This is a genomic window from Staphylococcus auricularis, assembly GCF_051172115.1.
Taxonomy (GTDB): Bacteria; Bacillota; Bacilli; order Staphylococcales; family Staphylococcaceae; genus Staphylococcus; species Staphylococcus auricularis_A.
Window position 1 is genome coordinate 403,700 of sequence record NZ_JBPIZN010000001.1, and the last position, 57,671, is coordinate 461,370.

Here is a 57,671-nt window from a genome sequence, read left to right on the forward strand (position 1 = left end):
AAGCGTTAAACGTGAAGCATGAAATTTTAGCATTTAACGAAGATGCTTTTGAAGCTGACGATAACAAACAACCAAATATTATAGATGAAATTATTAACTATCATCGCTCTACATTAGATCAAAATGATGCACGCATTATGTCATTAGAACCACAGGACGATAATAGGGATGGTGTCGCTATTCGTATTGCCTCAGATCGATTAAATAAACGTCCACATTCCCAACGCTTTTTAATCGTCTTTTCTGATGGTGAACCTTCAGCTTATAACTACAGTCAAGATGGTATTCTCGACACGTATGAAGCTGTGGAAATGGCACGCAAACTCAATATAGAAGTATTCAATGTCTTTTTAAGTCAAGAACCGATCACTGAAGATATTGAAGAAACAATCCATAATATTTATGGTTCTTATGCGATATTTGTCGAAGGTGTCGAACATTTACCAAGTCATCTGTCTCCATTACTTAAGAAATTGTTGCTGAAATCATTCTAAAATTTAGCATACTAAAGTATAATTTGCTGTTTACTTAAAATATTCTGATAAATATATAGCTTTTTATTCTTTTTAGTGTTAAAATATTGTCTATTATTCTTAATTCATTAAAAAGACACATATAAAGGAGATAATAGATGAATAAAAACACTTGGATAATAGGATTTACGCTTTTTGCAATGTTCTTTGGGGCAGGTAATTTAATATTCCCACCTAATTTAGGTTTAGACAGTGGTCATTATTTTTGGCCTACGATTTTCGCCTTTGTATTAACTGGCATTGGTTTGCCGTTGTTAGGTGTTATTGTTGGCGCATTAGACAAACAGGGTTACATTGGAGCATTCAATAAAATATCACCAACATTCTCGATGATATTTTTGATTGTTATCTATTTGACGATTGGACCGTTGTTCGCGATTCCAAGAACTGCGTCGACTTCATTTGAGATGACTGTCACTCCGATTGTACATACGAATAGTAATTTGGCACTGTTCATTTTTTCTGTTTTATATTTCTTAGTCGTATTGTTCTTATGTATCAATCCAAATAAAATTGTGGACCGCATTGGTTCTATACTTACTCCGTTATTGATCATCACGATTCTCGCAATGATTATCAAAGGATTTGTGGACTTTGGAGGTTCATCACAAAGTGAAAGTGCAGAAGCTTTTACGTCTAATGCAGCCGGATTTTCTCAAGGCTTTACGAGTGGTTATTTGACAATGGATGCCATTGCTGCGATTGCATTTTCAATGATTGTCGTCAATGCAGTGAAAGCAACTGGGGTGAAACATGCAGACCAAATATTTAAGCAAACAGTATCTGCTGGAGCAATTGCAGCTGTTGCACTTATTTTCATTTATGTATCACTCGGATTTATCGGCAACCATATGACGATTTCTCAAGATAAATTAGCAGAATTAACAGCTAACGATCAAAATATTGGTACGTATTTACTAACGACAATGGCGTCAGTTGGTTTTGGCGAATTAGGTAAGTACCTATTAGGTATTATTGTTGCACTCGCTTGTTTAACAACTGCATGTGGCTTAATCGTTGCAGTATCACAGTACTTTAACAGCATTTTTCCTAAAATATCTTATAAACTATATGTGATTCTGTTTACAACTGTGAGTTTCTTGCTCGCAAACCTCGGTTTAAATGCAGCAATACAATTGTCGGTACCAGTACTAAGTATCGTGTATCCAATCGCCATTACGGTCGTATTACTCATACTACTCGCACGTTACATTCCAACTAAACCGATTGCGCAACGTATTCCAGTCATCATCGTTACGATTGTATCTATTTTAAGTGTGGCTCACACAGAAGGTTGGATTACGCTCAACTTCATAGAATCGCTACCATTCCATGAATATTCTTTAGAATGGTTCCCAATTTCTGTGATCGCGACAATTATCGGTTATATCGTATCTTACTTCACTAGCAAACAAGAAGTTATCGTTTACGAAAAAGAATAATGAATAAATGAAAAAGACCTAGTTAAACGAGGGGGAGAAGCACAATCGCTTCCTTCTGTTTAACCAGGTCTTTCTTTTTATCATTGATTGTTTTTATTTGAACGCATCGTCAACAGTTGCTGTTTCATGTCGCCTTCGAGCTGTTGTAGTTCTTGTTCTGCTTGTTGACGTTTATTACGTCCTTCTTGTTGAATTTGTAACGTTTGTTCTATGGTCTCAATAATATCGTTTTGTGTTGTTTTCAACGTATCAATATCGACAATTCCACGTTCATTTTCCGTGGCTGTATCTAATGCATTTTGTTTGAGTAACGCTGAATTTTTAAGCAATAGATCATTCGTTGTATCTGACACAGCTTTTTGAGCTGATACCGCATTACGTTGTCGCATCAATGTCAACGCGATAGACATTTGATTTTTCCATAGCGGAATACTAGTGAGTATGGAACTCTGAATTTTTTCTGCTAGTGCTTGGTTTACGTTCTGAATCATACGGATTTGTGGTGCTGTTTGAATCGCGATTTGTCTTGATAATTGTAAATCATAGATCCGTTTATCCATGCGATCGATAAATTGTTCCATGTCAGCGACAGCTTGCACATCCATCTGATTATTCGATTGTGTTGCTTTTTCTCTTAATTTCGGTAAATCCTCAGTTTGGATTTGCTGTTGACGTTTTTTTGCAGCTGCAATATAAATGTTTAGATCATCAAAGTATTGTTTATTCTGTTCATATAATTGATCGAGTAGGGACACATCTTGGGTTAAATTGCCTTTGTGTCGATCTAATTCAATCGCTATCCGATCAATTTGTGAGCCCACAGATTGCATTCTTGAAAAAATTTCATTCACAGATGCTTTTGTCCGTTTAAAGAAACGTTTTAATTTAGATTGCTTTTCCGGATTGAGTTCATCTGGATCAACGGATTTTAGTTTTGACATCAATCCATTCAATGTTTCTCCAACTGGTCCTACATCTGTTGTTTTAACTTCGTTAAGAATTTGATTTGAAAAATGAGACATATTAGCTTGAGCATCTGTACCATAGTTAAGTAACCCGTCATTATCTAGGGGCTCAATTTGTTGAGCTAATGTGTCTATACGTTGTTGATCTTCAGAAGAAAAGTTGGACATTTCATTGGATTGATTTGGTTGCATATCATTCGTCATTTGATCATTTAAATACTGATCTAACGGATGTGAACTTGTATTTTCATGTTCATTAACCATAACATTCGCTCCATTTCTTTATACTTTTAATGCATTTTCTCATAACGCTTTTGTTCTAACTTATTCACTTCCATCTCAATGTCTAACTTCGCATAATCCTCTTCGTTGAGTTGTCTTAAGTCAGCTACAAGTGTGCGTTTAACCTCATCTAATGTGATGCGGGTCTGTTCTAATTTTTGTTTATCTTCCTTAGATTTTTTTGGCGTTTTAGCTAAACGTGTATAAGCATCAATTAAGTTTAATGCATTATCTATATGAGAGTAAAAGAAACTTTCTACAGTAAAGAATTTTGCTGGACGTTCTTTTACAGTGCTCGTGATGGCTCTACTAATGCGATAAATTTCGTTGATTTGTTTAAAATCTTTCAATGATCGTATGTTAATATATGATTTTAAAATACGTCTCACTTTATCTTGTGCATGTTGGAGCTGATTATTGACAAACATATAATCACGACGTGAAAGTCCAATTTCTTTCAAGTACTTCCCAGAAACCACACGTTGTGTAGGAATATAAATAGCAGCGAAACTCATCACAGAAATCAATAAATCCACTAAGAAGTAAAAATCAAAAGCGAAAAAGCTGACTAGCCAAGCGATAACCGCTACCGGGAAAGCAAATATCGTTCCTACAATACGAGAAATATTATATCTCAAACTTCATCTTCCTTTATATAGTAGTAAATTGTTTCAATGACGCATCGATTTCAACATCTTCAATTTCATAATCATCCACTTTCGAAGCAGGGGATGCTCCGTTTGTTACTTCAGAAATAAAATGATCTAAGTTATCGGCTTCACCTTGTGCATAAATTTCTACATAATCTTCAACATTTTGCACGGTGCCAACTATTTGATGTGATTGTGCTATTCTTTGTGTGTAGTAACGGAATCCCACACCTTGTACTACACCAAAAACTTTAATATGTTTACGTTCCACTTGGATCACCTCTTGTTCTATATTATACGAAATTTCACACCACAAGACTATTATTTAACTTGTAGCGAGCTCAAAATTGTTGAAAATGATAAGTTCAGAAATTTGATTTCACTGGAATGAGAGTATAGTATTTTATTTAATTCATCATTAATTACTCGACAGATTGCCACGATATGTTTAACATATATTTCTGTATCGGTGTAATTAGTGAAGTTAATGACAAACCTTGGGAGATTAATTCAATGTGAGACATGACTTCTCGTTATGTACAGAGCACCTTTTAACTGGTGAATAAATAGGGGAGTCTACTTTTAAATACATAATAATAGGGTATACTATATGCTAACGTATCATCCCATATCATAATCTAAAATCACATCATGTTTTTATCCCTGAGGGTTTTGTTATTAACGATAACTAGAGCTGAATCTATGTTGAGGGAATGCGAAAGAATGAAAGGATGAAACCAACGATGTGGACAGTTACAAAAATTAGAGCCGATTATGAAGGTTGGTGGTTATTTAGTGACTGGACTGACAATATCATAGAACGTTATGATTATGAAGATTATGATACTATGTTGGAACAATACACAACAATCATCGAAAACGCCAAGGAAAAATATGACAATCATATAATAGGTAAATATAACATTTATGCATTTTATAATAATTGCGAATTAGGATTTTGTGAAGATTGCGATGAAGATCTACAAATATTTTATAGTTTTATAGTATTAAATAATGATGAAGTTTTTTGTAATTTACCAAAAATAGAATAACTTCTTTTTCGATATTGTATTGCAAATTATCTTCATTTCCCTTATAATTATAGTTAAGCAATAGTTTTATTCGGTATTGCAAAAAATATTGAAAGTAACAGAACTAACTGTGAGACCTTATTTTTTGTAGTATGCGAATAACGCATATTGAAAGAATTTTAAGTCTTGGAGGTTTCACAGATATGAAACAAGGTACAGTAAAATGGTTTAACGCTGAAAAAGGATTTGGCTTCATCGAAGTTGAAGGAGAAAACGACGTATTCGTACACTTCTCAGCTATCAATCAAGAAGGCTACAAATCACTTGAAGAAGGTCAATCAGTAGAATTTGAAGTAGTTGAAGGCGACCGCGGTCCTCAAGCTGCGAACGTAGTTAAACTATAATCATAGATTAAAAAATTGACTTAAAAGAGCTCTGTGAAGGGCTCTTTTTTAAGTGCTAATTTATAATACATACATATAAAACAACTGCATCTTCATCACAAAATTAAAAGATTTGTATTTGAGACATAACGTCGATTACATGCCATCCCATGATACTTTGTTTCAAACCGTTTCTTCCCATTAAAAAAGCGCACTGTTTACTAGAATGACAAGCTGTCACGATGAGCTTCGTCAAACAGACAGTGCGCTTTATTTTTATCTTATTTCAACTTCACATAGTTCCTCGCTTCGAATAGTACTTATTTAGTATCATTAATAATCAATTGGCGTAACGTTTGTCGTTTAATAACCTCACGCGCTTTCCCATCTTTTAAGAAAAATACAGATGGTTTTTGCATTTGATTATAATTAGAAGCCATAGAGTAGTGATATGCACCTGTTGATAAGATGGCTAGATAATCACCACGTTTTACGGTAGAAGGTAATGCTGCGTCTTTAATAATAATATCTCCTGACTCACATAATTTTCCAGCCACAGTTACTTTCTCATCGGCTGGATCATTTCTGTTAACGAGTAATGCTTCATATGAGGCATCGTACAACGCGGTACGAATATGGTCACTCATACCACCATCAATAGAAACATATTTATTCACACCGGGGATGGATTTAATCGTGCCGACTTCGTATAATGTAATCCCTGCTTCTCCTACAATAGAACGTCCAGGTTCAATACCGATTTCAGGTAAAGGATAATCTAGCGTATCAGCGATGTCTTTCAATGCATCTGTAATCGCTTCTATACCAGATGCAATAGGGAAACGTTCATCTCCTTCAACGTATTTAATCGCAAAGCCTCCACCTAAATTGAGGAGTTCCACTTCAATATTTTCCTCTTTCAACCATTGAAGCACAATGCGTTCGGTTTCAATCATGGCTTCTGTTCCTTCTATTTGTGAACCAATATGGAAATGAACGCCCTTTAAGTTTAAATGTTCTGTTTCATTGATTCGTTTGACCGCTTCTAATGCAAGACCATGTTCAATAGAGAGACCAAATTTACTATCATCTTGTCCCGTTTGGATAAACTCATGTGTATGTGCTTCCACACCTGGATTCAAGCGAACGACCACATCTACAGGTTCATGTGTATATTTTTCAATTAATTCGATCTCATCTAATGCATCTACGACGATATAACCGACCTTGTTTTCTAATGCATAGCGAATTTCTCGTTTGGTTTTATTATTGCCGTGAAAATGGATATCTTTGGGATCAAATCCCGCTTCAAGTGCAGTATATAATTCACCCTCTGAAACGACATCTAATTTGAGTCCTTCTTCTTGAATTAATTTAACCATTTGAAGGCAGATAAACGCTTTCGCCGCATAAGAGATATTATAGTTTAATCCGCTTTTTTGAAATGCTTCATGATATTGGCGGATCTGGTCACGTATTTGTGTCTCATCGTATACAAACGTTGGGGTACCAAAGCTTTGAGCTACTGTTTTTAAGCTCGTACCTCCCATCGTAAGTTCACCGTAATCGTTATATTCTACTACCATTGCTTATTCATACTCCTTTATAAGAGAATCGTGATTCATTGCACTCAGTTGTTCTGAGTTTGCTCCCACACCTTTGAAAGTGTATTCATCTATACGTATATCATTATTATATAGTATAACGTCATCTTGTGCATGGACTTGATCATCGACTTCTACAAACATGTGACTCATCATTAAAGCACGGATAGGGTAACGTTTTCCGTTAATCAATACGTCATGTTCTCCACGTGTGCGTAAGATACCGTCTCCATAGCCAATATCTACCACTGCGAGTTGGGTATGGTCTCTTTTTGCTTCAAATGCAAAGCTATAGCCGCAATAATCACCTTGATTCACATCTCTCACTTGAATGACATGCGCTTTTACCGTCAAAGCTTGGGTAATCTCAGAGGTTTCTATCTGTGAATAGGGTCTTGAACCATATAAAGCGATGCCAATTCTCGCATGTGTATGATAGGGTAGTAAGTCGTCCTCCCTAAAATAGCTCGCACTATTTTGAGCATGTATCATTTCAAATTCGTAATGTTCATTAAGCAATGTTTCAACGATATGTATCCATGCAGCACGTTCCGTTTCATATTCAGGCCCATCGAATTCGTCTGCATATCCAAAGTGCGTCCATAATCCGGTGATGATCATTTTTTCGGGATTGGTATTATGGCTGTGATGCTCTAGGACTTCACGCAATTCGTCTAAAGTTCTAAAGCCAGAACGGTGAAGTAAATTTTCATATTCTAAATGCACTTTAATACCCGCTAAATCTTCTACATGGTCATAATAATACTCAAGGGAAGGAAGCGTAACTTGAATATCGTAAGCTCTCAATGTATCAAAGTCGTAGCTCGCATTCATGAGAAAGATGGTTGCTTGAGGAGCGAGCGCTCTAATGCGTACTGCTTCATTTAATGATGTCGTACTAAATGCATCAATACCTACTTTCAAGAATTGTTCAACTGCAAAGGATAATCCATAATGGTAAGCATTATTTTTTACGACTGCGATAATAGAATGATCACCTTTCACTCGTTTCGCATTCTCTAAAAATGCGCTTTGATTGACTGACCATACTGCCGTCATAATGGATCCACCTCGCTCATTACAAATAATAATTGCTCATAGTAATCTGCGATTCTAATGAGCATATGTTCATTGAAATTCAAATGGGATGTATGCAGGCCTATGACATAACCTTTCTCAACATCTTTTGTGCCGATAAAGACGAAATAACTCGGTGCGAGCTGACTATAGAAGCTAAAATCTTCTCCAAATAAATAAGGTGTCGGTTTATCTATCACTTCAAAGTGCGCACGTGTTAATCCTTGTTCTACTTGTGAGCGGAGAGAAGGCGCATTATATGTAGGGGGATATCCTTCCGCGAACACCACTTTACATGTAACATTAAATAACAATTGAACACTATCAGCTATTTTTTCCATTTGCGTTTTCACAACTTCTAAATCTGCTTGATCATACGTACGAATCGTACCTTCTAAATAGCCATGACTGGGTACTGTATTAATCGCTTCTCCTGCTTCAAAACGACCCATATGCACAATATTACGTTTTAAACCGCTGAGATGGTATTGCTGTATTTGACCCACTTGAGTCAGTATATGTTGTAATGCTTCGCCACATGAATGACCTTGTTCTTTATCTGCCACATGACTTGATAAGCCATTTAAATAAAAACGATATTCTGTGGCACTTGCCGTTATCTCTTCGTCACGGATAGCCACTTTTCCTTCCTCTTCGAATGGCATCACATGAACACCAAATACTGCCTCTATATCATACTGTTCAAATGCGCCAGCTTGTATCAATTGATTGGCACCGCCACCAGTTTCTTCAGCAGGTTGAAAGATAAAGACAATATTGAGTGGTAACAAGTTTTGATCAGCAAGTGTTTTACATCTTTGCACGAATAACATTAATGCTGTGGTATGGCCATCGTGACCACAAGCATGCATGACATTTTCGTTTTGACTGCGATAGGGTACATCATTTTCTTCGAAGATAGGGAGTGCATCCATATCTGCACGGTAAGCTATGGTGCGATCACTTTGACCAGGGAGATATGTGATGAGCCCCGTATCTAATGGTCTTGTGTACGTCATACCTAAATCTTCAAGAAATCGCGCGACATATTCCGTCGTTTCATATTCTTTTGAGCTTAATTCTGGATGGGCATGTAAATGACGTCTATGTTGTGTGACAAATTCTAATTCATCCATTTTTATCAGATCCTTTGGTAATTATATCTATCATTGTACTTTCGTTTTTAAAACTTTTATTTCTTCTTTGAAATCTGTAGAAATATATTACGAAATGAACCAATTAATCATTTAATTTTCTTAAAGCGGAGACAATTTCTCGTTTCGTATGATCTACATCAGCAGATTGTTTAATTACTTTCGCAGGGGTACCTGCAACGACGGCACCTGCAGGCACATCTTCAGTTACAATCGCACCCGCTGCAACTATCGCGCCTTCACCTACACGAACACCTTCTAAGACGACTGCATTTGCTCCGATTAATACATTATCTTCAACTACAACAGGAGAAGCACTAGGGGGTTCGATCACACCAGCTAGGACTGCTCCAGCCCCGATGTGCACATTTTTACCTGTTGTGGCACGTCCTCCTAATGTTGCATTCATATCAATCATCGTACCTTCTCCGACAACAGCACCAATATTAATCGTTGCGCCCATCATCACGACCGCGCCATCTTCTATAATGGCTTGTTCACGAATAAAAGCACCGGGTTCGATACGTGCATTGGTATTAGTTAAATCTTTTAAAGGAATAGCGGAATTACGTCGATCCATTTCAATCTCTATGTCTTCAATGTGGCTTTGATACTCTTCATAAAATTCTTTCCAGTCGTCAGCTTCACAGAAAATGACTTTAGATTGCTCGCTACCAAATACTTTGAATGAAGTAGGGAAGGTTACATCTTCAAAATGCCCATTGACATATATTTTAAGGGGGGTAGATTTTTTAGCGTCGCTAATATATTGAATAATTTCTTCTGCCGATAAATGTTGTACCATAATGATTAAACTCCTTTAATATTAAAGATTATCAAACGTATAGAAACCGTTTGATTTATGAATTAATTTTTCAGCTGCGGTAAGCGCACCATTCGCAAAGATATCTTTAGACTGTGCACGGTGTGTAATTTCAATTGTTTCATCTGTGCCCGCAAAGAGTACTTCGTGTTCACCGACAATCGTACCACCACGTTTCGCATGAATACCGATTTCATTATCAGTTCGTTTTTCACTTTGTTCATGTCTGTCATAAACAGGTGTCACGTCTTTTTTCAACGAATCGATTAAGTCATAGAGTTTTACGAGGGTACCACTCGGCGCATCCACTTTTTGATTGTGGTGCGCTTCAGTTAGTTCGATATCAAAATCATTGAGGAGAGGCACTGCCGCTTCTAAAATTTTAGTCAAGACATGAATGCCGTAACTCATATTTGCACTGAAGAACGTCGGCATGTGTTGACCTAATTGTTGTAGTTGGTTAATGATTGCATCCTTTTGTCCTGTCGTTGCGACAACAAGCGGTAAATTGAAAGATTCTTCGAGTAACGGTAATAATAACTCTGGGTTCGAAAAATCAATCGCTACGTCAGCTTCTTCAGCTTCTGAGATATGTTCGAATGTAGGGTAAGGATAAGATTTCGTTCTATCACGAACGATGATACCTACAATGTCATGTCCACGTTGTTCTGCGAGTCGCGCGACACGTTCATTCATTGCACCGTAACCAATGAGTAAGATTTTCATGCTTTAACACCTGCTTTATATGATTGATAAGCTTCTTCTAACACATTTCTTTCTTTTTCTGGAAGGGGAACAAGTGGTAAACGGACTTCATAATTGCCGTAACCTTCAGCTGTTGTAAGTACTTTGATTGGAATAGGGTTGACATCTACTGACGTCGCTTGCAACAAATTTTGTATAGGGTTAAATTGTTGTGTCACATCTTCACCACGTTGAACCGCTTCAAATAATGATTGAAAGTCGCCTGGAATGACGTTTGCAATCACGGAGATAACTCCATGACCACCTTTTTGATAAAATTCAGCAACGTTATCATCATTACCACTAAGTAATGTGAATTCTGAAGTATCAACAAGTCGATATACTTCATCAAAATAATCGAAATCGTTCGTCGCATCTTTTAAAGCGACGATATAGTCATGTTCGCTTAATGTCTGAACGGTTTCTGGTTCAATCGTCATATTCGTTCTTGATGGCACATTGTATAATACAACAGGCAATTGAACTGCATCTGCAATCGTTGTAAAATGCTCGATTAAACCGCGTTGATTGGTTTTATTATAATAAGGTGTAATCAACATCACTGCGTCTGCACCGATAGATTTTGCACGTTGTGATGCTTCGATAGATGCTAGGGTATTGTTGTTACCCGTACCGGCAATCACAGGAACTTGACCATCTACCAATTTAACGACTGTTTCTAATATTGTGTCTTTTTCTGATGAAGTTAATGTTGGACTCTCTGCCGTCGTGCCGTTTACTACAAGCGCTTGGGCACCTTGGCTCAATACATATTGTACGTGCTGCTGTAATGCATCATAATCCACTTCATTATCTGTAAATGGGGTAGTGAGCGCGACACCCACACCTTCAAATAAATGTGCCATGAGTTATCTAGCTCCTTTCAAATTCATTACTTGTTCTAAAATTTGAACTGCGTTTAATGCTGCACCTTTCAATAAATTATCGGATGTACACCAAATATGGAATGTATTATCTAAACTGTCATCACGTCTGATTCGTCCCACAAAGATTTCATCTTTATCTGTAGAATAAACGGCAAGTGGATATTCATCTTGTGCTGGATTATCTTGAAGCACCACACGTGAATCGTTATCAAATAACTGTTGAATCTCTTCCACTGTAGTGGATTGATCTAACGTCACATTCATGTGTACACTGTGGCTATCTTGCACAGGTACACGGACACATGTCGCAGTGACACGAAGTGATGGATCATTTAATATTTTTCTCGTTTCGCCGATCATTTTTTGTTCTTCTTTCGTATAACCGTCTTCTAAAAATATATCGATGTGTGGAAGCACATTGTTATAAATCGGATGTGGATATGCTTCTGGTGCTTTACCGTTTACACCTTCTGCTAAATCTTTTCTACCTTTTACACCAGAACCGGAAACAGCTTGATAAGTCGTATAGGCGACACGTTTGACCCCAAAGGCTTCTTGTAAAAGTTTTAATGGAACGACAGATTGAATCGTAGAACAGTTTGGATTAGCGATAATATGTCGTTTGAACTCGGGTTCATTTACTTCTGGAACGATGAGATCAACGTCTTCAGTCATACGCCATTGACTTGAGTTATCAATAACAATCGCACCTGCATTTTCAAAGAGGGGAGCAAATTGTTGACTTGTTCCGCCACCAGCACTCATTAAAACGTAGTCATAAGGTTCACTTGCTGCTGTTTCAGTTAATTCTTGTACAGTATAATTTTGTCCTTCATGCTCGATTGTTTGTCCTGCAGATCTTGCTGAAGAAAATAATACTAACTCATCGTAGGGGATATTTTTTCTCGATAAAGTCTCTAACATTTTACGTCCTACTAAACCTGTTGCACCAACTACTGCTAATTTTGTCATTAAAAACACCTCATATATGAATTTTTCTTGTTGAAACTAATTACTCGATATCAAACGCTTCGTACAATGCTTTGACTGCTCGTGGTCCATTTTCAGCATCAATCACGTACGAAATACTAATTTCTGATGTGGTTGTTTGATAAAAAGTGATACCTTGGGCAATCAACGTACTGAATGCTTTTGAAGCAACACCAGACATATCTCTCATCCCTGAGCCGATTAGTGATATTTTGACATAAGACTCATTAATCGTATAATCTAAAGCATTGAAATATTCTGATAACTGCTGTAAAAATGTTGTGATTTGTTGCGAATCGCTATCTTTAATCGTAAAAGACATTTGTAAGCCATCTTGATTCACGATTTGCGAAATCATATCGATGTTTACTGAGCCTTCATCTAACTGTTTAAATAAAGCTGTATATAACTGTTCAGACGGTTTTGGATAACTGATGGTCACATGTACCATGTGGGTATCTAATGCCACACCCGTCACCGCTTTTTTCTCTAATAACTCTGTTCTTGGCATGATCCACGTTCCTTTCTCATTTGATAGTGTCTTTCCTAAATACAAAGGAATGTGATAATTTTTTGCTAGCTCGACACTTCTCGTTTCTAATACACCTGCACCTAATGCGCTCATTTCCATCATCTCTTCATATGAAACGATGGATAATCGCTTCGCATTTTCGTACACTCTTGGGTCTGTCGCATAAACGCCAGCGACATCGGTATAGATTTCACAAGGAATCCCGTTACTTGCGGCTAGGGCAACAGCGGTTGTATCTGAACCGCCACGTCCAAGTGTTGTCAGTTCATTGTGTTCATTGACACCTTGAAACCCTGCGACAACGAGGATATCGTTTTGATCAAACGCTTCTTCAAATAGCGAAGCGTCAATTTCTGCGATACGACTTTTCAAATAGTGACCGACTGTTTTAATACCAGCTTGATAACCTGTCATTGCTCTTGCACGAATACCGATGTCATTAAGCACCATCGATAAGTACGAAATCGTCTGCTGCTCACCCGTAGTGAGTAATAGTGCCACTTCCTGGTCCTTAGGTTGGTGGGTGAGGTGAGAGACATTGTGTATCAGTTGATCTGTCGTCTTACCCATGGCACTGACCACGACAATCAGTTGCTCACCTTGATCTACTCTTGATTTCAATGTATTAGCAATATTCCTAATTTTATCAAAATCACTGACCGAAGATCCGCCAAATTTTAAAACACCTCTGTTCAATTTTTAAAAACCTCCTCTTTAATTAAGGAGTAAACACGCCCATAAAAAAGAGCAAGTTCGGAAGTGCGAACCTGCTCTTTGTTTATATACAAGTGATGCACTCCATTATTTTCATAATGACAGATTCTCGGCTCTTAACCTAAGAATCCAACAACGTACAACTGCAATTGTAAGTCATTTCGGCATCTCACCCTTTCAGTCTGCGCTACTTGCAGGTAGTATCACGCCATACTTACTAATGATTGATGCGCCTCATCAAAATTATTTAATTATGATATTTCACATTATACATAGGAGTGGTAGCTCTGTAAACAGATTTGACACACTTTTTTCAATTAGCCGAAAATTTTAAATAAAAAGATCGACGATTACAGTTAATTTCATCTTGCTTTTAATAGGTGAGAGAAGGGCACTTTTAACATAAAAAAATCCCTTCAAGACCATCATCGTCATTGAAGGGAAAAGAATGAGTTTTTATTTATTTGTTCTCGTTCAAGACGTTTTAATCAAGCCCCAATCTTATGAAGTTAATAAGCCAGTTTCTTCGAGATATTCTCTGTAACTGATTTCTTTAGAAAGGCTACCAGGTTGATCGATATCAATCACACGATTAGCGATCGTATTGATAAATTCGAAGTCGTGAGAAGTGAAAATGATAGAACCATTAAATGATTTCAATCCATCGTTGACTGCTGTAATACTTTCTAGGTCAAGGTGGTTCGTTGGTTCATCAAGTAAGAGTACATTCGCACTTGAGAGCATCATTTTACTCAACATACAACGTACTTTCTCACCACCAGAAAGCACACTTGCTTTTTTCTTCACTTCTTCACCGCTGAATAACATACGACCTAAGAAACCACGTAAGAACGTTTCAGTTTGTTCATCTTGTGGGGCATATTGACGAAGCCATTCCACTAAATTCATATCTACGTCATCAAAATAAGCTGAGTTATCTTTAGGGAAGTAACTGCGTGATGTCGTTACACCCCATTTTACAGAACCTTCATCCGGTTCCATTTCTCCAGCTAATATTTTTAATAATGTCGTTTTAGCTATTTCACTTTTACCAATTAACACAGTTTTGTCGTTTGGATTCATCGTGAAAGAAATGTTATCTAATACTTTTTCACCATCTACTGTTTTAGAGACATTTTCTACAAAGAGTAGATCATTACCAATTTCGCGTTCAGGTGTAAATTTAACAAATGGATAACGTCTTGATGAAGGTTGAATATCATCTAATTCGATTTTCTCTAATTGTTTTTTACGACTTGTCGCTTGTTTAGATTTAGATGCATTTGCAGAGAAACGTGCGATAAAATCTTGTAACTCTTTAATTTTTTCTTCTTTTTTCTTATTTTGCTCTTGAGCCATTTTAGTGGCTAATTGGCTAGATTGATACCAGAAATCATAGTTACCTACATAGAGTTGAATTTTTCCGTAATCTAAATCCGCAATGTGTGTACATACATTGTTGAGGAAGTGACGGTCGTGTGAAACGACAATCACAGTATTTTCAAAGTTAATTAAAAAGTCTTCTAACCAGTTAATCGCTGGAATATCGAGACCATTTGTCGGTTCGTCTAGAAGGAGTACATCTGGGTCACCGAATAAACTTTGAGCTAAGAGCACTTTAACTTTTTGATTGTTTTCTAATTCAGACATATTTTTATCATGCAAGGAAGCAGGTATGCCTAAACCGGAAAGTAAGGAACTGGCATCCGCTTCAGCATTCCAACCGTTCATTTCAGCGAATTCACCTTCGAGTTCGGCTGCTTTAATGCCGTCTTCGTCACTGAAATCCGGTTTCATATAAATTTCGTCTTTTTCTTTCATGACTTCATATAAACGTTCATGACCTTGGATGACTACATCTAGGACACGTTGATCTTCATATGCGAAGTGATCTTGTTTTAATATAGCTAAACGTTCATCTTTACCTATAGATACATGACCTGTTTGTGCATCAATTTCACCGGATAAAATTTTTAAAAACGTTGATTTTCCTGCACCGTTTGCGCCGATGAGACCATAACAATTACCTTCAGTGAATTTGATATTCACATCTTCGAATAATTTACGATCTCCAAATCTTAAACTTACATCACTAACTTGTAACATGCATTGACTCCTTTTATCGTAATTCTAACTTGGAAATTATATCATATTTGTGTAGTTGTTTCGACCGTTTATCCTTTATCACATATTGAAATGTATAAAAACCATATCTTTATCATTATTCATTTTAGCACGTGAAAAATGAAGAGGGGCGACTTTACTCCAATCTCATATCACCAAACAGGACCACATCACAGCATTCATGCATAGATTTATCATATATATTCATGTTACAATAAAGTCTAATATTACAGATAAGTAGGAGGCACACATGGCACGAGATGATAATGATATCGTTGGGACAATTGAATTTTTAGAAGTCGCTACGATGCAAGGTTCTACCTATATATTAAAAGGTCCTAATGGCGAAACGGTGAAATTGAATCAATCAGAAGTCAATGAGACGGACGAGCTTGAAATAAGAGAGGAATACAGTTTCTTTATTTATCCAAACCGTTCTGGAGATTTATTCGCAACACAAAATATGCCTGACATTACAAAAGGGAAATACGATTTTGTGAAAGTGATTAGCACAGATAGGGAAGGTGCACATGTAGATATTGGTTTACCAAGAGAAGTGTTAATCCCTTGGGAAGATCTACCACGTATTAAATCATTATGGCCTGAAAAAGGAGACTATGTCTTCGTCACGCTTAGAATCGATCACGAAAAGCAAATGTTTGCGCGACTCGCATCAGAGACGATCGTCGAACAAGCTTTCACACCCGTCCATAACGATGATCTACTTAATCAAGAAATCACTGCACGACCTTATCGTTTATTACGTGTAGGTAGTTTCTTACTATCTGAAGAGGGTTATAAGATTTTTGTCCATCAATCAGAACGTAAAGCTGAGCCGAGATTAGGTGAAGCCGTTAACGTACGCATTATTGGTCATAATGACAAGGGGGAACTCAATGGTTCATTCTTACCGCTCGCTCATGAACGATTAGATGATGACGGTCAAGTGATTTTCGATTTACTTGTCGAATATGATGGCGAATTGCCATTCTGGGATAAATCAAGTCCAGAAGCAATTAGGGAAGTATTTAATATGAGTAAAGGTTCATTTAAACGTGCCATCGGTCATTTATATAAACGTAAAATCATTGATATCGAAACAGGTAAAATTCGATTAACGAAAAAAGGATGGAGCCAAGCAGAAGATTAAAATGAATGATCACTTCCATAATAATAGTGGAACTCGTTCATATCTAATCATTTTCAACAAACAAAGAACTAACAATTAAATCGGATATTGCGTATCAGCCAGGTAGTTAAATCTTTTTTAACATAAGATGACTACCTGGCTTTTTTACGTTTTTTTACTATTAAAACAAACTTTAGAACAACAGTGTGGGATTAATGTAAATCATTTGCTTCTATTTCCATAACGACTATACTTCATAAAATTAAGTCATGATACAACCTAATTGTAAACTTTGTAAAGTTATCAACAAATATATTAACAAAAACTTTACACTTACTCTATTTGTCCTTAATAAATAATATGTAGTATGAAAACTGTAAGAAATACATATATAGATAAACACACACAACTATATGTTATTTAGGAGGATGTTTCAATGAAAAAATGGCAATTATTTGGTACTACTGTACTTGGCGCTTCATTATTGTTAGGCGCTTGTGGCGGAGGCAATGATGATAGCGAAGGAAGCGGTGAAGACGTTTCTGGTGAAGTTAAAGGTGACGGTTCTTCAACAGTAGGTCCTATCATTGAAAAACTAAACGAAAAATTTAGTGAAAAATACAAAGACGTTGAATTATCATCTGGTACTGCTGGTACAGGTGGCGGTTTCGAAAAATTCATCTCAGGAAGCACTGACTTCTCAAATGCTTCTCGTCCAATCAAAGATGAAGAAAAAGATAAATTAGAAGATGAAAACATCGACTACAACGAATTCAAAGTCGCGCAAGACGGTGTAACAATCACAGTCAATAAAGATAACGATTTTGTTGATGAATTATCAAAAGATCAACTTAAAGATATTTATTCAGGTAAAGCTAAAACTTGGAAAGACGTTAACTCTGATTGGCCTGACAAAGACATTAAAGCCTTCTCTCCAGACCAATCTCACGGTACTTTCGACTTCTTTACTGAAGAAGTTATGGACGACGGTGACATCGAAGCAGATAAAAACGCTGACACTAACGTAATCGTTCAATCAGTAGAAGACAACGAACAAGGTATCGGTTACTTCGGTTATAACTTCTACGAACAAAACAAAGACAAATTAAAAGAAGTTAAAATCAAAGATGAAGATGGTAAAACAACTGAACCAACTGAAGAAACTATCCAAGACGGAAGCTATGCTTTAAGCAGACCATTATTCATCTACACTAACGAAGAAAAACTTAAAGACAACAAAGCTTTCCAAGAATTCATGAAATTCGTATTAGATGACAAAGGTAAATCAGCTGAAGAAGCTGGATTCGTTGCACTTCCTGAAAAAGACTACACAGAACAAAAAGATGAATTAGATAAAATCATCGGAGATAGCGACGATAGCGAAGACGACAATAGTGAAGACGATAACAGCGAAGAAGAAAGCAAATAATTAATCAAATAGTTTGATCCACAAGATTGGGGTTCCGGAATAGATTGATGCGCTAAAAGAATTGTCTCTCTATTTCCTTGTCTAGTGAAAACATGAATGAATGCTTGAGTTATGTACTGACTGGCATGTTTTTACTGGACAGTCCCAATCTTTTAGTTATATTGGGAAGTTTAATAGAAAGAAGGTTATTGGATGGCTACACAAAGTACTTCCGTCAGAGAAAAGATAGCTAAGCACGCAAACAACAACAATAGTAAAAGCGATAAAATAATTCCAATTGTTCTAGCGATTATCGCATTGATTTCCATTCTTACTACAATTGGTATCGTCATTACGTTATTAACAGAAACAATTACATTCTTTACACGTGTTCCACTTACTGAGTTCCTGTTCACCAAAGACTGGCAGCCGTTCTCTTCTGATCCAAAATATGGTATTTGGGCATTGATTATCGGTACATTGAAAATCACAGTGATTGCTACTATCGTGGCAGTACCTGTAGGACTTGGTGCAGCGATTTACTTAAGTGAATACGCTTCTGAACGCGCTCGTAAAATCATTAAACCAATCCTCGAAATACTCTCTGGTATTCCTACCATTGTATTTGGTTTCTTCGCATTAACATTTGTAACACCTTACTTACGTGCAGTATTCCCAAGCTTAGACAGTTTCAACTCTATCAGTCCTGGACTTGTAGTAGGGATCATGATCATCCCATTAATTTCTAGTATGAGTGAAGAAGCAATGTCAGCTGTTCCTGAAAAAATTCGTGAAGGTGCATTAGGCTTAGGTGCTACAAAATTCGAAGTCGTGACAAGAGTCGTATTACCCGCAGCAACATCAGGTATTATGGCTTCTATTGTATTGGCCATTTCAAGAGCGATTGGTGAAACAATGATCGTATCACTCGCTGCAGGTTCTTCACCAACTGCTTCATTAGATTTAACTGGTTCAATTCAAACAATGACTGGTTACATAGTCCAAGTGGCAACAGGTGATGCAACATTCGGATCAACTGTTTACTACAGCATCTATGCAGTAGGTTTCACATTATTCTTATTCACACTCGTTATGAACATAATCTCTCAATGGATTACGAAACGTTTCAGAGAGGAGTATTAATCCCATGGCAGAATCTACTAAAACAAACCAAAATCTCGTCGATCAGCAGAAAGTTGAGAAAAAACTTTCAGGACGATTATCTACCAATAAATTTAATAAATGGGCATTCTTCGTTTGTACGTTAATTGGATTAGTTGTTCTAGCAGTGCTAATCATTCATACGTTGATAGAAGGTGTCGGACACTTAACGCCAGACTTTTTCACTAACTTCTCTTCTTCAACGCCTTCAATGGCAGGTATTAAAGGTGCCTTAGTCGGTACGATCTGGTTGATGATTACAATCATCCCAATCTCAATTATTCTCGGTGTAGGTACTGCAATTTACCTTGAAGAATATGCGAAAGACAATGCATTTACGAACTTCGTAAAAGTCAGCATCTCTAACTTAGCTGGTGTACCATCCGTTGTATTCGGGTTACTTGGTCTTACTATCTTCGTTAGAGGAATGGGTATCCCAGCACTTGGCTTAGGTAACTCAATCATCGCTGCTGCATTAACAATGTCATTACTCATCTTACCAGTCATCATTGTTGCAGCTCAAGAAGCGATCAGAGCTGTACCAAGCTCAGTAAGAGAAGCATCTTATGCACTCGGTGGTAATAAATGGCAAACCATTCGTCGCGTTGTATTACCCGCAGCGACTCCAGGTATCTTAACAGGATTTATCCTTGCATTATCTCGTGCATTAGGTGAAACAGCACCGTTAATCTTGATAGGTATTCCAACGATCCTATTACGTTTACCATCAAGTATTTTCGACCAATTCCAAGCACTACCAATGCAAATCTACAACTGGACAAAACAACCACAAGACGAATTCCAAAACGTGGCATCTGCCGGTATTATTGTATTACTCGTAATCTTATTACTCATGAATGCCATCGCTATCTTCTTACGTAATAAATACAGTAAAAAATATTAATACTTAAACACATACTTTTCTCTGTGAGAGATAAAATTGATCAAAGGAGTTTTAATTATGGCAAACCAAACTGAAACAAAAGAACAAGAGACAACAAAAGATCAAACAAACGATCAAACAGCCACAAATAATGAAACTGAAACTAACAAAACGACAGACGATACAAATAAAGATGTTGTCTATTCAGTTAAAAATTTAGATCTATGGTATGGTGAAAACCACGCACTCAAAAATATCAACTTAGATATTCTTGAAAATACAGTTACTGCAATTATCGGACCATCTGGTTGCGGTAAATCTACTTACATCAAAACATTGAACCGTATGGTAGAACTTGTACCATCTGTTAAAACAGCAGGTAAAATCTTCTATCGTGACCAAAACATTTTTGATAGTAAATACTCTGTAGAAAAATTAAGAACCAATGTAGGTATGGTTTTCCAACAACCAAACCCATTCCCTAAATCTATTTACGATAACATTACTTACGGTCCTAAAATCCACGGTATTAAAGATAAACAAACATTAGATGATATCGTAGAAAAATCACTTCGCCAAGCAGCGATTTGGGATGAATTAAAAGATCGCTTAAACACAAATGCTTACAGCTTATCTGGTGGTCAACAACAACGTGTATGTATCGCTCGTACATTAGCAATTGAACCAGACGTGATCTTAATGGACGAACCTACATCAGCACTCGACCCAATTTCAACATTAAAAGTTGAAGAACTCGTACAAGAACTTAAAGAAAACTATTCAATCATCATTGTCACTCACAACATGCAACAAGCTGCTCGTGTTTCTGATAAAACGGCATTCTTCCTTAATGGTTATGTAAACGAATATAACGATACAGATACAATCTTCTCTAATCCTTCAGATAAAGAAACAGAAGATTACATTTCTGGTCGTTTCGGTTGATTTCAATTGGCAATTATTAGACATAATTATGAAGGCCAGTTAGACGAATTAATTAAAGATTTACGTCGACTTGGCCTTCGTGTTTATCGCAACATCGATTTAGGTTTACAATCATTAAGTATAGATGACCGCAACTTTGCACGACGCGCGATAGCTAAAGACAGTGAAATCAATGAATTAGAAACTGAGATCAACGAAAAAGTAATCTTACTTATCACCAAACAACAACCAGTGGCATCCGATTTAAGACTCATGATGGCAGCGTTAAAAATTGCTTCTAATTTCGAACGTATCGGTGATAACGCAGCAAGTATTGCGGATATCCGTTTACGCGCTAAAATCACAGATACTTACGTGCTCAAACGTTTAACAACTATGGGTAAATTAGCCTTGCTCATGTTAACCGATTTAAAAGAAGCCGTAAAAAATAATGATTTGCTACTCATCAAAGAAATTATTGAACGAGATAACGATATTGATGATTTATATAAAAACATTATAAACACTTCTTATCTCATCGATAATGATCCATTTGTTGCTGGACAAGCACATTTGGCTGCACGTCATTTAGAACGTATCGGTGATCACATCGGTGATATCTCAGAAAACATTTATTATTACCTTACAGGTACTCGGTACGAAAATTATAATAAATAAACTATTAGCCATTTCAAATCAAATAGATGCCTTCCTATTTTGATTGATATTTCCTAAATAAAAAATGTGTCTCATATATATAGAAAGAGGTATCGTACATTTTAGTCTGTACGATACCTCTTATTTTGTGTGTAACGATAAATGAAAAATCTAATAAGGCACACGTTTGTAGATTTAATTAGAAATTAAGCATCAGCTTCAATTTCATCTGTTAATTGTTCTAATTCATCCACTAAGCTTCCAATATAACTGATTGTAGATTTCAATGGTTGATCCGTCGTAATATCGATACCAGCGATATTTGCTAGGTTAGCAGGTGATTCACTGCCACCAGCTTTTAATGTGTTCAACCAATCATCGACTGCTGGTTGACCTTCATTTTCAATACGTTGTGACATCACTGTACCGATAGTAAGACCTGCTGAATAAGTATATGAATAGAGACCCATGTAATAGTGGGGTTGTCTCATCCATGTTAATTCGGCACCTTCAGTAATTTGTACTTCATTACCGAAGAATTGTTCATAAACATCACGCATAATATGATTTAATTTAGGTGCTGTGAGTGATTCACCTTGATCGACTTTGCGATACACTTCGCGTTGATAAGTCGCTTCTAATAAGTGCGTAACCATATTGTGGTAGTATGTTCTAGAAATAATAGAACCAATGACCCAGCGTTTAAATTTAGGATCATCACTATTTTTGAATAAATAGTTTGCCATCAACATTTCATTCATCGTAGAAGGGGCTTCAACAAAGTACATAGAAGCTTCAGATTCTAAGAAAGGTTGATTGGCTTGTGCTAACGTGAAGTGTCCTGCATGACCTAATTCATGCGCAAGGACAAATGTTTCAGTCATTTTACCTGTCCAAGAGATAAAGACATAAGAATGTGTCGCATATGGACTCGCACAATAAGCACCTGTTTCTTTACCTTTATTTTGCGCAAAATCAATCCAGCGATCTTTGTATGCTGTTTCGACCATGTTTAAGTAATCTTCACCTAAGACTTTCAAGGCACCATAAATATATTGTTTAGAGTCTTCAATAGAAATATCTGGTTCGTATGTAGGGTCTACAGAAACTTGTAAGTCTTCAAATCTCATTGTATCTAAACCATGGATGCGTTTGATGAGTTTTGCATATTTTTGCATGATAGGGGCAAGATCACTCATAATAACGTCAATTTGACGATCGTACATTTCTCTTGTCACTTCATGATCTTGTAATAGATAATCAATCACTGAGTCATAGCCACGTAAGTCTGCTTCAATTTTTTCTTGTTGGACTTGCATGTTGTATGTTGCAGCAGTAGTATTTTGATATTTGCGTAACGCATCGCTGAAGTTCGCAAAGCTCTTACGTCTGAATTCGGGATCTGGATGATCTTCGTATTCATTTTCATAAGTCGCATAATCAAGTGGGTAAGTTTCACCGTTATGTTCAAATGATTCAAAAGCGATATCTAACATTTTTGTTGTACCATATAAATCATAAGCACTTTCTGTTGTTGGTGTAAGACTTGCGAGCACTTGTTCAACCTCTGTAGATAGGGCGTGTGGCTTACGACGTTTTAATTTCGTTAAGTAATTTTTATTCTCTGAAACACTGATTAAGTCATCGAGTTCAGAATCAGAGAGTTCTAATATTTCAGACTCAACAAATGATAATTTACTAGCTATTTTGCCGTAAGAAGTAGTGAGTTTAGCACTTAACGTTTGAGCGTCTTCATTTGCTGTATCAACGCTTAAGCGTAATTCTGCATAGTTACCTAATCGGTCGAGTTCGATGAGTAATTTCGCATATTCATCAAGTGCGTTTAATATCGTCGTGTTGTTGTCTAATTTTCCGCGATATTCATCATAAAATGTTTGTGCATCTTTAATAGATTGATCTAAAGCTTGATAAAAATCATCATCAGATGAAAACAGGGCAGTCAAATCCCAAGTTTCAGCTTCAGGCACATTACTTCTTAATGGTAATCCTTCAGTCATATAAACACTCCCTTATATTTGTTGTTTATTTCAATTATACATGAACTCAAATATAAAACCATAACAGATTGCTGTATCACGCGGCTTTAAAGCAGTGTGACTTTAAAAGCGTAAAGTGGTTTTCGTACAAGTTGTTGCATGCTTTATCCATAGCTTATCGATGTTATAATAAATTTAATACATGGAACGTATGAAAGATATGAAAAGGAGAATCTGCCTATGACGCTATTCGATCTACCTAATTATGTCATGTACACGATGATCGGCGTCGTGCTATTAACGTTATTTTGCAATTTAGTACTACAGAGATGGTTTACTGCAGCGGTAGTGACATTCGTTGTACTTGGAGTTGCAGCATTCGTCATACCTAACTTTGAAAATATTTCATTTAGAACCTTACTCGGCTATGCAGCATTCATGGCCATCATCAGTCTGATTATTAGCTTTTTAATTTGGTATTTTACTCGCAACTGGAGACGTAAACGCCGTGATAAGAAATTAGCAAAACAACTACGTAAACGTGAACAAATGCAACCACCATATCATCATAGACCACAAGATCAATCATTTTATGACCAAATGCGGCATCGACGTAGATAATTGTTAAGCAAGCGTTTAGTGCAAAGCTAACGTGAAATTGATCTGTGAGTATAAAGGATGACGCGAGGTTCAATGATTTAAATATATAAGCATTGTTGAAGAGCTGATTAAACTTATCAGTTCTTTATGAACGAAGAGGGATGCGCGAAACATGTTGAGGGGATTCAAAATGTGTCTTATATGATAACTTCCTATAATATATATTATGTAAACTAAAAGAGATTAGAAATACTTGCTATGTTTAATTAAATTATAATGAGTGAGTCATCGTAATATTTCGTTGTTGTAGCATATGCTATATGGTTACATGTTCATACTGTGACTTTAATTTTTCTGTAAACGCCTTGCATGTGGTCAATCATAGATCATAACACTTTTATATAGCTAATAAGTCATCCAACTAACAAATGCTAAACGACTTGTTATGGTCTCATTATATTTTTGAACCTTACAGGATTGCTCAACGCATTAACCATAGTCTACACGGAAATGAATGCTTCTTAGATTCATATATAGCATAAATAAGCATTTTGTAAGCAAAAAATGCTACAAGTATATCTTTAGAGCTCTCAATATAGTGCATTGCAGGTTTAACGATGGTATTTCAAACATTCATAATCAATACAGCGATGGCAAATATCATTAAAACCTTGTTATAATTGTTTAAAAACCTGTACATTAAACGCTATAGGTTTACATAACATTTCTATATTGAACTTTATTTTTGCTATATCACGTTAAAATATGGTATACAGTCTACTTATTGAGCTGTTTTATAATATATTTAGTATTCAGTAATGGTAACTAAATTTTATACAGTTAAGTTAAATATATATTCCTAATTAATAAACTGTTCGAATCATCCGTAACTAATATAAGTTATAACTAATATAAGTTATTTATTAAATACATTAACCACTGCATTATTGCAATTAGAATTAATGGTGCTATACTAAACATGAGATCGAGACAATAGCTTTTTATTTTTCGATATCTGCATATTGTCATGATCTCATAAAATTCACTTTAATTATCAAAAGTACATATAGTGTATGCTTTTGGTAATACAACCCACCCTAGAACTTTAGTGAAGCCTTAGATTTCACAGTCTTTGGCTAATCTAAAAGCTACCAATTTCGTTTGAAATTGGTAGCTTCTTTATTTTAGTGCTTTCTTTTTTAACTCAATACGTGAAATTACGCCTTTACTATAGGATTCAATTAATATTATACCAAAGGCGCACTTAACCACTTTAAAATAAATGTTTCTCACCCAACACGATATTTATTTTTTAACTTTCTTACGAATACTATCTAATGTGTTGAAAATCCAGTATTTCACTTTTCTAATTGGTTTATAGAAATCACCAATGAGCTCTTCGATTTGAACATTAAATCCACGTTTGAATCGGTATACACCGTAATCCTCGCTGTCTTCAGTGAAATCACCAGATAAACCGTAGAAGTTATATCTACTATAGCCATGTTCAAAGCAATAGTTAATCATGAACCAATGCATCATATATGGACCCATATATTGATTATATTTTTCAGAAGAACCACCTGAGAAGTAGTTCACTTCATATGCATTTGCAAAATAAACACCTGAAGCAAGATTTAGAATAGAACCGTCAGTTTGTCTTAATTCACTCGCATGTAACAATTCTTTTTGGTCATGATCGATTTGCTTATCGAGTTCTGCAATTTTTTTCAATTGTTTTTCAGATTTATTTTCTTTTTGCATCATTTGATCACGACGTGTTTCTAAATCATTAAGTGACGCTTGTAAACTTTCGACGTATTCATCTAAGTCGATATACGCTAATGGAACAAGTACTTTATCACCATAATTATCTAAGAAATTATAGAAGTAATCATCTGTTTTTGATGCAAAGCCTTGTCGTTCTTCTGTCTCACGATAAAGATCTAGGAATAAATCGAACTCATCACGATTAAGAAATCTTACTTTGACGCCGTAATTTTTCGCTTTATTAATATTACGTTTTCTTTGGCTATCAAATTGTTTTTTGATTGTTTTAGGTGTCTCATTTTCGAGGTTTAACACACCCATCCAGCGTACTTGGCTTGAACTATCATATTGAGTTGTAAAGCCATGGTGTTTGTATCCGAATGATTTAAATAAATTAACCACAGCATCATTTTGAGTCACATCTTCATGTTGATTTATATCTTTATCATAAATATTGTAAATCCAATAAGGATCCATTTTGACATATAAGCAATTATGTTGTTGTAAATATTTATCTAATTCTTTGAGATAAAAATCCACTAATCCTAGATCACTATAATCCATAACTGGGCCACGATTAGAATAATAAACATAACTACCCATCGTTGGTATTTTAGAAAAGAGGCTCGCAGCAATCACTTGGTTTTCGTCGTCTTTGATTCCTAGTAATACAACCTGAAAACCATCTTTTTCTCTTGTTGCTATATTTTCTTTAACCTGGAAATAATGACTCTCTAACGCTGGATTTTGTACAAAATTGTCATATTCTTTGACAGTTAATTCCGTAAATATCATTCTAACCTATTCCTTTCTGATTAACGTGATTTGAGTTTGTTTTGTAGCTTTTTCAATGTAGTATATACTTTGTACATGGGTTTGTTAACGGGTTTAATGAAATCACCGACATATTCTATTACATCAGCGTTAAAGCCTTTTTTGAATTTCACTACACCTGCGTCTTCTGCATCTTCACTGAAATCACCGCTAATACCATAGAAGTTATATCTATCGATACCGTGTTCTAATGCGTAATTAATCATTTCCCATTGGATTGCATAACTACCTGCAAAATGTCTGTATTTGTTTGCAGTACCTCCTGCATAATAGACAACCTCGAAAGGATTAATGATAAAGAACGCTGCAGATATAGGTAATTCGTTGCCGTGTTCTTGTTGTAATGACTGTGCATCTTCTATTTTATTTTCATTTGCTTTGAGATGCTCAGTAAGGTTTTCTTTTTTGTTCAACGATTTCTTATTATCTGGTCTTTTTTCTAAGTCTTTTTCGGCTTTGTTGATTTCTTTCGTTAAGTCATCATGTTCTTGATGAAGTTCTTTGAGATACTCATCAAAATCAATATACGCCATCGGTACGAGTACACGGTCTTTATAATATTTGTATCTATTGTAATAAAAACTATCTTCACGATCGATAAAGTTTTTAGATTCTGAGGTATCTTCCATAAATGAACGGAATAACGGTAGTTCTTCTTCACTCAGATATTTTACTTTTACCCCGTTTTTCTTAACTTTTTTAATATTTCTTTTTCTTAAACTATCCATATCATTGAGTACATCTTTGGCTGTTTTATCTCGTAAATCTAGGACAGAATGGAATCGAACTTGATATTCTTGGTGGAATCCTGTAGTGAATCCTTGATGTTGATAACCTAATTCTTTCATTTTATCAAATAACCAATCATGGCCTGCATTTTCAATCACATCACCATCGTGGTTTCTATATTGATATGCAACATATGGATCAACACGTAAATACAAACCACCATTTTGTTTTACGTATTTTGAAAGTTCATTGAAAAAGTAATGAACGAGTTCTTTATTTTCAAAGTCGATAACTGGACCTCTATTAGAGTAGAAATATTTGAATACTTTCATCACTGGTACTGCAGTTAATAAACAAGCTGCAATTACTTGATTATCATTGTCTTTAACACCAACTAAATGTGTTTCAGTGCCTTCAGCAATTTTTAATTCATAATTCCCCACCATTTGTGTGAAATGGCTGTTAGGCATGTTATCTGCAAATGATCCAAATTCTGTTGCTGTTAAATTTACAAATTTCATTATTATAACTCCTATTATATCTAAATTTCTATCTGATTCTTGTAGGAATCCTTAACCTCACCTATTATACAATACTCACTATAAAAACTAAATCAATAGGCGTCACTACAATGGGCTAATTTATTTGAACTACGTACGCTTTAGATTCCTCCACTATAATCGTATAGGATTCATTTTCAAATACATCAACTCGCGTTATTTTAGACGTTGCTGTTCCCTGCTTTGACTAGCACTTCTTGCTATGTACATAGCGTAGTTAGTTTATTGATTAACTAATTTATCGCTCAGGAGACCTGAACTAAACGATTTCTGATAAGCAATATGCATAAAGTAATTGTTGTGTCGCGTTTAATGAATCTAAGTGTGTACGTTCCATCGCATGTGATGAGTCAATACCTGCACCAAATAAACCATGTTTGATGTCAGCGCCCGCTCTGAGTGCTGCAGAAGCATCGGAGGTATAGAATGGGTAGATGTCTACTTTGTAAGGAATATCATTTGCTTTACATAGATCTACGAGTTGTTGACGCAATACTTTATGGTAAGGTCCTGAAGCGTCTTTAGCACAGATAGAAACGGTGTACTCATCAGAAGTTTGACCATCACCTAACGCACCCATATCTAATGCAATAAATTCCTTAATTTTAGGAGAAATAGATGCATTCGCACCATAACCGATTTCCTCATTATTTGAAATGTAAAATTGTGTTGTGTACGGTAAAGTGGTTTGTTCTGCTTTTAATTTTTTTAACAATTCAATAATCATCGCTACACTCGCTTTATCGTCTAAGTGGCGTGATTTAATAAAACCAGATTGTGTGATTTGCGTACGTGGGTCAAAGCTGACAAAATCCCCTACGTCTATGCCTAACTGTTCTGTGTCTTTTTTAGATGAAACTTTTTCATCTAATCTAACCTCGATGTGTTTATCATCCCGTGGAATTGCATCATTGTTTTGATAGACGTGCACACTTGTTTCATGAAGACAAATAGTGCCGTTATATACTTCACCTGAAGCGGTCTCGATTTCACAGTATTCCCCTTCAATCGCATTATAACTAAAGCCTCCGATCAGCGATAATGCTAATCGGCCATCTGCTTTAACTTCTTTGACCATTGCGCCTAACGTATCTACATGTGCGGTCACTACACGTTGTTCACTATCATTATCCCCTGGCACTGTAATCAATAACGCCCCTTTGTTCGTCGTTTTAGTATCAAAATCTAAAGCCTCAGCTTCATCTTTCACAAATTGAATCGCACGTTCCGCATTACCTGATGGACTGTTAATCTCTGTTAGTGCCTTAATTGTATCTAAAATACCATTTTCCATCTCAATCACCCTTTCTTTATCCTTAATTGTAACGAGAATCCTGTAAAAATGATACTTAATTGATATTTAAAATTGCTTGTGAACAAGAAGTATCATCACCCTACTTTTTTAGCAGTTGCTTCATCCTCCCTTATACCACGGACGTAGTACATAATCATGTATGGTGGATGATAGATGGTTGGAGTAAATGTGGCGTATCAATCACTCCATTTACACTATAAGGTTTACATAACATTTCTATATTTAACAAAAATAGAACCTTTCTCGTGATATTTTACATCTTGTGCCCAGCCATTAAACCTAATCGATTATGTTTTGTGCCAGCATCTGTGTACGAGATGGCTTTCGATACGCTTCCTTTGCCGTATTTTTGGTGTAAATAGTCGATTGTTTTAGCTAAGCGTTCATTTCGTTTGCGTTCGTATTCATTGATAAATAAATTGAGTTGACGGGTTTCTTCTCCAACAAATTGGGTTAATGACACGCTCAATGTACGATATAAGGCGCTTTGATCACATAATTGATCAGCAAAGTATTCGACGACTTTAAATATATCTTTTTCCAAATTAGTAGGTTCGTCTAACGTATACTGTTTGTGAACACTTCCGACATCACTATAGCCAAAGGAAAAGCTAATTGTCCGCGCGAGCTGTTTACGTTGACGCACCCGGGTCGCTACATCTTCAATCAATTCTTGCATCACAATTTTGGCCTCATCATACTTATAATCGCGCATGAGTATTTGACTTTTACAAATTGAAGGATTCGTCACTTTATACTTATCACGGACACGACTGCTATCGATACCGTTCGCATGTAAATGTAAATCGACCCCTATGATGCCAAAGTCACGTTTTAAATACTGATAAGAATAATTTGCTAAATCGCCTACAGAAAAAATACCGCGTTTATTCAATTTCATTTCTGTACGTTTATTAATGCCCCAAAACTCACTCAATGGCTGAATGCGCCACAATTTATTAGGTACATCGTGATATCGCCATTCAGCTAATTTCTCTGGTGTATGTTTCGCTTCCACGTCCATGGATACTTTGCTGAGTAACATATTCGAACCGATACCGATCGTGCAATCAATCTGTGTTTCTTCTTTAATTTCCTTTCTCAACTTATCGCAAAAAGAATATAACGTACTGCTAAAACGATGATAACTATCAGTCACGTCCATAAAGAATTCATCAATACTATATTGGTGAAGGTCCTCAGGTGCCACATAACGCAAAGCAATTTTAGAAATTTGTAATGACACTTCTAAATATTTACGCATGCTTGGATTAATAATATAAATATCGTTGTGATGCGGAATTTCGAATAAGCGTGAACCAGTTTTAACACCCATGGCTTTTAAAGCTGGTGTAGCTGCTAGTACTACAGAGCCTTGTCTTTTCGTATCTGCGACGATTGCGAGTTTCACTTTTGTTGGATCTAATCCTTTTTGAATACATGATACGCTAGCAAAAAAGCTTTTTTGATCTATACATAATACATCCCTATCTTCTAATAGATTATAGTCATACATGACGCGCTCCCCCCTAATCTATCATTGATCTTTATTGAGTTAGCATGGCTTTTCATGCTTAATATACGCATTGAACTTTTTGTATAGTTCTATTTTATACGAACACGTGTTCTATTTCAATACTATAGCGAACAAAAGTTCTATTTTAAATATTTCGTATAGCCTGTGTTATAATCGACTCGAATCATTATTTAAGGAGGGACGAACTATGCCAATCGTCAATGTAAAATTATTAGAAGGTCGTTCAGACGATCAACTTAAAGCACTAGTAGAAGAAGTAACAAACGCTGTAGAAAAAACAACAAACGCAGATAGAGAAGCTATCCAAGTCATTATTGAAGAAATGAAAAAATCTCACTATGCAGTCGGTGGCGTAAGAAAATCTGAACAATCTTAAAGCATACAAAAAACCCGGTAAGTCACGTTACATCACGTCTTACCGGGTTTTATAACTAATTAATCATTTAAGAACTTTTCAATTTCTTTTTTATTCGTATCTTTATCAATATCGAGTGCACTACCATCAGCCGGTGTATCGATATCTTGGAAAGAACCTTTCACAGGCACAGTGAGTGTATTTACATCTCTATCTCCACGTACACCGAAACTTAAGCCCGTTTGCATCAATGTCGTATCAGACATATTCGTGTTTAAATATCCTCGTAAAATACCCGCGACTTTAGGTAATTTCAATACGGTATCCGGTGTCACTAGTTCTTGTTTTAACGCCTGCATCACTTGTTGCTGACGTCTCACGCGACCAAAGTCACCTTCTTCGTCATGTCTAAAGCGCGCATAACCGAGTAACTCTTTCCCATTCAATCGCTGTTGTCCTTTTTCTAATGATACACCAATATTTTCTGACATGTCTTTTTCAACATTAATTGGGATACCGTTAGGATCTAATTCATCGACCATTTTTTCAAAGCCGGTAAAATCAATCACAGCGTAATATTCGGGGTCTATATTTAAATTTTGTTTTAATGTTTTACGTAATAATTCGGGCCCGCCAATGGAATAGGCAGAATTAATCTTATGCTGACCATGACCAGGTATATCAGCATAAATATCACGCATCACTGAGAGTAGTTTCATCTTTTTGTGAAGGTAATCATACTGCACAATCATGATTGAGTCTGTCCGAGAGATGCCAGCCTGTGCTTTGTCGGCACCGAGTACCATCACTGTGAGTTTACCATCATTGTTCACGGGACCATTAAATGGTTTCACTTTCATATTTTTACCATGATCTTTCGCATATTGAATACCTGAATGATAGCCATGGATACCGTAACCGATGACAACTAAAAACAGTAATACGACGACTAATAAGATTAAAGGTAATTTTTTAACCTTTTTCTTCTTCGTTCTTCGATATGTTACTTCATTTTCTGATCTTTGTTTCTTTTCTTCATTCACTTTATTCGCACCTTATATCTTCAAAATTACCTAGCTATGTACTATAATTGACACATACTAAAGTTATATAAAAAGAGTATAAAAATCAAGCGATATCTAAATAAATACATCTAAAGTCCAATATTTTTTGAGGGGGACGGACATGAATATCAATAAAGCTTATTTCGCAGGGGGATGTTTCTGGTGTATGGTGAAACCATTTGACACCTACGATGGCATCGAAAAGGTAACTTCAGGTTATATGGGTGGTCACGTAGACCATCCTACGTATGAACAAGTTAAACAAGGTAATACGGGGCATTATGAAACGGTCGAAATTGAATATGATGTCGCGTTATTTTCTTATCATAAATTACTCGATATTTTCTTTTCTGTCATCGATCCTACCGATGCAGAGGGTCAATTCCAAGACAGAGGCCCGCAATATCAAACCGCTATTTTTTACACCAATGAAAATCAAAAACAACTCGCAGAAGACTATATCGCTAAACTAGCTCAAACGTATGATAGAGATAAAGCCATTGCGACTAAAGTGTTGCCAGCTTCAGAATTTTTCGAAGCAGAATCATATCACCAAGATTTTTATAAAACACATCCAGAGCGTTATGCAGAACAACAACGTCAGCGTCAAGCACTGATGAAAGAACGTCAAAACAAACAATAATTTCACTTCATTCCAGGCGATCACACGCCGCTTATGGCACGCTTTTAATTTAAAATGACAAAAACTAACTTAACATACACATTAAACAAACTTATTATTTATTAAAAGTTAATTTATGAAAGTCGTTTATAAATCGCCAGTGAATTTGACATCTGTTAATCTTTTGTAAAGTTGAATATCCTTGTTGTAAACGCTTACTAAAAGTGATAATATAATTTATAGACCATTAATCATATAAGGTCTACTTCGTATAGTTAGAATTAAAATGATATTTAAAGAGTATATGATGAACTGTCATTATCGATGCATACTTTGCTACGAGTAAACATTGTCTATGATGAGACCCATCAGTACTTCAATTAAAATAACCAATGCTTTAGCTAGGGCATTGGTTATTTTTTATGCTATTTTCTGATTACACGCATCACTTTAAACATACTTTCTAATAAAGAGGTATGCTTGTGATAAACGAGGAATCGTGATTGCCATGTTGGTTTATATTTTTCTTTATAACGACGTAAACCTTGGAAACGATACAACCCGTTAAAATGTTCAAAAATACGTCCGGCGATACGCTCACCAGCAAATGAAAATGGTACTTGTCCTACATTCGATAGCGTGGCCATGCCTAAATTAAAGTATCGATAACCTTGTTCTTGCGACCACAACAACATGTGGAGATATAAACCATCCATCAATGGAACGTCAATATCTGTACGCCATCGAATCAAATCGACAGAAATCGTGTCTTCAAAGTGCGTCGGCATAACATTGCAAAAAGCAATAATCTCGCCTGCTTTATTTTTCATCACCGCTATATCTGCTTCATTTAAATAATCAGGATCAAATGCACCCACCGAAAAATGCATTTCCTTTCTACCATCTAACCAATCATCACTCACTGCTTTGAGCTGTTCCATCGTAGATTGCCCTACAGGTGACGTTAACATTTCAAATTGGTAGCCAAGTTCATTTAACTTATTCAACGTTGCACGTAAGCCGCGTTTCTTTTTACCAGCAATCGAAAATTCTGTGAGGTCAATGATCGCTTCTTCTCCTAATTTGAAAAACTGATTTCCGAAATTATGATAAAGCGACATATAACGCGTTGAAACTTGATAAAAAATAATATCTCTACCTAAATAATGCGCATAGTGATAAAAGTCTGTGAGCAACTGTTCAAAATAAGCTGCATTTCCTATCGGATCACCTAACACGATGTACGCATTATGTTTGTACTTATAAATGATAAACGCTTCTTCATCTCGATCGACATAAAAGTGTTTATCCCCACTATGCATAAGATGACTTAAATAACTTCCACCGTGTTGCTGAACGATAGATTTACAGATATTCAAATCCTCTTTACTTGGACGTAAACTATATTTGCGTTCAAAGCGCCAAACAATCAGTACAACAATTAACGTAACCACTAAAATGGTTAGCCAAAAGTAATACGGAATGATCGATGTATTTACTTCAAGTTGAGACTCGATTTGATAAAGATTAAAAGTCTCTACTGTCGTACTAATCAATAGCTGATTGAGGTATAGCATAATAAATCCGACAACTAGAGTGACAAGAAAATGCGCCCATCTAAAAGGCCTTTTCAGAACTTTACTCGTTTTATTAAACCATAACAATAATATGAACATCGCAGTTACCCATGTTAATGAAATATATGAAGTATACGATACTGCTGTTGAAACAAACAGTAATACGAGAGATATCATTGAGAAAAGAATCGCTCGTTTTGAAAGTTTGAACACACCCACGACGTTAATTAATAATAACAAGCCCCCAGCAGTATGAATCGCAAACATAATATAATAAACAACTGCATTTTTATCAGAAAGTCCTTCAAATAGGATATTCACATTATTTAAAAATGATACTAATGCTGTAAATGTAAGTAATAAACTCATTGCTAGCGCAGGAATTTTCACTAAAGCGTCCTTAGGAAATGACATGAGAAAAGCTGTTAAATCCTTTGCTGGCACAAGGAATTTAAGATCCGTCATATATTTCTTAGCAGCACGAGGGAACTTAAAGACAGATAAGATTAAAGCAATAAGCACTGGGAAGAAATAATACGCAAAACGATAGAGCAACAGTGCAAGTAATATTTTTTCTTCACTTAAATCGAGTGTCTTTAAACTCAGTAATAGCACCAAATCAAACGCACCCAAGCCTCCAGGAATAAAGCTGATTAAACCTGAAATGGCTGCGAGAATAAAGATCCCCATGAACGTTGGAAACGGCACGTCTAACCCCACGATGTTCAGTGCCAAGTATAACACTGAAGCAGCTGCAACCCATTCGAGCCCAGAGATGACCGTACAATATACCCCTACGAGTCGATGATTAGCAGTTACAGGCTTAACAATCGTAAATATCACGAAAATAGGTAAAAAGAGCGCAACGACATAAACTAGCCATTTTATCCAGGGATACGGCGTAAAAATGTGCGAAACATCAAAAACATGAAACACGACAAAAATAGATAACAAGCTTAACCCTGTAAGCATCGATAATAATACAAGTGAAATGACATGGATGAGCTGCTTTTTATCTTCTGCATAATCTTTATATACATAATAACGCGCTCCAGCTCCGATAAAGCCACCAAACCCGATGATCGCGTTAAATGCGTTGATGATATAGCTGACGTGAAATGTTTTGAGTAGTGGAATCTTCAGCTTTAAAGCCCGTGTTAATACCACATCATAGAGTGATAATAAGATGAGCGCACTCGCCCCACTCATAAATAGTGTAATGAGTGACATGCGATCAACTAAATCTCACAAGTGTTTCTTTAAAATTAATTGTTGATAATTCTTTATATAACGTATATGCCACGATAATGAATACCAGTAGGATAAACGTAAACTTTAATGTTGTAACAATCTTGTTTTTCGTTTCTTTATTCATCTATCTACTCTTTCGAAATGTTATTTAACTGCGCTACCTGTCGTCTATTGACATTAAAAATATATTAGGTAGCGCCAATGTTATTAATCCTATTGTACATAAATCACATAAAACAAGCTAGGAGAAATTTAATCTCCTAGCTTAATTTGAAGCAAAACTTATTCTGTAATTTTCTTATCTTCATCGTATATTTCATAAGGACCGGCATCATCACTATAGAACTTATTATAACGACGTCTAAATAATAAGTAAAAGTGAGATACGAGTACTTTTAATATCGCATAACCTGGAATACCTAAAATAACGCCGACAATACCTAATAAATTACCTGCACACAATAGAATAAAGATAATTGTGAGCGGATGGATTTTTAATGTTTTACCCATGATATTAGGTGAGATAAAGTGACCTTCGATGAACTGCACTGCTGTCCATACGAATATTAATTTTAATAACATGAATGGCGATGTAATTAACGCAATGATAATCGCTGGCGAGATAGCGATCGTCGGTCCGATGTATGGAACCACACTCGTCACAGCTGCGATACACGCTAATATAATACTGTAATCTAAACCGATGATGGTATAACCGATACATAGCAAGATACCAATACATAGAGAAACAATCATTTGACCTTGGATGTAAGAACCTACTTGTAAACTCATTTTAGCTAATAAATCGTGATAGTCTTTTCTGAATTTAGGTGGTAATAAACGTGTACTGAAATCTTTGAATTTATGACCATCTTTTAACATGAAGAATAGTACGAAAGGTGTTGTCGCAATGACGACCCCTATATTAACTAATGTTTCTGCGAAGTCTTTAATCTTAGACCCGAAGCCATCTGACATATTCGATACTGCAGATGGTATTTTCTGTGCTAATGATTCCAAATTATCTTGTATTTGGGTGTAGAAATTAGAGACCACTGAATAACGAGAAATCTTATCTATAAAATCATTAATCTTATCTATGTAACGTGGGAAATTGTTAGCTAAACTTCTAAATTGTTCAGAAATCACTGGTATGAGTAGTGTAACTGCTAGTGTGATTAATCCAACAATCATAACGAAAAGGATAATAATTCCCCACAGTCGTGGTATGTTATAGCGTTCCATCAAGTTAACGATTGGATTTAATAAGTAATAGAGAATCAATGAAACGATAATCGGTGCTGCTACGGTGTTAAACACGATGATAAACGGTTTAAAGACGTACGATACTTGATCAAAAATAAAAATGACGATACCAAGTAACGTGAGCACGATTAACCCAAATACAATATCTTTACCTCCTAAAAATTTCATGAATCGTGTTTCTGGTAAAGATATTTTATGCTTTTTGGGCTTTGCTTTTGAAGTTTCATGAGTCTGCTTATCTTCATTTGTCATTTTATTCACCCTACCTTATTGCTTACTTTAATAACAATGCTTTTAGCTTAACAACCTTATTGGTTCGAGGAAGTTATAACAATGAAACTTCGTCTTCATATTTAGTTGTTATAAAAATATCTTCAAATATATAAACCTTGATCATAAAGAATAAATACTATTGTATATAATAACACAAACAGTTTAAATCAGATATCGAATTTTAGTGACATTCGTATTTCAATTCATGTGGTGCATCTAAAAAATGATAAATGTGTAAAGTTAAATGTACCACTTCCGCTCTATAGATTGAAATGTTTAAGGCTTGTTGAAGCATCAATGTCACTTTAGAAGCAATGTCATAACAGATGGGATAATGTGATTTAATCGTTGTTTCAAACGCCTGTGAGGTATGAATCATTTCACCTTGATTTAAACGACGAATTAAAAACTGAATATGACGAATAAAGCGTTGATAATGGAGGGATTCGGTTTTAATCGTGATATTTAAGCTTTTTTCAATTATCACGCGACTTTGCTGGATCAGACGATTGATTTGCTTCATCTCATAAATCGTAAAAGATTCTAAATTAGAAGCAATATGCAGTGCGATAAAACCAATTTCATCTTCAGGGAATGTCACATCTAATTTGCGATTCAACTGCTCAATGACTTTTTCAGCAATATGATAAGCTTCATGATAGAGTTGTTTCGTTTCAACGATAAACGGATTCGTGATCAATTGTTCGCGTTTTAAACGCTGATAAGCAAAGGTAATATGATCTGTCAGCGCCACGACTAAATTAGGATTATGAATTTTAAATGTGGCATTCGCTATAATGTCAACAGCTTCGATAATGGCTTGAATAACAGTATCATCTGTCTGCGCGACTAAGGCCTTATAGTGATCTTGTTGCGCTTTTTGTTCTAACACATACGTTTTTTCAATCAGCTCGCCATCATTAAAGGGGGTCCCAGGTTTCTTATTAAAACCTATCCCTTTTCCTATCAGCACCAGTTCTCGATCATTTTGAGTACAAATGATGACGTTGTTATTTAAAATTTTGGTAATCTTATATTGCTTCAAATTGCTTCACCTCTATACTTCACAATCATCCCACTTGTTTAAGCCCATAAGCTATTCCCCATTTGCCAACCCTGTCATTATTTTGGCGATACACATTCCTGAACACATACAGTGATCGTTCATTTCAGCACTTCTTTCACACATCCGTGAAAAGTGTTGAATCCCCATTGAACCGATCTTACACATATCCCATCCTGTGAGAGCAATTTATTATACCCATTTCTATTTCAAAATGCTACTCTGTATTAACAATTTTTATAAAATAAAAGAGACATCAAACAACCTACCAAGTTGTTCAATGTCTCACCATCGTTTACTTAATCCTAGACGAAGCTGACTTATTTATTCTTTTTCATGCCCCAACATTCAATGCCGAATAAGTTAATTTCTAAGTTTTCAGGTCTAAAGACAGGTTTCTTACCTTCTTTACGTTGCCGTTGATAGTCCTTCATAACTGCAAATGCAACATTGGATAGACCGATGATCGATATGATGTTGACGATGGCCATTAATCCCATGAAGACGTCAGCAGTGCTCCAAACTGTTTCTGTCTTAACAACAGCGCCAGCGAAGACAAGGAACACGACGACACATCTGAAAATGAAGAGCACGACTTTATTATTGTATAAATACTCAATGTTAGATTGACCATAATAATAGTTACCAACAAGAGATGAGAATGCGAATAATGTAATCGCAATGGTTAAGAAGATACCACCTGCATTACCAAGGTGTTCATTTAACGCAGATTGTGTCACGGCTACACCTTGTGGTGCATCTTCACCAAATTTAAGTCCAGAGTATAATAAAATCATAATTGCAGTTGATGTACAAACGAGCATTGTATCAAAGAATACACCAAGAGATTGAATTAAACCTTGTTTAATTGGGTGAGCAACTGCTGCAGTTGCTGCTGCGTTTGGTGCAGAACCCATACCGGCTTCGTTTGAGAACAATCCACGTTTAATACCTTGTAAAATCGCAGCACCGACAGCACCACCAGTGACTTGTTCAAGTCCAAATGCACTTTTAACAATGGTACCTAACATTGGGATAATTTGATCGTAATTAATTACAAGAACTACGAGTACTACACCAATGTAAATCAATGCCATGACAGGTACAATATATGATGATAATTTAGCGATGCTACGCACACCACCAAAAATGATAATAGCAGTTAATGCTGCTAATATGATTCCAGTTACAGAAGGGCTGATATTATATTGTGTTTTCAATGACTCAGCGATCGTATTAGATTGTACAGTGTTAAATACAAATGCGAAAGTCACTGTAATCAATATCGCAAACACAATACCTAACCATTTTTGGTTTAACCCTTTTGTTATGTAATAAGCGGGACCTCCTCGGAAGCCACCTTCTTTATCAGGTACTTTATAAACCTGAGCTAACGTTGACTCAATAAAAGCACTTGCTGCACCGATCAGTGCGATAAGCCACATCCAAAATACTGCACCCGGACCCCCGAGTACAATCGCTGTAGCTACACCTGCGATATTACCCGTTCCTACACGTGAACCTGCACTAATCGCAAAGGCTTGGAATGGTGAAATACCTTTTTTTCCATCTTCTAACGTTTCTGGCTTTTCAAAGACGGCGCGAATCATTTCTGGCAGCCATCTCAGCTGAACAAATTTAGAACTTATCGTGAAAAATATCCCGGCTGTAAGTAATAGTCCAATTAAATACTGCGACCAGATTAAATCGTTACCGACTTCGATGAACGACTTGAACCAATCTGGAATTAAACTATCAAAGTTATTCAATTTAACCCCTCACATCTCTATTAAATTAATATCATATAAATAGCAAGAGATTTATAGCCGCTATATAGGTATACATACAAAAATCTAAGCTGTGTTTATACTCTATAGCTATGTTAAATATAGGCTATAAACCCCTTGTTTATTTTCTACATGTTGCGCATATCCTTTATTCTATCACTATATGATGTGATTGACTATAAAAATATGAATGCGCTTATTTTTTGATGAATAACGCTTTCACTTCGCCCACTTCTTTAACATCTACAACAAAACTACCATTCGTGTATTGTTCTGATAAGTGGATATCAGTGACGTTACCCGTTTCGATTGTTTTTTCAGTGATGAGTTCATAAGTCTTATCATCTTGTCGAATCACAGCTGCTGAAACAATACGGTGTGGATTTTTCTTCAATTCTTTTAACAATGTGAGTCCACGTTGTGCACGTTTCGCAACTTGTAATACTTTAAAGCTGATGCGTTTTAATGCGCCTCGTTGTGTCGCCATTAAAATTGTTTCATTGGGTTCGATTGTTGACGTGAGTACAACGAAATCTTCATCTTTCAGATTAATCGATTTGACACCGGCAGCACGTAAACCAGTATCGGATAATTCATCTGTACTATAAGTGAGTGACATGCCTTTATTTGTCAGTACGGTGATGTTTGTATCTCTATTAATACGACTCACATTAATCACTTCGTCGTTATCCTTCACTTTCATAGCAATCAATGGTTTATTATACCGGCTTGTTTTAAATAGTGAAACATTACTTTTCTTAATCATGCCTTGTTTTGTTGCTAAAATATAATACGCTGTATCTTCAAACGCCTGTTCTTGATAAAGATCTATAATCGCCTCATCGTCATCAATGGCGACGAGTTGAGAAATATGCTGACCGAGGTCTTTCCATTTTACATCCGCTAACTGATCAACAGGTAAATACAAGTATCTACCTTTGTTAGTAAAGGCGAGAGCGACATCTAAGGTGTTCATCATTTGATATTTCATGAGCGCATCATCATCTTTTGCGCCAATCTCGTCGATGCCACTCGCTTTAAAGCTGCGGAGTGATGTGCGTTTAATGTAGCCATGACGTGTAATGCTTACCACGACATCTTCGCTTGGTACAGTGACCGTTTTATCAATTTTCAATTCAGCGATTTCAGCTTCGATTTTAGATAAACGCGGTGTTTTGAATTGTCCTTTAATTTCTTTCAATTCGTCTTTAATGACACCGAGTAAAGCTTCATGATCGTCTAAAATATGTCTCAATTGTGCGATCGTTTCTTTTAATGAATCATGTTCTTCTTCTAGTTGTACTATATCTGTGTTCGTTAAACGATAGAGTTGTAATGTCACGATTGCTTCCGCTTGTGCATCGGTGAAATCATATTTTGCTACTAAACTTTCTTTCGCATCTTTTTTATTTTTAGAATTACGAATGAGCGCAATCACTTCATCTAAGATAGAGAGTGCCTTCATTAATCCTTCTACAATGTGCATGCGACTTTCAGCTTGATTTAAGTCATAGTTTGTTCGATTTGTGACAACTTCGATTTGATGGTTTAAATAGCTATCGATAATCTCTTTAATACCCATTTGTTTAGGACGACCGTCACTGATTGCCACCATGTTGAAGTTATACGTCACTTGTAAATCGGTATTTTTATATAAATAGTTTAAAATCGCTTCGCTATTCACATCTTTTTTAAGTTCAATCGCCACACGTAAACCTGTACGGTCGGTTTCGTCACGCACTTCTACAATGCCGTCTACCTTTTTATCTGCACGGAGTTCATCAATTTTTTTCACTAAATTACTTTTATTTACTTCATAAGGAATTTCAGTGACAATGATTTGGCTGCGTCCATTTCTCAACGTCTCCGTATCAACTTTAGAGCGGATGACGATCTTACCTTTACCTGATTCGTAAGCTTTTTTAATACCATCGATGCCTTGAATGATACCGCCAGTCGGAAAATCAGGCCCTTTAATATATTTCATCAATTGACTCACAGTAATGTCAGGTTGATCAATATAATGTAATGTCGCATTAATGACTTCGCCTAAATTGTGTGTTGGAATATCTGTGGCATAACCTGATGAAATCCCTGTACTACCATTGATTAATAAATTAGGTAGACGTGCAGGTAACACCATTGGTTCCATTGTAGTATCATCGTAGTTTGGCATAAATGGAACGGTTTCTTTGTTAATATCACGCAATAATTCTTGAGAAATTTTACTTAATTTAGCCTCTGTATAACGCATCGCTGCAGGCGGGTCATTATCAATACTACCGTTATTCCCATGCATTTCGATTAAGACATGACGCAACTTCCAGTCTTGACTTAAACGGACCATCGCATCATAAACCGAAGTATCACCATGGGGATGGTATTGACCGATGACATCACCGACTGTTTTGGCACTTTTACGGAAGTTTTTTTCGTAGGTGTTACCACTTGAATACATGGCGTAAAGAATACGTCGTTGTACGGGTTTTAAACCATCTCGAACATCCGGTAATGCACGTTCTTGAATAATGTATTTACTGTATCTTCCAAAGCGGTCACCAATGACATCTTCTAAAGATAACTCTTGAATCGTCTCAGCCATTATTCATCCTCCTCCACTGCTTCATTATGTTCGATAATTTGTATTTCATCATTATCTAATATGCTTTGATCTTCTTGTAAGCCGAATTCTACGTGGTTTTCAATCCATTCACGACGTGGTGCGACTTTATCACCCATTAATGTTGTGACGCGTTTAGAAGAGCGGACTTCATCCTCTACTTGTACACGAATCAGTGTACGAGTTTCAGGATTCATCGTTGTTTCCCATAACTGATCAGGGTTCATTTCACCTAAACCTTTATAACGTTGAAGCGAGAAGCCTTTACCTAACTGACGTTGTAATTGTTCTAGCTCTTCATCGGTCCATGCATATTCGACTGTACGGCTTTTACCTTTACCTTTTTCTAATTTATACAGTGGCGGCAAGGCGATAAACACTCTACCCGCTTGAACAAGTGGTTTCATGTATTTAAAGAAGAATGTAAGTAATAATACTTGAATATGTGCGCCATCCGTATCGGCATCGGTCATAATTATGACGCGGTTGTAATTGCTGTCTTCCAATTTAAATTCATTACCCACACCAGCGCCAATCGTATGAATGATAGTATTAATTTCTTCATTTTTGAAAATGTCATCCAGACGTGCTTTTTCAGTATTAATGACTTTACCTCTCAATGGTAGGATAGCTTGATATTTACGATCTCTACCTAATTTTGCAGAACCCCCAGCAGAGTCCCCTTCGACGAGATAAAGTTCTTTTTTCTCAGTATTTTTACTTTGTGCAGGTGTGAGTTTCCCAGATAACAATGTATCTTTGCGTTTATTTTTCTTACCTGAACGTGCATCTTCACGTGCTTTACGTGCTGCTTCACGTGCTTGTTGTGCCTTGATTGCTTTTTTGACTAGAGATTTAGATAGATTTCCTTTTTCTTCAAGGTAGTATGGTAATTTCTCTGCAACGACGGCTTCTACAGCACCTCTTGCTTCTGGTGTACCTAATTTAGATTTCGTTTGACCCTCAAATTGTAATAATTGCTCAGGAATACGTACAGAAATAATGGCTGTTAATCCTTCGCGGATATCGTTACCTTCTAAGTTTTTATCTTTATCTTTGAGCTCATTGATGCGACGTGCATAATCATTAAATCCACGTGTCATAGCTGTTTTAAAGCCGACTTCATGGGTACCCCCATCTTTGGTACGCACATTATTGACGAAACTTAAAATACTTTCAGAGTATTGGTCGTTGTATTGGAAAGCAACTTCAACTTCTATCTCGTTCGCCTCTCCTTCAAAACGAGCCACATCATGTAAAACTTCTTTACCTTCATTCACATAACCTACGAACGCTTTAATCCCATCTTCGTAATGATATGTTTCTTCACGCTCTTTACCTGGACGTAAATCTTTCAATTCAATTTTTAAATTACTGAGTAAAAAGGCAGATTCTTGTAAGCGTTCACTCAATGTTTCAAAGCTAAAGGAGGTAGTGGATTTGAAAATTTCAGGGTCTGGTTTAAATGTAACTTTAGTCCCTGTTTTTCTTGTGTTCCCTTTTTGTTCTAAACCTGTGACCGGTACACCACCATGTTCAAAGCTTTGGGTATATATTTTGCCATCTCTATAAATTTCAACTTCTAACCATTCACTCAAACCATTAACAACAGATGCCCCAACACCGTGAAGTCCGCCGGCAGTTTTGTAACCACCTTGGCCAAATTTACCTCCAGCATGGAGCACAGTGAATATCACTTCTACTGTTGGTTTACCAGAAGGATGAATACCTGTTGGCATACCACGTCCGTTATCTTCGATTGATATACTCTCATCTTTGTTAATTGTAACTTTAATTTCGTTACCATAGCCGTTTAATACTTCATCGACGGAGTTATCAACGACTTCATATACTAAGTGGTGTAAACCGCGTTTATCAGTTGAACCGATATACATGCCGGGTCTTTTTCGAACTGCTTCTAACCCTTCTAGCACCTGTATGGAGTCATCTGAATAATTATTTTGCTTATTCGTTGCCAAACGATTCGACCTCCTACAAACATACGTTCGTTTTTAAAACTATACAATAGTCATTTTTATATAAATCACTTCAAAATGCAAGCGCCAACCCACTATTTTAAGTTGAATTGACAAGAAGTGAAAATTTTATTCGTCTATATAACGCATTATGTGATAAAATATGTATAATGTCATTAAAGGAAGTGTAATAAATTATGATGATCGTAATCATGTTATTGCTAAGTTACCTCATCGGTGCTTTTCCAAGTGGCTTTGTTATAGGAAAGTTATTTTTTAAAAAAGATATTAGACAATATGGAAGCGGCAATACAGGAGCTACCAATGCCTTTCGCGTATTAGGAAAACCTGCAGGATTTCTCGTTACATTCTTGGATATCTTCAAAGGTTTTATTGTAGTCTTCTTACCAAGCATCTTGCCAGTCCATGCAACAGGAGCTATCAGTCAATTATTCACTAACGGACTCATCGTTGGTGTTTTTGCAATTTTAGGACACGTATTCCCAGTCTTCCTACGCTTCAAAGGCGGTAAAGCGGTTGCTACGAGTGCAGGTGTCGTACTTGGTATAAATCCAGTCTTATTACTTGTATTATTGATTATTTTCTTCGGTGTATTGTACTTTACTAAGTACGTGTCACTATCTAGTATCATCGCAGCAATCAGTTGTATGATCAGTGCCTTAATTATATCAGACTATGTACTATTTGTTGTCAGTCTAGCTGTTGGTATTGTATTAATTGCAAGACATAGAACGAATGTTGTCCGCATTTTTAAAGGTGAAGAACCAAAAATAAAATGGATGTAGCAAAGTTAAACTTAGTAATGAACGAAACAGTGTAGTCATTCAAACAAATCAAATTTGAACTGGAACATGGGATACGCTCATGTTCCAGTTTTTTTATTTTTGAGAATTAGAACGTAATAAGTGTGCGGTGCTTGGTATGAAGTGTGAATGTGTTATACTAATGCCATCATTTAAGCATGAATTTTTCACATCAGGTTCATATTCTTGGTAATAAAGAAAGGGTGTAATCAATGAAAATAGATATATCTTCAGAAGCAGTCAATTGGTTTAAAGAGGAGTTAGATTTACCGCAAGATCAGAAAGTACTCGTATTCTACGTTCGTTATGGCGGAGAATTTCAATTAAAACAAGGCTTCAGTCCTGCTTTTAGCGTAGAAGATAAACAAGATATTGAAATCGGCTATGAAAATGAGATTGAAGGTCTAACAGTCGTTGTAGCAGAAAAAGATTTATGGTACTTTGAAGACGATGCATTATACATCGATATTGATGATGGCAAAGATGAAATCGCATATTCAACAAAATAAAAAATAAAGGTTGAGACATAATGATACGTAGCTGTGCACGATGTAAATTATTGCGCAGTGTTAGTATATCAAAATGAATATCTCAACCTTTTTTATTTAGAATAATGTATGACCATGTGTCACTTCAGCCGTTTCCCCTTCTTTATTCATTTGATCGACCTTTTTGTATGCTTGATGCCACTCTGGAAAAGCTTTATCTAATCGAATCGGTTTGAAATTAGATTTACGGATACAAGCTAATGTCGTATAACCTGTGGTCGCTAGTTCTCCAGCTTCATTGTATACTTCATAACAATAACGTGAACGTAACGGAGAATAATAATCCACCCATGTTTTAACTTTCACACGTTCAGGATAAGTCACGGATTTAATATATTTAATATTCATTTCAGTAACGGGTGAAATAAATCCTTGATCTTCCATACCATTATAGTTAAAACCAAGCTTACTAATATAATCTATGCGCGCAACCTCAAACCACGTTGCGTAATTTCCGTGATAAATCACACCCATTTGATCTGTTTCTTGATAGCGTGAATCGATTTCAGTCATACTATAAATCATGCTAAGCCTCTTTTCCTCGTTCTTAATAAAATGTTTGAATAGCTTAATTTTAACACAAAAAAGAAAGCAGTAATAAGAAACCAAATTTTGATTTTCTTACTACTGCTTAAATGATTCAATATTTTTCCTTTTTAACTTGCAAGTTTATTACGCAATACCAGTTGTAAAATACCGCCATTACGGTAGTAATCTAATTCTACATTTGAGTCAAAACGAGCGATGGCTTTAAAACGGATTTCAGTACCATCTTGTTTTGTCGCTGTAACATCTATTAAATCATGCGGTTTAACTTGTTCATTAAGATCTACCGCAAAGGTTTCTGTGCCATCTAAACCTAAGTCCTCCGCTGAATCTCCGTCCTGGAATTGTAACGGAAGTACACCCATCATGACTAAATTCGAGCGGTGAATACGTTCATAACTCTTCGCAATCACCGTTTTCACACCTAATAGATTCGTCCCTTTTGCGGCCCAGTCACGAGATGAACCCATGCCATAGTCATCGCCAGCTAAGATGACTAAACCTGTATTCGTTTCTCTATATTTCATCGCAGCATCATAAATTGCCATCACTTCGTTAGTTGGCCAGTACGTTGTAAAGCCACCCTCAGTGCCTGGGGCCAATTGGTTTTTAATACGGATATTCGCAAATGTTCCTCGCACCATGACTTCATGATTACCTCGACGAGAACCATATGAGTTAAATTCCCGAATTGGCACATCGTGATCTAATAAATAACGTCCTGCAGGTGTATCTTTACCGATTGCGCCTGCTGGTGAAATATGGTCGGTCGTCACTGAGTCACCAAATTTACCTAAGACACGTAAATCTTGAAGTGGTTTAATCACATCAGGGTCCTTAGATAATCCTTGGAAAAATGATGGATTTTGAATGTACGTAGACTGTGGATCAAACTCGTATAGTGGTTTATCCGTGACATCAATTTCATTCCACATCTCATTATTGTTGTAGACATTTTGATATTCGTCGTGGAATAATTCTGGCGTTACAACGGTATCTACAGTATCTGCGACTTCTTTTATGGATGGCCAGATATCTTTAAGATAAACATCCTCACCATCTTTACCTTTACCAAGTGGTTCGTGTTGTAAATCGATATCGACTGTACCTGCTAACGCATATGCAACAACAAGTTGAGGCGATGCGAGATAGTTCGCTTTTACTAATGGATGAATACGACCTTCAAAGTTTCTATTACCTGATAACACTGAAGTTACAAGTAAGTCTTCTTTAGCGATAGCCGTTTCTATTTCTTCTTTAAGTGGTCCTGAGTTACCGATACATGTTGTACAACCATAACCGACAAGATTAAAGCCTAATTCATCTAAGTAAGGTTGAAGTCCAGAATCTCTTAAGTAACCTGTAACTACTTTAGAACCTGGCGCAAGCGACGTCTTCACATAAGGTGGAACTTTCAATCCTTTTTCTACAGCATTTCTCGCGACGAGACCAGCACCTAACATGACATATGGGTTCGACGTATTTGTACAAGAGGTAATCGCTGCGATAGCGATATCACCTGTTTTCATCGTCGTAGAAGTACCATCTTTAAATGCAATCGTAGCTTGTTTATCAAATTCACTTTCATCAAAGCCATGTCCTTGGTTACCTGCAGGTGCCGTCACGGATTTCTCAAATTCTTTTTTCATATCACTTAAGAAAATGAGGTCTTGCGGACGTTTAGGTCCTGATAATGAAGCTTCGACAGTTGATAAGTCAATTTCAATCACATCTGTGTAAGCTGGATCAGGTTTATCAACATCAAAGAACATATGATTTTCCTGTAGATACGCTTTCACTAATGCCACGTGATCTTCTGAACGTCCAGTCAATTTCAAATATTTCAATGACTCCTCATCTATAGGGAAGAAGCCACATGTTGCCCCGTATTCTGGTGCCATATTTGCAATCGTCGCACGATCGGCTAGCGGTAGATGTTCTACCCCTGGTCCAAAGAATTCAACAAATTTTCCTACAACACCTTTTTTACGAAGTGCTTGTGTCACGCGCAACGCTAAGTCCGTCGCCGTAGAACCTTGTGGCAACGCATTTGTCAAACGCACACCAATCACTTCTGGAATCGGGAAATAAGAAGGTTGACCTAACATGCCTGCTTCGGCTTCGATACCACCTACACCCCATCCTAATACACCAATACCGTTGATCATTGTCGTATGAGAATCAGTACCGACTAATGTGTCTGGAAAAGCGACCTCATCGCCCTCAAATTCTCTCACGTGTACGACATTAGCTAAGTACTCCAGGTTAACTTGGTGCACAATACCTGTTGCTGGTGGTACTGCATTATAGTTATCAAATGCTTTTGTAGCCCAATTAAGAAATTGATAACGTTCATAGTTACGCTCAAACTCTAATTTCATGTTTAATTCAAGTGCATCAGGATTAGCATAACTATCTACCTGTACAGAATGGTCGATAACTAAATCTACAGGTACTTCTGGATTAATTTTATTTAAATCTCCCCCCACGTCGTTCATCGCTTTTCTCAAAGAAGCTAAATCAACGACTGCTGGAACACCGGTGAAATCTTGTAAAATAACACGTGAAGGTTTAAAAGGCACTTCTCCTTCAACGCCTTCAGTGAATTTAGCAAGTGTTTCAATGTGTTCATCAGTTATGACGAACCCGTCTTCTTGTCTTAACACAGATTCTAATAATACTCTTATTGAATATGGCAATTTAGAAATATCAGTTAAGCCCTCTCGTTCTAAAGAAGTTAAATCATAATACGTGTATGACTTTCCATTTACATCAAACGTTTTTTTCGCTTGCTCTTTTAAGTTAGATGCCATATTTGTATCCCCCTAAATGTTTAATTGTACGATTATGCCCTTGATTAAATTGTATAATTATATTTCCCTTTGCACAACTGCATTTAAGGCGGAAAAACGCCATTTGACTTTTGATTTTTAAATCGGTATGTATAAGTTAAAGTTATGGTAGATATATCTATTTATAAGCATTTGTTATATAATGATAATCATTATCAATCACTATAGGTAGAATTAAAAATGAATCTGTTAGATAAACGATTTGTGCGAAAGGTTCCTATAAGAACCATAAAAAAACGCCCATCGAAACTAAATTCGATGAGCGTTGCCACAACTTTAAGATGAAGTTATGATATTTAGATTTATTGTTCAGCTTTTTCGCTGTTTCTTCTTGCTTCACGTTTTTCCATAATGTCATCTTCGTAGTCTTTTTGTTGATATTCAACGTATTCTTGTAAACGGTGTTTATTTGGAGTTAACGTTAAGCCTAAGAATTTACGTTCTCTGTTCGCATCTTTGTAGAACGAAATCATCATCATTATAACGATAATGGAGAACGGTAAGGCACTGATAATCGCGGCACTTTGAATAGCGTTAAGTGCTTCTGAACCGTCGCCGCCACCAGCTAGTAGTAATACGAATGCGATAAGTGATTGAGCAACACCCCAGATCACTTTGATATAGTTATTAGGTTCAAGTGAACCGTAAGATGTTTGCATACCTAATACGAATGTAGCTGAGTCGGCTGATGTGATGAAGAATGAAGAAATTAATACGATCGCTACGATGGATAAGAGCATACCCAATGGTAGATGGTTGAATACACCGAATAATTGCGTTTCTTCACTCATTTCGAATACTTCAGGATGTGATTTACCAGTTTCGATACCTAGTACACCAAATACACTGAACCAAACGATACTTACTAACGCTGGAACTAATAGGACACCTGATACGAATTCACGAATTGAGCGACCTTTAGATACACGAGCGATGAAGATACCAACGAATGGACTCCAGCTCAACCACCAGCCCCAGTAGTAGAATGTCCAGTCAGTCATCCATTCATGTTTATCTGGGTTTAATACTGCTGTATCAAATGCATTGAATAAGAATGTATTTAATAAGCTACCAGTTGCACTTGTCATTAAGTTTAAGATAAGAACGGTTGGACCAATGATTAAGATCGCAAACATTAAGATTGTACCTAAACCAATGTTTAAGTTACTTAAGTATTGGATACCTTTACTTAAACCTGACCAAGCACTCATAAGGAATAATACTGTAACAACGATAATAATGATGGATTGTACCCAAACATTATTTGGAATTCCGAATAAGTAATTTAAACCACCGTTGATTTGTAAAGCACCCATACCTAGAGATACGGCTACACCAACGAATGTTGCGAATACTGCAAGAACGTCGATGATTGTACCAATTGGGCCTTCAACTTTATCTCCTAAGATTGGACGTAAAGTTCTTGAAATCAAACCAACTTCGCCTTTTCTAAATTGTGCATAAGCGAGTGCTAAGGCAACTACACCGTAGATTGCCCATGCGTGGAAGCCCCAGTGGAAGAATGAAGCACGTAATGCTTCTGTGTAGGCTTCTGCAGATCCTGGTTCAGCATTAGGTGGTTCGATGAAATCGCCCATTGGTTCTGCTGCCCCATAGAACACGAGTCCGATACCCATACCAGCACTAAATAGCATTGCAAACCAAGAAATTGTGTTGAATTCTGGTTTGTCGTTCGGTTTACCTAATTTCAATTTACCGATCGGGCTGAAAATCAAGAAAATACAGAAGAACACCATTACAGTAGTGAGGATAAGATAATACCATCCTAATTTATCTGTAATCCAGAGTTTGATATTATTGGTAATTTCACCAAACTGTTCTGGCCAAATCGCACCGATAACCACAACAATTGCTGCGACTATGATACTATAGATAAATACGGGGGATAATTTCTTACCTCTTTCCTGTTGTCCAGAAGAATTCATAATTAATTACTCCCTTTCCTATTTAATTATACCGGTACTAATATACCCAATTAGAAACAATATAATTACATTATGTATCTAATAGCTATACTTAACGATAACAAAAGTTGGGAAACTAATCAAATTAGCATTTTTATTTCATTTACTGCGACAGAAATCTACCGTATAATAATTGATATATTTTTTATAATTATAGAAAAAGGAGGTGAGATACATGTGGCAAGAATTCAAAGATTTTGCACTCAAAGGGAACGTGTTAGATTTAGCTGTAGCGGTTGTCATGGGGGCAGCCTTTAATAAAATCGTATCATCACTCGTTACATATATTATCATGCCATTAATTGGCTTAATATTTGGTACGACAGACTTTGCAAATAATTGGAGCTTTATGGGAATTGAATACGGTAAATTTATTCAAGCTGTAATTGACTTTATCATCATCGCATTCGCACTCTTTATCTTTGTTAAAATAGCAAATACTGTCATGAAGAAAGAAGACGAAGAAGAAGTCGAAGAAAATACAGTTTTACTTACTGAAATCCGTGATTTGCTTAAAGAAAAAAATTCATAATCCATCTTTTTAAAGGAAGATCAACCCCTATTATGAAGATATATAATACTCCAAAGAATAGAAAATGAGAGCTATTAAAACACGTGAAATACACTGTTTTAATAACTCTCTCTTTTTGTGCAAAAACCGTGATAATATTTTAAGAATCATGTTTTGTAAATCTAAATGATTGATGAGTTATGAGGTTATTATTTCTGTAAAGCGCAGATCTCTTAATTTCTCTTTTAGGGCAACTTAAATTAATTAAAGTTAATAAATATACATGAAAGATATTTTCTATAAGTATTCTGAGACTTTATAAGAAAAGCTAATATAGGCTCTTTAAGTAAAGGAAAAAATATTTAATCTTTTTCTCTAAATACTAAAATCACCGTTACTGTTTCAAAAATTGGATAGACAATCATTCATCAGAAATCTTGAGTTCCATATGGTATTTTCAAAATTAAGTCTCCTACTTATCATTTGTAACAACTCATTAATGCTGTTCAAATCGTGTATGACTTTGATACTGATCAGTAGTTACTTCTAAAATTAAATTGATACGTTGTTTTAATTCACTTACATGTGAAATAACCCCAACCATACGTCCAGCTGATTTTAATCCTACAAGTGTATCGATCGCTGTTTCTAATGTCTCTTGATCTAACGTACCAAATCCTTCATCTATGAACATAGACTCAAGTGTCACACCACCAGATTCTTGTTGTACGATTTCACTTAGTCCGAGTGCTAAAGCAAGTGATGCTTGAAATGTTTCCCCGCCAGACAACGATGTAATATGTCTAGATTTATTCGTATAACCATCAAACACTTCAATTTCCAATCCACTATAACCTCTTGAAACTTGTTTTCTGCGTTGTAATTGATATCGTTGTCCCGTCATAATAGCAAGACGTTGATTCGCTTGATTCAATATCCGTTCAAGATAGTAAATGAGTACGAAATTTTCTAATGTTAATTTCTGACTGTTATTACCGCCAAGTATTTCTGCAAGTTGGAATACTTCTCGTTGAGATTTTAAATCGTCATTCAACGCATCGATGATTTGGCGCATATCTTTAATCTTACGTGCGCTTTCTTTTGCTCTATAGTCGTGTTCTGTTAAAGCTTCACGATATTGTTCTAATTGTTGTTCTGCTTCCGTAAATTGATGTTCCAACGTTTCAATATCTTCTATCGTTTGTCCTTCTAATTCTTTGGATAACTGTTCCTTTTGTAATTCCAACTGTTGTTTATTTTTGTTAAATTCATTAATTTCGGCTTCTACAGTATCTTTATCATCGAGCTTCGTGATGATTTCTTCAACCTGTGTTTTAGTTTCAAAACCGGCACGCGCCATCTCTTTATCAATATTAGCTTTCCCTTCAGCGATATGCTGTTCAACTTCTTTTAAATGTGTCGTTAAAAATTCGACCTGTGACGTATGATTATTAATTTGTTGCGTGTGTTGTTGCTGTTCATTTTCTAAATGTTTGAGTCGCTGATGATATACATTGATTTGTTGCTCATACTGTTCAAATAATTGCTTGAACGTTTTAACGTCATCGCATTGCGTCGTCTTCTTAAAATCATTTAATTTCGTTATACTGTGGTCAATTTCATTTTTTTGCTGTGCAATATCATATTTCAATTGATACATCGATTTATCGATGTTTTGTTTTTGTTCGAGTTGTTGTTGTATTAAACGATTAAATTCAGTTAATTCTTTTTTCTGTTGTTTTTTATTAGAAAGTTGTTGTTCTAACTCGGTTGTATCATAATTAGTTTCTAATGCTACATCTGCTTGTTTGATTTTTACCTCGAGTGAATTGAGCTCACTTGTCGCTTTAATGTGTATCTCTCTGTTTTTTTGGAGCGAACGTTCTAATCCATCTAATTCTTTTTTGCGTTGCTGTATGTTTTCAAAATTGATATGACCTTCTAAATGTTGAATTTCATTCCCGCATATTGGACAAGTATCTCCTTCATGTAACGCTGACTGTAACGTCGTGACAAGATTCTTTTTATTCGTTAAATCTAATTGAGATGTGTCAAACTGGTTGATTTGTTGCTGCAACTGATTCACTTGTTGCGCTATTTTGTCAATATCATTTTTCTGTTGGTCTCTATCTTCTATATCTTTTTTTAATTGTTGTTGCTGTTCCTGATGTTGCTTCATCGTTTTAATTTGATCATTTAGTTCGTAGATTTTTTCAGTGTATTGCTCAACTTTTTCATATTCAGGTTGTCGATGATCAATTTTTTGAGCTAAGGCCATCGCTTGTTCCTCGAGAGACTGATATTTACGTTCTGCCTTATCTTTATTCTCTATTAAGGAACCTATCGTATTAAAAACAGATTCATATTCTGAAAGTTTATTATAGAAGAGCGTTGTCCGCTTGATAAACACTTCTTTGTCTTCTATTTCATCTTCGAGTTGCTTCGTATCATCGTATTGTTGCTTAAGCGCGTCAAGTTTTTTCTGTAATGTTTTAAGCTTATTCTGACGCATATGAATATCATCATCTATTTCTTGACGACGCTTTTCGTTATTTTCTTGAGTATCAAATAATTGAGCTAATGGTTTAACCTCTAATATTTCATTCAGTAACTGTTTGAGTTCATCTATCTTAGGTTGTTGCTCAATGAGTTGTTGATACGTTTCATTTACTACTTCAAGTTTTTGCTGCTTAGTTTTCAAGTCTCGTTGATGGTCCAAATGGTTTCTATATTGTGTAACTTTTTGTTGTTGATCATTCTTTTGCTGAGTTAAAGTTTGTGAGATTTGTTCCGCTTTTGTTTCGAATTCTCCTAAAAATGCACTGATTTTATCTGTTTGATCAACCTCTACCTCTTTATATTTTTGCAAAGTCTCGTCTTCAAAATCAGCGATTTCACTAAGCAAGTGTTTCAAACGATCATAATGTTTTTCTACTTCGTTTCTCATTTGTTTAATATCTTCACTCAATTGTTGTTGAATAGCTTCAAATCGTTCACTATTAAATAAGGTTCTTAATATTTTTTGTTTATCACTGCTACTAGAAAGTAAAAAACGCTTAAACTCGCCTTGCGGTAAAATAAACAACTGTCGAAACTGTTCAGCATTAACGCCTAATAATGCTCTAACAAAATCATCTCCATCTTTAATTTTTGATTCTCTTAACTCGTATTTGTCATCTTCCCATTCATAAACTGCCAATTTACCTGGGGTCTGCGTCTTATTACCTTCTTTGATAAAGGCACCCTGTCTCATGACTTTAAAATACTTATCCCCTAATTTAAATTCAAAGGAAACTTGCATCGGTGATTTACCTTCAGCAAAATGACTCCGTAAATCACCTTCTGCTCTGTCTTTCGTTGACGCTTCACCATATAGAGCATACGTCATCGCATCGAAAATCATTGTTTTACCTGAACCGGTCTTCCCGCTAATTAAAAACAGTTGATCTTGGTTCACTTGTTCAAAGTCAATGTGCTCCTCTATAAATGGTCCAAAATTATACATTTTTAATAAGACAGGTTTCATTTCAAATCACTATCCTTTGCTTCTGGATCGATAATATGAACTAACTTTTCAACTTGTCGTTCAGTTAATTGTTGTTCAGTAATGTACTCATAAAACGTACGGATAATGTCGATATCCGACATATGATGAATTTCAGACATTTCATCCGTATCCGTTTTAGCAAATTGATGCGTTGTATTCATTAAAGATAATGTGTTCGGATAGATTTGTTTTAAGTGCAACATCGGATCCATCACATGAGACATATTTTGGAGTTTAAATTGAAAGTAGTTATCTTTATTCCCGACTTCGACACGTTCTTGTATAACATCATCATAATCCGCTTCAATGACTTCTAGCTGTCTTCGTGGTTTTAAAGGTTTAAAAGTACTTTGATGACCTTCGTTCTTATCTACCGTCACACAACGATATCCTTTGGGCTGATTTGCTTCTGAGAAAGAATATTGAAGTAATGAGCCACTATAGTGAATAAATTCAGAGTTAATACTAAAAGGGTGATGTAAATGTCCAAGCATGACGAGATCAAACATATCAAATGTCTGTTGGGTCACAGACTCGACCGTTCCTATCGATAAGGGTCTTTCTGATTCTGAACGTGTGCCGCCTTGCACGGTTAGATGACTGATTAAAACATTCGTTTTCGAAGGATCCAACACTGTTTTCATTTCAGCCAAGCACCGTTCTAACCCCGCTTGATATGTTTCTATTCCATTATCATCAAAATAAGCTTGTAGTTCAGAGACATTTGCAAAAGGCAGCGTATAAAAACAAGTATCATTAATACAAATGGGATCAATCATTTGATTCAATTGAGTACGAATATATAAGTCAGCATGTTCAAACCATTGGGCCCCATATTCTAACCGCTCTCTACCATCATGATTTCCATTGATCATGATCATCGGGATGCCCATTTTCAAATTGATCCGTTGGGTCGTGAATTCTAATAACTGAATTGCTTCTTTGCTAGGATAACTCGTATCGTACAAGTCACCTGCAACAACGACGACATCGGGTTGTTCCGCTTCAACTGCCTCCACGAATGCATCTAAGATATAAGATTGATCTTCTAAGAATGATTTACCGTTTAAAATTTTACCTAAGTGCCAATCTGCAGTATGTATCACTTTCATCAGCTTATCCTCCAAATAGAACGTTTGTTCCCTTTTATTCTATGCGTTTTCCTTTTCAAAATCAACAAAAAAAGAACAGAACAGAAACCTATCTAAAGATTTCAATATTCTGTTCTTTCCATCAATTTTTTTAAATCATTGATGAAAACATGTTTACCATCTAGTATCCCTATTTGATACAATTTATGAAATGATTTTATTTTTAAGCTTTCTATATTGGTATAGCATGGCTAAACGCCATGGTAAAATCATGCAAAGTGCTAATAAAAAGAACATCCCTGCAATTTCGCCAGGATCGATTTCTTTACTTACAAAGAGTTTAATCACTGTTCTAATTACGAGTAACGAAATTAATATGATTGGAAAGGCTTTAGAGCGTTTCATATAAACTTCAGCACCTCGAACCTCGAACCGTGAAGACCAAATTAAAACAGTAGAGAATATTAATCCTAA

Annotated in this window: 45 protein-coding genes, 1 pseudogene and 1 riboswitch (2 of these 47 running past the window's edge); of the genes and pseudogenes, 16 read left to right on the forward strand and 30 right to left on the reverse strand. The window is 36.0% G+C overall.

The window, feature by feature from the left end:
- Positions 1–494, forward strand: partial view of a vWA domain-containing protein gene (locus ACSBRB_RS02070; RefSeq protein ID WP_435031394.1) — the end only. 1,393 nt of this gene lie to the left of the window's left edge; only the last 494 of its 1,887 coding nucleotides appear in the window; its start codon lies beyond the left edge, outside the window; its stop codon occupies positions 492–494.
- A gap of 137 nt (positions 495–631) precedes the next feature.
- A complete protein-coding gene (gene brnQ3 / locus ACSBRB_RS02075; protein WP_435031395.1) occupies positions 632–1,975 on the forward strand; it encodes a branched-chain amino acid-like transporter carrier protein BrnQ3 in 1,344 nt (447 codons plus the stop codon).
- An 80-nt stretch (positions 1,976–2,055) separates the two neighbouring features.
- Here brnQ3 and ACSBRB_RS02080 read toward each other — a convergent pair whose 3' ends face one another.
- From ACSBRB_RS02080 to ACSBRB_RS02090, 3 genes are read right to left on the reverse strand one after another with little or no spacing between them, the layout of a single operon-like run.
- Positions 2,056–3,204 carry a toxic anion resistance protein gene (locus ACSBRB_RS02080; RefSeq protein ID WP_435031396.1) on the reverse strand — a complete coding sequence of 383 codons (1,149 nt, stop codon included), beginning with the start codon at positions 3,202–3,204 and terminating at the stop codon, positions 2,056–2,058.
- Positions 3,205–3,230: 26 nt separating this feature from the next.
- Positions 3,231–3,860 (reverse strand): 5-bromo-4-chloroindolyl phosphate hydrolysis family protein, encoded by a 630-nt coding sequence (locus ACSBRB_RS02085; RefSeq protein WP_435031397.1) that lies wholly within the window; start codon positions 3,858–3,860, stop codon positions 3,231–3,233.
- Positions 3,861–3,873: 13 nt separating this feature from the next.
- A complete protein-coding gene (locus ACSBRB_RS02090) occupies positions 3,874–4,143 on the reverse strand; it encodes an acylphosphatase (RefSeq protein ID WP_435031398.1) in 270 nt (89 codons plus the stop codon).
- 472 nt (positions 4,144–4,615) lie between these two features.
- On the opposite strand from ACSBRB_RS02090, the gene msaA reads away from it, so the two are divergent.
- Positions 4,616–4,924 (forward strand): regulatory protein MsaA, encoded by a 309-nt coding sequence (msaA, locus tag ACSBRB_RS02095; RefSeq protein WP_059106817.1) that lies wholly within the window; start codon positions 4,616–4,618, stop codon positions 4,922–4,924.
- Positions 4,925–5,106: 182 nt separating this feature from the next.
- Positions 5,107–5,307: a cold shock protein CspA gene (gene cspA, locus ACSBRB_RS02100; protein ID WP_001831260.1), complete on the forward strand. Its 201-nt coding sequence runs from the start codon at positions 5,107–5,109 to the stop codon at positions 5,305–5,307.
- 299 nt (positions 5,308–5,606) lie between these two features.
- Here cspA and lysA read toward each other — a convergent pair whose 3' ends face one another.
- The 9 genes from lysA to ACSBRB_RS02145 all read right to left on the reverse strand — a co-directional run bounded on the left by lysA (position 5,607) and on the right by ACSBRB_RS02145 (position 15,917).
- Positions 5,607–6,872 (reverse strand): diaminopimelate decarboxylase, encoded by a 1,266-nt coding sequence (gene lysA / locus ACSBRB_RS02105; protein WP_435031399.1) that lies wholly within the window; start codon positions 6,870–6,872, stop codon positions 5,607–5,609.
- A 3-nt stretch (positions 6,873–6,875) separates the two neighbouring features.
- Positions 6,876–7,949, reverse strand: a complete 1,074-nt coding sequence (gene alr / locus ACSBRB_RS02110) for an alanine racemase (protein ID WP_435031400.1) — start codon at positions 7,947–7,949, stop codon at positions 6,876–6,878.
- Positions 7,946–9,103 (reverse strand): M20 metallopeptidase family protein, encoded by a 1,158-nt coding sequence (locus ACSBRB_RS02115; RefSeq protein WP_435031401.1) that lies wholly within the window; start codon positions 9,101–9,103, stop codon positions 7,946–7,948. Before ACSBRB_RS02115 ends, alr begins: the two co-directional genes overlap by 4 nt.
- Positions 9,104–9,206: 103 nt before the next feature.
- Complete coding sequence (gene dapD / locus ACSBRB_RS02120; RefSeq protein WP_435031402.1) at positions 9,207–9,926, reverse strand: 2,3,4,5-tetrahydropyridine-2,6-dicarboxylate N-acetyltransferase; 720 nt, start codon at positions 9,924–9,926, stop codon at positions 9,207–9,209.
- A 21-nt stretch (positions 9,927–9,947) separates the two neighbouring features.
- The gene (gene dapB, locus ACSBRB_RS02125) at positions 9,948–10,670 is read right to left on the reverse strand and encodes a 4-hydroxy-tetrahydrodipicolinate reductase (protein ID WP_435031403.1); all 723 of its coding nucleotides are present in this window, start codon (positions 10,668–10,670) and stop codon (positions 9,948–9,950) included.
- Positions 10,667–11,554 carry a 4-hydroxy-tetrahydrodipicolinate synthase gene (gene dapA / locus ACSBRB_RS02130; protein WP_435031404.1) on the reverse strand — a complete coding sequence of 296 codons (888 nt, stop codon included), beginning with the start codon at positions 11,552–11,554 and terminating at the stop codon, positions 10,667–10,669. Before dapA ends, dapB begins: the two co-directional genes overlap by 4 nt.
- A 3-nt stretch (positions 11,555–11,557) precedes the next feature.
- Entirely contained in the window at positions 11,558–12,547 is a 990-nt protein-coding gene (locus ACSBRB_RS02135) for an aspartate-semialdehyde dehydrogenase (RefSeq protein ID WP_435031405.1), read from the reverse strand.
- 40 nt (positions 12,548–12,587) lie between these two features.
- Positions 12,588–13,793 carry an aspartate kinase gene (locus ACSBRB_RS02140; RefSeq protein WP_435031406.1) on the reverse strand — a complete coding sequence of 402 codons (1,206 nt, stop codon included), beginning with the start codon at positions 13,791–13,793 and terminating at the stop codon, positions 12,588–12,590.
- Between the two features lie 87 nt (positions 13,794–13,880).
- A riboswitch (Lysine riboswitch) is annotated at positions 13,881–14,057 on the reverse strand.
- Positions 14,058–14,312: 255 nt separating this feature from the next.
- Complete coding sequence (locus ACSBRB_RS02145) at positions 14,313–15,917, reverse strand: ABC-F family ATP-binding cassette domain-containing protein (RefSeq protein ID WP_435031407.1); 1,605 nt, start codon at positions 15,915–15,917, stop codon at positions 14,313–14,315.
- A gap of 268 nt (positions 15,918–16,185) precedes the next feature.
- On the opposite strand from ACSBRB_RS02145, the gene cvfB reads away from it, so the two are divergent.
- From cvfB to phoU, 6 genes are all read left to right on the forward strand, one after another.
- The gene (gene cvfB, locus ACSBRB_RS02150) at positions 16,186–17,085 is read left to right on the forward strand and encodes an RNA-binding virulence regulatory protein CvfB (RefSeq protein ID WP_435031408.1); all 900 of its coding nucleotides are present in this window, start codon (positions 16,186–16,188) and stop codon (positions 17,083–17,085) included.
- A gap of 415 nt (positions 17,086–17,500) precedes the next feature.
- Positions 17,501–18,493 carry a PstS family phosphate ABC transporter substrate-binding protein gene (locus tag ACSBRB_RS02155; RefSeq protein ID WP_435031409.1) on the forward strand — a complete coding sequence of 331 codons (993 nt, stop codon included), beginning with the start codon at positions 17,501–17,503 and terminating at the stop codon, positions 18,491–18,493.
- 192 nt (positions 18,494–18,685) lie between these two features.
- The gene (gene pstC, locus ACSBRB_RS02160) at positions 18,686–19,615 is read left to right on the forward strand and encodes a phosphate ABC transporter permease subunit PstC (protein ID WP_435031410.1); all 930 of its coding nucleotides are present in this window, start codon (positions 18,686–18,688) and stop codon (positions 19,613–19,615) included.
- Between the two features lie 4 nt (positions 19,616–19,619).
- Entirely contained in the window at positions 19,620–20,537 is a 918-nt protein-coding gene (pstA, locus tag ACSBRB_RS02165) for a phosphate ABC transporter permease PstA (protein ID WP_059106828.1), read from the forward strand.
- Between the two features lie 57 nt (positions 20,538–20,594).
- Positions 20,595–21,461: a phosphate ABC transporter ATP-binding protein PstB gene (gene pstB / locus ACSBRB_RS02170; protein ID WP_435031411.1), complete on the forward strand. Its 867-nt coding sequence runs from the start codon at positions 20,595–20,597 to the stop codon at positions 21,459–21,461.
- A gap of 6 nt (positions 21,462–21,467) precedes the next feature.
- Positions 21,468–22,118 (forward strand): phosphate signaling complex protein PhoU, encoded by a 651-nt coding sequence (gene phoU / locus ACSBRB_RS02175; protein ID WP_059106830.1) that lies wholly within the window; start codon positions 21,468–21,470, stop codon positions 22,116–22,118.
- 185 nt (positions 22,119–22,303) lie between these two features.
- On the opposite strand, the gene pepF is transcribed toward phoU, so the two are convergent.
- Positions 22,304–24,115, reverse strand: coding sequence for an oligoendopeptidase F (gene pepF, locus ACSBRB_RS02180; protein ID WP_435031412.1), 1,812 nt, complete (start codon positions 24,113–24,115; stop codon positions 22,304–22,306).
- Between the two features lie 219 nt (positions 24,116–24,334).
- Between pepF and ACSBRB_RS02185 the strand changes: the two genes are divergently transcribed.
- Positions 24,335–24,715 (forward strand): hypothetical protein, encoded by a 381-nt coding sequence (locus tag ACSBRB_RS02185; protein WP_435031413.1) that lies wholly within the window; start codon positions 24,335–24,337, stop codon positions 24,713–24,715.
- Positions 24,716–25,999: 1,284 nt separating this feature from the next.
- Here ACSBRB_RS02185 and ACSBRB_RS02190 read toward each other — a convergent pair.
- The 4 genes from ACSBRB_RS02190 to ACSBRB_RS02205 form a co-directional block, all read right to left on the reverse strand.
- Positions 26,000–27,259 carry an aminoacyltransferase gene (locus ACSBRB_RS02190; protein WP_435031414.1) on the reverse strand — a complete coding sequence of 420 codons (1,260 nt, stop codon included), beginning with the start codon at positions 27,257–27,259 and terminating at the stop codon, positions 26,000–26,002.
- Between the two features lie 20 nt (positions 27,260–27,279).
- A complete protein-coding gene (locus ACSBRB_RS02195) occupies positions 27,280–28,548 on the reverse strand; it encodes an aminoacyltransferase (protein ID WP_435031415.1) in 1,269 nt (422 codons plus the stop codon).
- A gap of 298 nt (positions 28,549–28,846) precedes the next feature.
- Positions 28,847–29,881 (reverse strand): M42 family metallopeptidase, encoded by a 1,035-nt coding sequence (locus ACSBRB_RS02200; RefSeq protein WP_435031416.1) that lies wholly within the window; start codon positions 29,879–29,881, stop codon positions 28,847–28,849.
- A gap of 274 nt (positions 29,882–30,155) precedes the next feature.
- Positions 30,156–31,418, reverse strand: coding sequence for a Y-family DNA polymerase (locus ACSBRB_RS02205; protein WP_435031417.1), 1,263 nt, complete (start codon positions 31,416–31,418; stop codon positions 30,156–30,158).
- Between the two features lie 208 nt (positions 31,419–31,626).
- Here ACSBRB_RS02205 and thmT point away from each other — a divergent pair, with 208 nt between their 5' ends.
- Positions 31,627–31,815: a 2-hydroxymuconate tautomerase gene (gene thmT / locus ACSBRB_RS02210; protein WP_435031418.1), complete on the forward strand. Its 189-nt coding sequence runs from the start codon at positions 31,627–31,629 to the stop codon at positions 31,813–31,815.
- A 59-nt stretch (positions 31,816–31,874) separates the two neighbouring features.
- Here the strand turns inward: thmT and ACSBRB_RS02215 are convergent, their stop codons facing one another.
- Positions 31,875–32,837: an LCP family protein gene (locus ACSBRB_RS02215; RefSeq protein WP_435031419.1), complete on the reverse strand. Its 963-nt coding sequence runs from the start codon at positions 32,835–32,837 to the stop codon at positions 31,875–31,877.
- A 142-nt stretch (positions 32,838–32,979) separates the two neighbouring features.
- Between ACSBRB_RS02215 and msrA the strand changes: the two genes are divergently transcribed.
- Positions 32,980–33,501 carry a peptide-methionine (S)-S-oxide reductase MsrA gene (gene msrA / locus ACSBRB_RS02220; protein ID WP_435031420.1) on the forward strand — a complete coding sequence of 174 codons (522 nt, stop codon included), beginning with the start codon at positions 32,980–32,982 and terminating at the stop codon, positions 33,499–33,501.
- A 404-nt stretch (positions 33,502–33,905) separates the two neighbouring features.
- Here the strand turns inward: msrA and mprF are convergent.
- The 6 genes and pseudogenes from mprF to parE all read right to left on the reverse strand — a co-directional run bounded on the left by mprF (position 33,906) and on the right by parE (position 45,296).
- Positions 33,906–36,432 (reverse strand): annotated as a pseudogene (mprF, locus tag ACSBRB_RS02225) (bifunctional lysylphosphatidylglycerol flippase/synthetase MprF).
- A gap of 158 nt (positions 36,433–36,590) precedes the next feature.
- Positions 36,591–37,826 (reverse strand): AI-2E family transporter, encoded by a 1,236-nt coding sequence (locus ACSBRB_RS02230; RefSeq protein ID WP_435031421.1) that lies wholly within the window; start codon positions 37,824–37,826, stop codon positions 36,591–36,593.
- 202 nt (positions 37,827–38,028) lie between these two features.
- Positions 38,029–38,892 carry a glucose PTS transporter transcription antiterminator GlcT gene (gene glcT / locus ACSBRB_RS02235; RefSeq protein ID WP_435031422.1) on the reverse strand — a complete coding sequence of 288 codons (864 nt, stop codon included), beginning with the start codon at positions 38,890–38,892 and terminating at the stop codon, positions 38,029–38,031.
- Between the two features lie 338 nt (positions 38,893–39,230).
- On the reverse strand, positions 39,231–40,679 hold the full coding sequence (gene alsT / locus ACSBRB_RS02240; protein WP_107392978.1) for a glutamine transporter AlsT: 1,449 nt from the start codon (positions 40,677–40,679) through the stop codon (positions 39,231–39,233).
- Positions 40,680–40,893: 214 nt separating this feature from the next.
- Positions 40,894–43,299 carry a DNA topoisomerase IV subunit A gene (gene parC, locus ACSBRB_RS02245; protein WP_435031423.1) on the reverse strand — a complete coding sequence of 802 codons (2,406 nt, stop codon included), beginning with the start codon at positions 43,297–43,299 and terminating at the stop codon, positions 40,894–40,896.
- A complete protein-coding gene (parE, locus tag ACSBRB_RS02250; protein WP_435031424.1) occupies positions 43,299–45,296 on the reverse strand; it encodes a DNA topoisomerase IV subunit B in 1,998 nt (665 codons plus the stop codon). The genes parC and parE overlap by 1 nt, the downstream gene beginning before the upstream one ends.
- Positions 45,297–45,490: 194 nt before the next feature.
- Here parE and plsY point away from each other — a divergent pair, with 194 nt between their 5' ends.
- Positions 45,491–46,099, forward strand: a complete 609-nt coding sequence (plsY, locus tag ACSBRB_RS02255) for a glycerol-3-phosphate 1-O-acyltransferase PlsY (RefSeq protein WP_435031425.1) — start codon at positions 45,491–45,493, stop codon at positions 46,097–46,099.
- A gap of 230 nt (positions 46,100–46,329) precedes the next feature.
- Positions 46,330–46,626, forward strand: a complete 297-nt coding sequence (locus tag ACSBRB_RS02260) for a HesB/YadR/YfhF family protein (RefSeq protein WP_435031426.1) — start codon at positions 46,330–46,332, stop codon at positions 46,624–46,626.
- Positions 46,627–46,722: 96 nt separating this feature from the next.
- Here ACSBRB_RS02260 and menI read toward each other — a convergent pair whose 3' ends face one another.
- The 3 genes from menI to ACSBRB_RS02275 all read right to left on the reverse strand — a co-directional run bounded on the left by menI (position 46,723) and on the right by ACSBRB_RS02275 (position 52,009).
- Complete coding sequence (gene menI, locus ACSBRB_RS02265; RefSeq protein ID WP_435031427.1) at positions 46,723–47,190, reverse strand: 1,4-dihydroxy-2-naphthoyl-CoA hydrolase MenI; 468 nt, start codon at positions 47,188–47,190, stop codon at positions 46,723–46,725.
- Between the two features lie 131 nt (positions 47,191–47,321).
- Entirely contained in the window at positions 47,322–50,024 is a 2,703-nt protein-coding gene (acnA, locus tag ACSBRB_RS02270) for an aconitate hydratase AcnA (protein ID WP_435031428.1), read from the reverse strand.
- Positions 50,025–50,365: 341 nt separating this feature from the next.
- On the reverse strand, positions 50,366–52,009 hold the full coding sequence (locus tag ACSBRB_RS02275) for a BCCT family transporter (protein ID WP_435031429.1): 1,644 nt from the start codon (positions 52,007–52,009) through the stop codon (positions 50,366–50,368).
- A gap of 214 nt (positions 52,010–52,223) precedes the next feature.
- Here ACSBRB_RS02275 and mscL point away from each other — a divergent pair, with 214 nt between their 5' ends.
- Positions 52,224–52,580, forward strand: a complete 357-nt coding sequence (gene mscL, locus ACSBRB_RS02280; protein WP_435031430.1) for a large conductance mechanosensitive channel protein MscL — start codon at positions 52,224–52,226, stop codon at positions 52,578–52,580.
- 475 nt (positions 52,581–53,055) lie between these two features.
- Here mscL and sbcC read toward each other — a convergent pair whose 3' ends face one another.
- From sbcC to ACSBRB_RS02295, 3 genes are all read right to left on the reverse strand, one after another.
- Positions 53,056–56,085: an exonuclease subunit SbcC gene (gene sbcC / locus ACSBRB_RS02285; RefSeq protein WP_435031431.1), complete on the reverse strand. Its 3,030-nt coding sequence runs from the start codon at positions 56,083–56,085 to the stop codon at positions 53,056–53,058.
- Positions 56,082–57,218, reverse strand: a complete 1,137-nt coding sequence (sbcD, locus tag ACSBRB_RS02290) for an exonuclease subunit SbcD (protein WP_435031432.1) — start codon at positions 57,216–57,218, stop codon at positions 56,082–56,084. Before sbcD ends, sbcC begins: the two co-directional genes overlap by 4 nt.
- A gap of 183 nt (positions 57,219–57,401) precedes the next feature.
- Positions 57,402–57,671 carry the 3' portion of a CcdC family protein gene (locus ACSBRB_RS02295; protein ID WP_435031433.1) on the reverse strand. The gene runs 198 nt beyond the window's last position, so the window shows 270 of its 468 coding nt (coding positions 199–468); its start codon lies beyond the right edge, outside the window; it ends in the stop codon at positions 57,402–57,404.

Bases quoted from the DNA above. Each gene is read 5' to 3' on its own strand.
- pstA (WP_059106828.1), top strand. From the start codon at position 19,620: ATGGCAGAATCTACTAAAACAAACCAAAATCTCGTCGATCAGCAGAAA.
- msaA (WP_059106817.1), top strand. From the start codon at position 4,616: ATGTGGACAGTTACAAAAATTAGAGCCGATTATGAAGGTTGGTGGTTA.
- ACSBRB_RS02135 (WP_435031405.1), bottom strand. From the start codon at position 12,547: ATGACAAAATTAGCAGTAGTTGGTGCAACAGGTTTAGTAGGACGTAAA.
- pepF (WP_435031412.1), bottom strand. From the start codon at position 24,115: ATGACTGAAGGATTACCATTAAGAAGTAATGTGCCTGAAGCTGAAACT.
- sbcD (WP_435031432.1), bottom strand. From the start codon at position 57,218: ATGAAAGTGATACATACTGCAGATTGGCACTTAGGTAAAATTTTAAAC.
- sbcC (WP_435031431.1), bottom strand. From the start codon at position 56,085: ATGAAACCTGTCTTATTAAAAATGTATAATTTTGGACCATTTATAGAG.
- ACSBRB_RS02155 (WP_435031409.1), top strand. From the start codon at position 17,501: ATGAAAAAATGGCAATTATTTGGTACTACTGTACTTGGCGCTTCATTA.
- thmT (WP_435031418.1), top strand. From the start codon at position 31,627: ATGCCAATCGTCAATGTAAAATTATTAGAAGGTCGTTCAGACGATCAA.
- ACSBRB_RS02195 (WP_435031415.1), bottom strand. From the start codon at position 28,548: ATGAAATTTGTAAATTTAACAGCAACAGAATTTGGATCATTTGCAGAT.
- ACSBRB_RS02185 (WP_435031413.1), top strand. From the start codon at position 24,335: ATGACGCTATTCGATCTACCTAATTATGTCATGTACACGATGATCGGC.
- ACSBRB_RS02205 (WP_435031417.1), bottom strand. From the start codon at position 31,418: ATGTATGACTATAATCTATTAGAAGATAGGGATGTATTATGTATAGAT.
- menI (WP_435031427.1), bottom strand. From the start codon at position 47,190: ATGATTTATAGTATGACTGAAATCGATTCACGCTATCAAGAAACAGAT.
- ACSBRB_RS02145 (WP_435031407.1), bottom strand. From the start codon at position 15,917: ATGTTACAAGTTAGTGATGTAAGTTTAAGATTTGGAGATCGTAAATTA.
- ACSBRB_RS02230 (WP_435031421.1), bottom strand. From the start codon at position 37,826: ATGACAAATGAAGATAAGCAGACTCATGAAACTTCAAAAGCAAAGCCC.
- ACSBRB_RS02190 (WP_435031414.1), bottom strand. From the start codon at position 27,259: ATGATATTTACGGAATTAACTGTCAAAGAATATGACAATTTTGTACAA.
- cvfB (WP_435031408.1), top strand. From the start codon at position 16,186: ATGGCACGAGATGATAATGATATCGTTGGGACAATTGAATTTTTAGAA.
- ACSBRB_RS02260 (WP_435031426.1), top strand. From the start codon at position 46,330: ATGAAAATAGATATATCTTCAGAAGCAGTCAATTGGTTTAAAGAGGAG.
- plsY (WP_435031425.1), top strand. From the start codon at position 45,491: ATGATGATCGTAATCATGTTATTGCTAAGTTACCTCATCGGTGCTTTT.
- parC (WP_435031423.1), bottom strand. From the start codon at position 43,299: ATGGCTGAGACGATTCAAGAGTTATCTTTAGAAGATGTCATTGGTGAC.
- ACSBRB_RS02080 (WP_435031396.1), bottom strand. From the start codon at position 3,204: ATGGTTAATGAACATGAAAATACAAGTTCACATCCGTTAGATCAGTAT.
- brnQ3 (WP_435031395.1), top strand. From the start codon at position 632: ATGAATAAAAACACTTGGATAATAGGATTTACGCTTTTTGCAATGTTC.
- lysA (WP_435031399.1), bottom strand. From the start codon at position 6,872: ATGGTAGTAGAATATAACGATTACGGTGAACTTACGATGGGAGGTACG.
- pstB (WP_435031411.1), top strand. From the start codon at position 20,595: ATGGCAAACCAAACTGAAACAAAAGAACAAGAGACAACAAAAGATCAA.
- alr (WP_435031400.1), bottom strand. From the start codon at position 7,949: ATGACGGCAGTATGGTCAGTCAATCAAAGCGCATTTTTAGAGAATGCG.
- dapD (WP_435031402.1), bottom strand. From the start codon at position 9,926: ATGGTACAACATTTATCGGCAGAAGAAATTATTCAATATATTAGCGAC.
- acnA (WP_435031428.1), bottom strand. From the start codon at position 50,024: ATGGCATCTAACTTAAAAGAGCAAGCGAAAAAAACGTTTGATGTAAAT.
- pstC (WP_435031410.1), top strand. From the start codon at position 18,686: ATGGCTACACAAAGTACTTCCGTCAGAGAAAAGATAGCTAAGCACGCA.
- ACSBRB_RS02115 (WP_435031401.1), bottom strand. From the start codon at position 9,103: ATGGATGAATTAGAATTTGTCACACAACATAGACGTCATTTACATGCC.
- dapA (WP_435031404.1), bottom strand. From the start codon at position 11,554: ATGGCACATTTATTTGAAGGTGTGGGTGTCGCGCTCACTACCCCATTT.
- ACSBRB_RS02200 (WP_435031416.1), bottom strand. From the start codon at position 29,881: ATGGAAAATGGTATTTTAGATACAATTAAGGCACTAACAGAGATTAAC.
- cspA (WP_001831260.1), top strand. From the start codon at position 5,107: ATGAAACAAGGTACAGTAAAATGGTTTAACGCTGAAAAAGGATTTGGC.
- ACSBRB_RS02275 (WP_435031429.1), bottom strand. From the start codon at position 52,009: ATGAATTCTTCTGGACAACAGGAAAGAGGTAAGAAATTATCCCCCGTA.
- mscL (WP_435031430.1), top strand. From the start codon at position 52,224: ATGTGGCAAGAATTCAAAGATTTTGCACTCAAAGGGAACGTGTTAGAT.
- msrA (WP_435031420.1), top strand. From the start codon at position 32,980: ATGAATATCAATAAAGCTTATTTCGCAGGGGGATGTTTCTGGTGTATG.
- dapB (WP_435031403.1), bottom strand. From the start codon at position 10,670: ATGAAAATCTTACTCATTGGTTACGGTGCAATGAATGAACGTGTCGCG.